This is a genomic window from Nonomuraea sp. MG754425, from assembly GCF_021699195.1.
Lineage (GTDB): Bacteria > Actinomycetota > Actinomycetes > Streptosporangiales > Streptosporangiaceae > Nonomuraea.
In genome coordinates this window covers 1-46,474 of record NZ_SSXE01000064.1, presented here as the reverse complement: position 1 = coordinate 46,474, position 46,474 = coordinate 1, and the positions used below count along the sequence as shown (strand labels likewise).

The following is a 46,474-nucleotide window of genomic DNA, read 5'->3' as shown; positions in this document are numbered from 1 at the left end:
GCGCCGCCCCGTCCGTGCCCGTGCCCGGGACGGAGCTGATCGGCAGGGACGCCGACGTGCGGCGGCTGCGCGCGCTGCTGGCCGGTGAGCGCCTGGTCACGCTGCTGGGGCCGGGCGGCGTCGGCAAGACCCGGCTGGCCATCGCCGCCTGCGACCCGCCCGCGGTGTTCGTCTCGTTCGCGGGGGTACGTCCGGAGGCGGCCGTCACGACGCTGGCCCGCCGCCTCGACGTGGACCTCTCACCGCCGCGTCCCGCCCTCGACCTGCTGCTCACCGCCGTGGCCGGCCGCCCGCGCCCGCTCCTTCTCGTCCTCGACAACCTTGAGCACCTGCCCGCCTTCGACCCGGTCGTCGGCGAGCTACTGCGGGCCGCCCCGGCGCTGCGCGTCCTGGCGACGAGCAGGCGGCGGCCCGACCTGCCCGGCCAGGTGACGGTCACGGTCGAAGGGCTGGGCGCGCCGGACGCCGAGGCGCTGTTCACGGTCAGGGCGGCCAGGGCGTGCCCGGGGTTCGACCCCGACCGCGAGGCCGCCCCGGTCGCCGCGATCTGCGCCGCCACCGGCGGCCTGCCCCTGGCCATCGAGCTGGCGGCCGGGCTGCTGCGCGCCGTGCCCTGCGCCGCGCTGGCCCGGCGGCTCACGGCCGACCTCGGCCTGCTGTCGGTGGCCGGGCCCGCCACCCGCCCGCGGCACGCCTGCATGCGCACGGTCTTCGAGACCTCCTGGCAACTGCTGGACCGGGCCGGGCAGGAGACGCTGGCGGCGCTGTCGGTGTTCGGCGGCGGCTGCACGCTGGACGCCGCCGTCGAGGTCGCCGGGACCGGCCCCGACGTGCTGGTACGCCTGGTGGACCACAGCATGGTCCAGCTCACCTCCGCCGGCCGGTACGCCGTCCACCCCCTCGTCCAGCAGTACGCCGCCGCCCGCCTGAGCCCCTCCGAGCGCCGGACCGTGCGGAGACGGCACTCCGACCACTTCGGCCGGCTGCTCGAACGCCACGCCGCGGCGCTGCTGGGCACCTCGGACACCGGGGTCGTCCACGTGCTCGGCGCGGAGCTGGACAACCTCCGCACGGCCTGGGCGGCGTCCGGGCGACCCCGCTTCCTGGAGCTCTACTGGACGTTGTGCCTGCGCCTGCGCCTGTACGAGGAGTCGGCGGCCGTCGTGCGGCGGCACCTCGCGCGTACCGAGGAGGAGCCGCGGCTGCGGGCCCGCCACCTGTGGATGGCGGGCACCAGCGAGCATCACCTCGCCAGGGAGCACCAGGCCACCCGCCTGGCCAGGGCGGCGCTGGACACGCTCGGCGAGCCGCTGCCCGAGTCGCGGGCCGGTCTCGTCCGGGCGGCGCTGCTGGCCGCCGCCCGGCAGGCCGCGCACCGCGTGTTCCGCGCGCATGGGCCCGGCCCGGCCGGTGACGGGTGGGAGGCCGCGCAGGCGCTGACCATGCTGGCCCGGCTCGCCTACCACCAGCATGACGCGCTCACCCTGCTGGCCGCCTCGTTGCGGCAGCTCAACGCCGCCGAGCGGACGGGCGACGCCGCGCTGCGGGCCGAGGCGTACGCGAACGCCGCCACGATCGCCCGCGTCTCCGGACGCCACCGCCTGGCCGCCCGCTACGGCACCTTGGCCGACCACGCCCTGACCATCGGCCACAGCGCTCCGGCCGTCCCCGCCCCGACCACCCGGCGCGCGGCGTCGCCGGGGCCGGCTGACAGCGGGCACGCCGCCGAGTCCGTGCACCGCGCCCGCCTGGCGCGCGGGCTCGACCAGCTCTACGCGGGCGCGTTCGAGGCGGCCCGGCGCTCGTTCACGGAGTGCCGGGCCGGGACGCTCGCGCCGCGCGTGGCGGAGAACTGCTCGGGCCTGCTCGCCGAGACCGCGCTCTGGCAGGGACGGTTCGCGGAGGCGGCGGAGCTGTTCGCCGCCACGGCGGAGCTGGCCGCCAGGCGGGTCGGCGGGGACGACATCGGCCGCCACTGGTGCCTGACCGGCCAGGCCGAGGCCCTGCTGCGGTCGGGCACGGCGTCCCCGGACCGGATCGGGGAGGTGCTGGCGGGGGCCCGTGCGTCCGCCGAGCGACGGCGCACGCACGAGAAGGACCTCGGGCTGCGCGACGGCCCCGTCCTGCACACCATCCAGGAGATGCGCCTGCTCACCGCCACCGCCCGCCTGGCGGGCCTGGAGCGCGGGGTCGCGGGCGGCGAGGCGCGGGCCGAGCCGGGAAGCGGGGCGCGGGAGGTGCTGGAGGAGGTGATGGTGCTGGCCGGGCGGCTGCCGGGGGCGCAGCGGGGCATGCTGGAGTGCTGGTCCGGCCTGGCCGAGCTGCTCTGGTCGCTCGACCCGTGGCCGGACCCGCGGGTGGCCCGCCGCCTGCACGCCCACCTGTCCCGGTACGCCGCCAGGAACCCGGGGGCCGCCGCCAGGATCGGCTGGGGCCGCGCGCTCGTCCTGGCCGCCGGGGGCAGGCGGGGCGCGGCGGGCCGGGCGGCGGAGCAGGCGCTGGCCGCCGCGCACCGGCTGGGCACCCCGTACGACCAGCGCCGCGCCGAGGCGGTGCTCCGGCGGCTGGGCCGGCGTGACGGCGAGCCGGGAACCCTCGACGGCTGAAAGTTTCACCGTCTTCGCCGCCTTCGCCGCCCGCCCGTGCGGATCCGTTGACGCGGCGGCTCCGGGCAAAGGAGGATCAGGGTTCCGCACCCCTTTGGGAGCGCTCCCAAAATCCCGTAAGGACCTCCATGACCCGATGCCGGGCCGCCTTACTGGCCCTCCTCACCATGGTCGCCCTGTCCCCCGCCCCGGCCGCCATGGCCGCCGACGAGGGACCCGAGCAGATCGTCAACGGCTCCTTCGACACCGGCACCGCCCCCTGGTGGAGCACCGGCAACACCGCTCTCGCCGTCGAGGACGGCCGGGCCTGCGCCGACGTCCCCGGCGGCACCGCCAACCCCTGGGACGTCATCATCGGCCAGAACGACCTGCCGCTGGTGGCGGGCGAGACGTACGCCTACCGGTTCTTCGCCACCGCCACCCCGGCCAAGGTCGGCAAGGCGCTGATCCAGCTCCCCGTGGACCCCTGGACGCAGTATCTGGCCGCCAACCCCGAGCTGAGCGTCTCGGGCAACGCCTACTCCTACACGTTCACGGCCCCCGTGTCGCTGCCGGACGCGCAGGTCGTCTTCCAGTTGGGCGGCAGCGCCGAGCCTTGGAGGTTCTGCATGGACGACGTGTCGCTCAAGGGCGGCGCCGAGCCCGAGGAGTACGAGCCGGACACCGGCCCGCGCGTCCGCGTGAACATGGTGGGCTACCTCCCGGCGGGCCCCAAGAAGGCCACGCTGGTCACCACGGCCACCGAGCCGCTGGACTGGGAGCTGAAGGACGCCGGCAAGCGGACCGTGGCCTCCGGGACGACCGTCCCCAGGGGTGTGGACGCCAGCTCGGGGCAGAACGTGCACACGCTCGACTTCGGCGCGCACCGCGAGCCGGGCGAGGAGTACACGCTGACGGCCGACGGCGAGACGAGCAGGCCCTTCGACATCGGGGCCGGCATCTACGACCGGCTCCCGGCGGACGCGCTGAAGTTCTACTACACCCAGCGCAGCGGCATCGAGATCCGCGACGAGCTGCGGCCCGGCTACGGCCGCCCGGCGGGCCACGCGGGGATCGCGCCGAACCAGGGCGACGTGAGCGTGCCGTGCCAGCCGGGCGTCTGCGACTACAGCCTGAACGTCAAGGGCGGCTGGTACGACGCGGGCGACCACGGCAAGTACGTCGTCAACGGCGGCATCTCCGTGCACCAGCTCATGGCCGCCTACGAGCGGGACAAGACCGCTTTCGGGGACGGCCAGCTCGACATCCCGGAGAGCGGCAACGGCCGGCCGGACATCCTGGACGAGGCCCGCTGGGAGCAGGAGTTCCTGCTGAGCATGCAGGTGCCGGACGGCAAGCCGCACGCGGGGATGGCGCACCACAAGATCCACGACCGGAACTGGACCGGCCTGCCCCTGCTGCCCCACCTGGACCCGCAGCTCCGCGAGCTGCACCCGCCCTCCACGGCCGCCACGCTGAACCTGGCCGCGACGGCCGCGCAGGCAGCCCGTCTGTTCGCCCCGTACGACGCCGGGTTCGCCGCCAGGAACCTCAAGGCGGCCCGCAGGGCGTGGGCCGCGGCGAAGGCCGAGCCCGCCAGGTACGCCGACCCGAACGACGGCGTGGGCGGCGGCGCCTACAACGACGGCGACGTCAGCGACGAGTTCTACTGGGCGGCGGCCGAGCTGTACATCACGACGGGCGAGAAGGAGTTCAGGGACTTCGTGCTGGCCTCGCCGCACCACACCGGGGACGTCTGGCGCGAGCGCGGCTTCGACTGGGGCAACACCGCCCAGCTCGGCCGCCTGGAGCTGGCGACGGTGCCGAACGCGCTGCCCGACCGGGAGCGGGTGCGGCGGTCGGTGGTGGAGGGGGCCGAGAAGTACCTGGCCGTCCAGACCGCGCACCCGTACGGGCTGCCGTACAACCCGCCGGACTTCGACTGGGGCTCCAACAACCTGGTGCTGAACAACCTGGTCGTCCTGGCCACGGCCCATGACCTGACCGGTCAGGAGAGGTACCGCGCCGCCGTCCGGGAGGGCATGGACTACCTGCTCGGCCGTAACGCGCTCAACCAGTCGTACGTCACCGGCTACGGCGAGGTCGCCTCGAAGAACCAGCACAGCCGCTGGTACGCCCGGCAACTCGACCCCGCGCTGCCCCACCCGCCGCGCGGCACCCTGGCGGGCGGCCCGAACTCCGCCATCCAGGACCCGCTCGCGCAGCGGCTGCTGCGCGGCTGTAAGCCGCAGTTCTGCTACGTCGACGACATCGAGTCGTGGGCCACGAACGAGCTGACCATCAACTGGAACTCGCCGCTGGTCTGGGTCTCGGCGTTCCTGGCCGACAAGGGTGAGCGCGCGGACTGCCGGGTCCGCTACACCGCGCACGGCTCGTGGCCGGGCGGCTTCACCGCGCAGGTGGCGATCGAGAACACCGGCGAACGGGCCGTGCACGGCTGGACCCTGCGCTGGTCGTTCCTGGGCGGCCAGCGGGTGGAGCACGCCTGGTCGGCGGCCCTGTCGCAGTCCGGCTCGGTGGTGACGGCCCGTGACCTGCGCTGGAACGGCACGATCAAGCCAGGGCAGAAGGTGACGTTCGGGTTCAACGGCACGGACGCCTCCGGCCCCAACCCGGCTCCCGAGGTGTTCCACCTCAACGGCGCACGCTGCGGGTAGTCGCGGACGTCACGGCGGCGGGCGCGCTCTGGTGAGCCGTCCGCCGTCCCCGTACGTGTAGAAGGGCATGGGAATCTGGCGAATCGTGCTCGTGCCCGTGCTGCTGGCGACGCTGAGCACGTCCATGGGCCCGGCGCAGGCGGAGATCGCCCCGAAACGGGTGCTCGTGGAGCTGCGCGAGCAGGGCGGCTTCGCGGGGCTGAACGACCGGGTGATCGTCTACGGCGACGGGTGCGCGCGGCTCACCCGGCGCACGGGACCGGCCGTCAGGACATGCCTGACGGCCAAGGAGCGGCGCACGCTGCGCGGTCACCTCGGCCGCCTGAAGCTCGGCCGCTCGCAGCCGCCGCCGCGCGGGGCCGACTTCATCGCGTACACGCTGGTCCACGACGGGCGGCGGGTCACCGCGTACTCGCTGCCCGCGACCTGGCGGCCGGTGGTCCGGCATCTGGAGAAGATCATGGCCAGGTACCGGACCTCCGGGTGAGGATTCAGCCGGCCGGCGGGGGCTCGTCCTCGTCCTCGTCGGCCGCCGCCTCCTCCAGCCACGCGCGGGCGAACGAGCTGATCTCCTCGTCCGGCACGGCGGTGGCGCGCAGCAGGAGGTCCGGCTGCTCGTCGGCCCACCGCGCGGCGACGGCCGCCGCGAACAGCCTGGCCAGGGGGTCGGGCCCGGCGAGCCGGGTCACGACGTCCTGCGGGTCGGGCTCCTCGTCGTCGTGCCGGACCAGCCATTCGGCCTGCTCCTTGACCCGGCCGGGCGCCAGGCTCACCGCCCCCGCGGTGAGCTGCTCGGTCGTGGCGTCGGCCAGGAAGCCGAGCACCTTCCAGCGCACGCTGCTCTCGGGGTCGGCGCCCAGCTCCATGACCTGCGCGATGAGCGGGCCGTTCCAGCTCTGAGCGGTGACCAGCACGACGTCTATCGCGAGGAAGCGCACCTGGCGCAGCGGGCCGGCGAGCAGGGCGGAGACCTCGCCGATCAGCTCTCCGGCCGGCTCGCCCAGCTCGGACAGCAGCCAGGCACCGGTGCGTACGAGCTTGGCGTCGCCGCTGTGCAGGAGCGTGCGCAGGTTCGTGACGGGGTAACCCGCGTGGAACTCGTCGAGCAGGTCGTTGGCGAGCACGCCCAGGCCGGCGTCGTCGGCGGGGTAGGTCAGGATGCGGGCGATGAGGTCATCGCCTGTCGGCGCCTGCATGAGCTAGTTCAACCCCCTTCGCCGCATGTCTTCCTGGAATCGCCTCAGCGCGTCCTTCTCCCTGCGGATCCGCTCCTCGTGCCCGGCCTCATAGCCGAGCCTGTCCTGCTCCCGGTTGCGCCGATCAAGGCTTTTCTGCATCTCCTTCTCTACCCGCTGCGCCTCTTCCTTCGACATGTTCGCCGCGCTGTTGGGCAGGTCGCCGTGCATCTTTCCGGTCTGGTCCCGGCGGAACATCCCGGGCCGGCCGCTGCTGCTGCCGCCACGCCGGCCGCCGCCTCCGCGACCACCGCTGTTGCCTTTCTTGCGGGCGAAGTTCGCGATGCCGTCCCGGACGGAGCGGGGGCCGCCCGGGTTCCTGAGCACGGTCGGCCGCAGGGGCATCCGCCCGCCCGCACCGGCCAGCGCCGGTGTGCCTCCCGGGCCGCCCGGACGGCGCAGGTTGTCCAGCACGCGCCGCATCGGGTCGGTCACCCGCCGGGCCACGGCCGGGCCAAGGACCTTGCCGGTGCCCTCGGAGCCTTCCCGCAGCACCTTCCCCATCGCGTGCCGGGTGAGGTACATGCGCGCCGTGGCCGCCGTGACGCCGAGCGCGCCGCCGAACGCCAGCGTCTGCGCGACGGCCGTCAGCCCGGCCGCCGCCTGCATGCCGACGGCCAGCTTCACCGCGCTCACGACGCCGGCCGCGCCGTCGAGCGCCATCGGCGCGACCTTTGAGGCGAGGGCGGTCTGCGTGAGGTGGCCCTCGTTGCCGCCGACCTGGTTCCAGTGCCCGGCCAGTTCCGTGGCCGAGTCGCCGCTGTAGACGTCCCGGGTGCCGCGCACGTCCGTGTCGGCCTCGGCGCTGGCGGGCTCCGCACCGGCCTGGACGATCCGCCAGGCGTCGGCGTCCAGCCGGATCTCGTCCTCGTCGATGTTCGGCCAGGGCACGCCGAGCAGGCTGACGAACCCGTTCAGCTCGGGCGAGAGTGTCAGACCCATAGGGCGCTCTCCACGTTCCCGGCGTTGGCCTCCTCCATCTGCCGCGTGTTCCTGCTCACCGCACGCAGCCCCTCGCCGGTGCCGCCCACCTCTCCCGAGACCCCGGTCAGCGCCATGAGCGAGACCTGCGTGCACTCCGCGTACATGGTGGCGAAGCCGCCGAACAATCCGTCATCCCCCCAGGAGGACACCCCGTTTCCCCGTTCCCGAAGCCGCTGCAGCGCTGCTTGATATTCCGCCCCGTGGGTGGCGATGCGCGTCCCCACGCGCCCCACCTCATGCGACGCGATCTCAAATCCCGTCATGGCCGGTCACCATAGCGATATATGTCAGGGCTATTAGTGATTCGTTATGTTCATGAGACAAACATCTCACTTTCAAGATCTCTTCAAAGAAATGTCTACACTGGGCGACCACCCTGCTCCCTGACCGCCGGGGGTTGACATGCGCGCACCCGCGCCGGAGGACGACGCCGACTTCCTGGCCCAGTACGTCGCGCAGAGCCGCCGGATCATGCGCGACCTGCAGGCGGCCCGCGAGGCCATCCGTCAGGTGGAGGCCCGCGCCGAGAGCGACGACGGCCTGGTCGCGGCGGCCTGCGACGGCCAGGGTGGTCTGTCCCGGCTGCGCATCGACCCACGGGCGCTGCGCCTCGGCGAGGCGGCTCTCGGCCGGAAGGTGACCGAGGTGCTCAGGGCGGCGCAGGAGGAAGCGGGACAGCAGGCGCAGGAGATCGCCGACAGGGCCGGCAGCGGCGCCTCGCTGTCCGCGCCCCTCGACGAGACGTTTGTGCGCGCGCGGGTCGAGCAGGCGGCCCGCGATCTTCTCTAGGAGGCGACAGGTGTACGGCCCGGACATCGACCCCGGCAACATCAGGGACGAGGATCTCGACGAGGCGGCCCGCAGGGGCGAGAGCATGCTGGCCTGGCTGGAGGAGGCGCGGACGGAGCTGGAACAGGTCGTCGGCACCGGCATGGCCCCGTCCGGCCAGGTCAGGGCCACCGTTGACGCCAACGGCCGGGTCCTCGAGGTCAGCTACGGCCCCCGGGCGCCGCGCATGGACAGCGTGGAGCTGGCCGAGGAGACACTCGCGGCGGTGCGCGCGGCCGGCTCGGACGCCGAGCGGCAGACCCACGACCTGCTGCGCGCGGCCCTGCCGGGATACGACCCGGTCGCGGCCGGCGCGGAACTGGAGCGGCTGCTGAACGACGAGCTGAGCTGACCTCGTCTCCATCAAGCGATTGACCGAGAGCAGCCGGCCGAACTATCTTCGGTCGCATGACCTCCGGCCAGGCCGACACGATCCTCAAGGCCGCGACCCGGCTGTTCGCCGCGCTCGGCTACGACGGCACCTCCACGCGCCAGATCGCCGACGCCGCCGGGCTGAACATCGCCACCGTCAACTACCACGTGGGCGGCAAGCGGGAGCTGTACCTCGCCGTCATGGAGGCCGCGCACCGGGCGGAGCAGGCAGCGCTGGAACAGGCACTGGCCCGGCTGCCCGGTGACGATCCCGTGGCCGCGATCCACCGGCTGGCCGACGACTACCTCGACTTCTGCGTGGACCACCCCGAGGTGCCCGCCCTGTGGATGCACCGCTGGCTCTCCGACGCGAGCGACGTCACCGAGCTGGAGCGCCAGTACGTGCAGCCGCTGCTCGCCGCGGTGACCGCCGCGCTGCGTCCCGCGGCCGAGGCCGGGCTGATCGCGGACGAGACCGACCTGGAGTACACCGTGTGGACCGCCGTCTGGGCGGTGCACGGCTTCGCCAAGGGCGGGGTGCTGGACGCCGAGGGCCGCCGGCGGGCGGGCGGCGACCGGGCCGCGCTGCGCCGCTTCCGCGCCCACCTGCACCAGACCCTGCACCGCACGCTCGGCCTGCCCGGCGACCCCCGGTGAACGCCACCCGGATCGGCGGCGGCCGGCTGCTCGGCTACGGGATCGGCTCCGTGGGCACCGGCGTGTTCTCGGCGGTGCCCGGCCTGCTGCTCCTGTACTACCTGACGGACACGCTGGGCGTCCCGGCCGCGGTGGCGGGCGGCGTGCTGGTCGCGCCCAAGATCTGGGACGTGCTGCTGAACCCCCTCGTCGGCGCGGCCAGCGACCGCGAGGCCGTGCGGACCGGCCGCAGGACCCGTCTGCTGGCGACCGGCTCGGCGGCGTTACCGGTGTCGTTCGCGCTCATGTTCGCGGTGCCCGGCGACCTGCCCGGGGCGGTGTGGGCGGGGGCGGCGTTCCTGGCGGCGGCCACCGCGTTCGCCTGCTTCCAGGTGCCGTACGTCGCCCTGCCCGCCGAGATGTCGGCCGACCCGGGCGAGCGCACCCGGATCATGTCCTGGCGGGTGGTGTGCCTGACGGCCGGCATCCTGGTCGCCGGCGGCCTGGCCCCCGCCGTGGTCGACCTGGCCGGCGGCGGCCGGGCCGGCTACGCCGTGATGGGGGTGACGATCGGGGCCGTCATGGCGGCGGCGCTGACCGGGGCGACGCTGGCCACCCGCTGGGTGCGCTCCGAGCCCGGCCCCCGCCGGCTCGGCCCCGTCGCCGCCTTCCGGCTGGCCAGGGGGAACGCGCCGTTCTTCGTGCTGCTGGCGGCGTTCGTGACGCAGGCGCTGGCGGTGGCCGTGATGCTGGCCGGAGCCCCGTACGTGGCCGCGTACCGGCTGGGCGACTACGGGCTGACCACGGTGATGTTCGTCTGCCTGGTCGGGCCCAGCATGCTCGCGGTGCCGGTCTGGGCGCGGCTGGCGCGCGTCCACGGGCCGGTGCGCTGCTACCTGGCCGCCTCCGCCGGCTTCTGCGCCGTCGCGCTCGCGCTGATCCCGGCGATCGCGGCCGGCGCTCTCGCGGCCACGCTGGCGCTGACCGCGCTCGCCGGCGTCTGCTACGCGGCACTGCAACTGCTGCCCCTGTCGCTGCTGCCCGACACCGTGCACGCCGACGCCGCCCGTACCGGCCAGGCGCAGGCGGGCGCGTTCACCGGGCTGTGGACGGCGGGCGAGACCGCGGGACTGGCGCTCGGTCCGGGGCTGTTCGCGCTGGTGCTAAGCCTCTCCGGGTTCGTCTCGGCCCCGGTCGGGTCGCCGGTCGCGCAGTCACCGGACGCGCTGACCGGGCTGCTGCTGGGCTTCACCGCGCTGCCCGCCGCACTCATGCTGATCAGCCTGCCGTTCGTGGTCCGCTACGGGCGGTCGGCCCGGACCGAGGAGACCGTGTGAACCTGCCCCCGACCGGAAGAACCGTCGATGACCTGCTGGCGGAGGTGGCCCGCCTGAAGGAGCACGACCTGCCCGTACGCGGCGGGCAGGTGACCGCCTACGTCTACGACACCGGGCGGGCCGAGGTGAACGACGCCGCGACCCGGGCGTACCTGGAGATGCTGGAGGTCAACTGCCTCGACCCGACCGCGTTCCCCAGCGTGGTCGAGATGGAGCGGCAGGTCGTCGGCGCGGTGGCGGACCTGCTGGGCGGCGGGCACGGCGTCTTCACCAGCGGCGGCACCGAGTCGATCATGCTGGCCGTCAAGGCCGCCCGCGACCGGGCCGCGCGTCCCCGCCCGAACCTGGTGCTGCCGGTGACCGCGCACCCGGCCTTCCACAAGGCGGCGCACTACCTGGGCGTACGGGTGGTGGCCGTACCGGTGGACCTGGAGACGTACAAGGTGCGGGCGGGCGACGTCGAGCGGGCCGTCGACGAGGACACGATCATGGTCGTTGCCTCCGCGCCGTCCTATCCGCAGGGCGTGATCGACCCCGTGGCGGAGGTGGCGGCCGTGGCCGCGGCGGCGGGCGTGCCCTGCCACGTGGACGCGTGCGTGGGCGGCTGGCTGCTGCCCTGGCTGCGGGAGGCGGGCGCGGCGGTGCCGCCGTTCGACCTGTCCGTGCCCGGGGTGACGTCGATCTCCTGCGACCTGCACAAGTTCGGCTACGCGCCCAAGGGGGCCTCGGTGCTGCTGTTCGCCGATCCGGCGATGCGGCGCGCGGCGTACTTCGCGTCGGGGGCCTGGCCCGGGTACACGGTCATCAACGCGACCGTGCAGAGCTCCAGGTCGGCGGGCCCGCTCGGCGGCGCGTGGGCGACCCTGCAGTCACTGGGCCGCGACGGCTACGCCGAGCTGGGCCGGGCCACGCTGGAGGCGACGCGCAGGCTGCGCGCGGGCCTGGCCGGCATCCCGGGGCTGCGGGTGCTCGGCCGGCCGGAGTCGTCGCTGGTGGCCTTCGCCGGCGACGACGTGGACGTGTTCGTGCTGGCGGACGAGGCGCGGGCGCGCGGCTGGTTCCTGCAACCGCAGCTCTCCTACGCCGGCATCCCGGCCAACCTGCACGTCACGGTCACGGGGGTCACCCTGGCCGGGGTCGAGGCCATGCTGAAGGTGATCGCCGAGTCGGCAGGGGCGGCGCGGGAGCGCGGCCCCGTCGTGCTGCCGGACGGGCTGGTCGAGCTGGTGGCGGAGCTGGACCTGGCGGCGCTCGACGACGCGGCGTTCGCCGAACTGGCCGCCTCGGTCGGGGTGGATCTGCGGCCGGGGGCGGGACAACCGGAGATGGCCGTGGTCAACACGGTCCTCGACGCGCTGCCCGCCCCCGTACGGGAGGCGGTGCTGGTGCGGTTCCTGTCGGTCGTCTACGCCTCGTGACCCCGGCTCTCACGACGTGGGGAAGACGGCCTGGACCTGGAAGCCGCCGTCGGCCAGCGGCCCGCACTCCAGCGTGCCGCCGGCCAGCGCCACCCGCGCCCGCAGGTCGGGCAGGCTCATGCCGGGGCCGGAGCCGGTGACCCAGGCCGACGGCGAGCCGCCGGTGTTGCGTACGACGATCCGCACGGAGCGGGGCGCGTACCGCACCAGGACCCGCGCCTCCGCCCCGGGCGCGTGTTTGCGCACGTCGGCCAGGGCCGTCTCGACCACGAGGTAGGCGGTACGGCCCACCAGTCCGGCGACGGGCTCGGGGACACCCTCCACGGCCAGCTCCACCGGCACGCCGTCCTGGGCCGAGTCGATCACCAGGGAGCGCAGGTTCGGCAGCGGCAGCCCCAGGTCGAAGCCCTCGCCGGTGCCGCGCCGTAACAGCGCCACCATGTGCCGCAGTTCGTCGAGCGCCTCGCAGCCCGTCGCGCGGATCTCCTCGGCCGCCAGCCTGGCGCGGTCGTCGCCGGACGCGAGGGCCAGCACGCCGGCCCGCAGCACGATCCGGCTGACGCGATGGGTGACGACGTCGTGCAGTTCGCCCGCCAGCCGCTCGCGCTCGACCCGCCCGGAGCGTTCCGCCAGCTCGGCGCGCAGGCGTTCCTTGACGGAGACGTACCGGCCGTACAGCACCGCGAGCGCGATGACCGCCTCGCTGCGGGCGACCAGCCCGGCCCGGTCGGACAGGGTCAGCACGGCGAAGGCCAGCACGATCACCGGCAGCCACCGCGACAGCGGGCGGCGATCGGCGGCGAACACCATCGCGCCGTAAGCGGCGAACGGGCCCGCGGGCGGCCAGATCGGCGCGCCCGCGGCCGGCAGCGCCACGACGGACGGGACGAGCACGGCCAGCACCGGCACGGCGAGCGCGATGCCGGCGCAGATCCAGGCCACGGCGAGAGGCGCCCGGCGCATCCAGAGCAGCGGCAACGCGCCCGCCAGCAGGATCACCAGGCCCGGCCCCGCATAGCCGCTCGCGGGCGTCAAGCCTGCCGCGACCAGGACCGCGACGGCGTCGATCGGTCGCACGCGGGCACCGTCCACCGCCTCATCGTACGATCACCCGCCGTGTCTGCCCACCCCCGATCGGGTAGCCGGTCACAGCCTGGTGATGCGGACGGCGTCGGCGATGACGTACCCGGTCGTGGAGGTCCAGCGGCTCACGCCGACGACGTTGTAGGTGCCGGCGTTCAGCGTGAACGTGCCGAGGTCGCGCCAGGCCCCGCCGCCCGTGCGCTGGTCGACGGTGACCGTGCGGTTCCCGCCGGAGGCCGCCACGACGTACGGGGTCGCGCTGTTGTACCCGGCGTCGGCCGGATACCACACCTCCACCCGGTAGCTGCCCGCGCTCGGGACGGCCGCACGGAACCAGGCGGGATCGCTGGCCGCGACCGGTTCGGCGAAGCGGTAGTCGGTGCCGTGCCGTTGCGTGGAGAAGGCCGAGGTGCCCCATGCGGTGCTCGCGGCGAACCCGGTGTCGGCGTTGTCGATCACCACGCTGAACGTGTCGCCGCCGCCGGTGCCGACGGCCCGTCCGGCGCTCGGCGCGCTCTCCTGGTGGGTGCGGTTGAGCGCGCTCACGTAGTACGTGTACGCCGACCCGGTGGCCGTCGTGTCCGTGAACGTGCTCTGCCTGGTCGTCGCGACCAGGTTGCGGGCGTCGGCGAAGAAGCACGGGTCGGCCGCCGAGGGTGTGCCGTCCACCCGGTAGACGGCGTACGAGGCGGCCGAGCCCGTCCAGGAGAGCTGGACGCCGTTCGTCCCCCGGGTGGCGGAGGTGATCGCGGGAGCGGCGGGCGCGGCGGCGGAGCCGCGGGCGGGCAGCAGCGCGGGCTTGGTGTAGTGGGCGTTGACGACCCGGGTGAACGCGCCGATCCGGTCGGCCCTGACGTCCTTGGCGCTGAAGAAGATGTCGCCGGCGACCTCGGGATGCTTGCGGTTGTCCTGGAGATGGTCGCTCAGTTCGGCCGGGTCCTGCCAGGCGGCGTCCTGCCCGGACGCGCCCGCGCGGTAGGCGGCCTGGCCGACGACGAGTTGCACGCCCGTGCCCTTGACCACGTCGGACCACCAGGCGGTCAGCACCTCGTAGGGGGCCGTGGCGAAGCCGATGTGCCAGTAGATCTGGGGTGCGAGGTAGTCCACCCAGCCCTGCTTGACCCACTGGCGGCTGTCGGCGTAGATCGAGTCGTACGACTGCAGCCCCGAGGTGGCGGAGCCGAGCGGGTCGGTGCCGGCGTTGCGCCAGATGCCGAACGGGCTGATGCCGAAGGACACGTGCGGCTTGGCCGCGTGGATGCGCTGGTCGAGCTCGCGTACCAGCAGGTTGACGTTGTTCCGCCGCCAGTCGGCGACGTTGCCGAACGAGCCGCCGTACTGGGCGTAGGTGGCCGCGTCGGGGATGCTCTGCCCGCTCACCGGATACGGGTAGAAGTAGTCGTCGAGGTGCGCGCCGTCCACGTCGTAGCGGGAGACGGCGTCCATGATCGCGTCCTCGATGAAGTCGCGCACCTCGGGGATGCCCGGGTTGTAGTAGAGCTTGCCGCCGTAGGCGAAGCGCCAGCCGGGGTGCTGCCGCGCCGGGTGCGTGGCGACCAGTTTGGACGGGTCGTCGTGGTTGGCGATCCGGTACGGGTTGAACCAGGCGTGGAACTCCAGGTTCCGGGCGTGGGCCTCGTTGACCATGAAGGCCAGCGGGTCGTAGCCCGGGTTGCCGCCCTGGGTGCCGGTCAGCCATTGCGACCAGGGCTCGTACGTCGAGGGCCAGAACGCGTCCGCCGTCGGCCGGACCTGCACGACCACGGCGTTCATGCGCTTGGCCACGGCCAGGTCGAGCCAGGCGCGGAACTCGGCCTGCTGCGCCGACACGCTCAGCCCGGTGCGGCTGGGCCAGTCGATGTTGGCGACCGAGGAGATCCACATGGCTCTGAGCTGCCGCTTCGGGGTGGCGGGGTCGGTGGTGCAGGCGGCGGCAGCGGCGGGTGAGGAGTGCGATGGGCTGACGAGCGCGGCGGTGAGCAGCGCCAGGACGGCCAGGACGGTACGCGGAAGCGCGGTCACGAAGGGAAGTTTCAGCGCATCGAGAGGAAAGCGCAATAGTCTTCACAAACATCGGAGGTCACCGCGGAGCCCGGCGGGGGCGAGAAGTTTCACTTAACTCCGAAGTAATGTCAATTATCGACATTAGTCAGAATCTTGTCGTAGCGTGCTGCCGTCACCTGTGAACGAGGAGCACCCCATGACTCTCGCCCGCACGCGATTAGCAGCCCTCGCCACCTCGATCCTCGCCCTCCTCCCCCTCACCGCAGGCCAGCCCGCCTGGTCGCAGACCAGCGCGGTCGCGGTGGACGAATCCCCGCTGGCCGCGGCCTTCACCCAGGCCGCCGCCGCCCACGACGTGCCACGCGACCTGCTCGTCGCCCTGGCCTACGCCGAGACCCACCTCGACGGCCACAACGGCGAACCCAGCGCCAGCAACGGCTACGGCGTGATGCACCTGGTCAGCAACCCGACCAACCACTCGCTCGAGAAGGCCGCCGAGCTCACGAGGCTCCCCGCCGGCCGGCTCAAGTCCGACGACGCGGCCAACGTCCTCGGCGGCGCGGCCGTGCTCCGCGCCCTCGCCGACGAACTGGGCCTCGACGAGAGCGCCAGGAAGGACGCCGGCCGCTGGTACAAGGCCGTCGCCAAGTACGGCAACGCCTCCTCCCCCGAGCTGGCCCGCCTGTACGCCGACGCGGTCTACGAGCAACTCGGCCTCGGCATCGACCTGCGCGGCGTCCAGGTCGAGGCGCAGGAGGTCACCGCCGACCGCGGCGAGTACGCCAAGACCCGCGACCTGAACGCCCGCGCGGGCAAGCAGGCCGGGGACCAGGCCGACGCGCCGGTCGCCATCGCCAGCACCGACTACCCGCCGGCCGCGTGGGTGGCGGCCAGCTCCAGCAACTACCGCGTCTCCAGCCGCGAGACCAGCTACAACATCGACCGGGTGGTCATCCACGTCACCCAGGGCTCGTACGCCGGAACCATCTCCTGGTTCCAGAACCCGAGCGCCCAGGTCTCCGCGCACTACGTGGTCAAGTCCTCCAACGGCGCCGTCACCCAGATGGTCCGGGACAAGGACGTCGCCTGGCACGCGGGCAACTCCACCTACAACAACCGCTCCATCGGCATCGAGCACGAGGGCTTCGTCAACGACGCCTCGTGGTTCACCGACGCCATGTACCGGTCCTCGGCCGCGCTGACGCGTTACCTCTGCGACAAGTACGGCATCCCGAAGACCCGCACCGGCATCGTCGGCCACAACGAGGTCCCCGGCGCGACCCACACCGACCCGGGCTCGAACTGGAACTGGACCACGTACATGAACTACGTGACCGGTGACGGCGGCACCCCCTCGTGGACCACCACCGTGGACAACACCACCTCCGGCCAGTTCACCGCCAGCGCCAACTGGGGCACCTCCGCCTACTCCAGCCAGCGCTACGGCGCCGACTACCGCTTCGCCGACCCGCTCGCCGCCAGCGACCCGGCCTGGTACTCCGCCACCATCCCCAGCGCGGGCACCTACCAGGTCGAGGTCTGGTACCCGGCCGATCCCGGGTACAACAGCTCGGCCCCGTACATCGTGGCGACGTCCGGCGGCAACCAGACCGTCTACGTCGACCAGCGCTCGGGCGGTGGGGCCTGGCGCAGCATCGGCTCGTTCTCGCTGAACGCCGGCACCTACAACGTGGTCGGCGTGAGCCGCTGGACCTCGGGCACCGGTTACGTGATCGCCGACGCGGTCCGCATCAGCAGGCAGTGACCTCTCCCGAGTGACGGCCCGCGCCCGATCCCCCTCCCGGGCGCGGGCCGTCCCCCCTCTACGGGCTAACCTCCACCGGCTCACCTGGGGGTGAGCACCCACCGGTAGTCGCCCTCGCCGCCGCTGCGGCGGTTGAGGCCGAGCTGCACCATCCTGGAGCCGTCCACGCTGACCAGCACCGGGCCGCCGTTGAACTCGTCCGCGCACTTGCCGGCGCAGCCCAGCGCGATCACGTTGTCGTCGTCCGCCCAGGCGTGCAGTTGCAGCACCCGCTGGCGGCCCGCCACCTTCCCCGTCGCCGCCTCGGTGATCTTCGTGGGCAGGCCGTCCTCCCCGAGCACCAGACGGCCGTCCGGCGAGGTGGCCGAGGCCCGCGAGTAGGCGACGTACCGCTGGCCGTCGGGCGCCGGGCGCTCCTGGCCGTCGAGGGTGTAGAAGAGACGGTCGGGCCTGGTGTTGGTGGGGCTCCAGATGAGCTCGCCGTCCAGGCTCCAGCCGAGGTCCTGGCGGGCGTTCCCGCTCACCTCCGCGCGGCTCAGCAGGCCGGGCAGCGGCTTCAGCTCGTGGTAGCCGGACGTGCCCGCCGGCACGTCGATGACGTAGTAGCCGATGCGCGGGCTCTCCCTCATCAGCGGGCCGATCTCGTCGCCCTCGCCCTGAAGGAGATCCGGGTAGCCGGAGTAGGCCGTCGCGAGGATCTTGGTGCCGTCCGGGGACCACGCGACCGCGCCCACCGAGTGCTCCAGCTCGAACCAGCCGAGCATCTGCCGGGTGTTCAGGTCCAGCACGCCCACCCGCCGGCCGAGCAGGTCGCCTTCGATCACGGCCGCGACCTGCAGCCCGGGGGCGACGTCCACCCAGGCGTACGCGGTCCGCTCGTAGCCGCCGGTGCGCGGGTCGTACAGCGACCAGGTCCGCCGGGTCCTGGGCGGGGCGTCCTGAGGGCGCTCCACCTCGGTCACGTAATACGCCGACACCGCCAGCCCCCCGGCGGCGATGAGGCTGGCCGGCGGGCTGTGCTCAAGATCAGCGCGCACGTCCGCCGGAGCGGGGGACGGCCTGGCCGGCAGCTCGATGCCGGCGGCCGGGCGCACGGCGGGCTCGGGCGCGCGCTGCCCCGTGACGAACACCGCGACGGCCGCGATCATGGCCGCCACCAGCACCGCCGCACCGTACGGCGTCCAGGCGCGCCTCCGTAGCGCCCGATCCGCCAGTCCGGCGGGCACCCTGGCCTCGCCGGCCCACTCCTCCATCGTGTCGCGCAGCAGCCGGGTCACGCGGTCACCTCCAGGTCCAGTGCCAGTTCGGGCGCGATCTCGCGCAGACGTGCCAGCGATCGGTGCGCGGTGCTCCTGACCGTGCCGACGGAGCAGCCCAGCGCCCGGGCCACCTCCTGTTCCGGCAGGTCCTCGAAGTAGCGCAGCACCAGCACCGCGCGCTGGCGTGCGGTGAGCCTGGCCAGGGCCGAGCGCAGCACCAGGCGCAACTCGCTCTGGTGGTGCGCGTCGCGCTCCTCCCGCTCGGGCGGGCTCTCCCGGACCACCTCGCCCCGCCGCGCGCTCGTCCGCCACCAGCTCACCTGCTGCCGGTACATGATCTGCCTGGCGTACGCCTCCGGCGCGGCCACCCGCCGCCATCGGGCCGCCAGCTTCGCCAGCGCCGTCTGCACCAGATCCTCGGCCGCGTGCTGGTCACCACCGGTGAGCAGGAACCCGAGGCGCATGAGCGCGGGAGAACGCGCATCGACGAACTCGCGGAAGCGTTGCTCGTCCGCGGCGTCCATGGTCACCTCCAGGGGGAATCGACATCATTCTCTGAGACGCCCCCTGGCACCGCCCGCTATGCCTACCGCATCAGATCGGGGCCCTCGTCCTCGTCCGCGAAGTCCCGGCCGGGCACCTCCAGCAGGCCGAGCGTGTCCTGCTCGCCCCTGCGGACGATCACCTCGTTGATCGCCTCGATCAGCTCCCGCCGGTCGTAGGCGCCCTCGGGCAGTTCGTTGAGGTGCGTCAGCAGGTCAGCCGGCAGGCCCACGTGCCGGGACGCCTGGGCGTACAGCTCCCGCATCGCGACCCGCTCCCGCCCGTCGAACACCTCGTCAATGGCCTGTCGCAGCTCGTCGAGCACGGCTCGGTCGGTCATCGTCCCTCCAGAGCGGGTCCGCGGGGCAGGTCCACCACCTGCTCCGTCACCATGTCCACCGAGACGTCGCGCGGGCAGCGCCGCCCGGATGCGCGCCCCGTGCACAGCGCCTCGCTACCCGCGCGTTTTCCCGGTTAACTACCGAGCACGCTGGTTTGAACTGGTCTTTTACCGGTAATCGCCCCACATGGACATAGCTGGGGTCATCAACGCCGTGGTCGTCGGCGACGTCCTGCCCGGCTCGTGGCCGCGCGGCCGGGAGGCACCCGGGGCGGAGCCGGTCGAGGACGCGCCGGGCGGCGCCGCCGGAGCCGCGGTCAACCTGGTGGCGCTCGGAGCGCGCGCCCGGCTCGTCGGCGTGGTGGGCGACGACCCCCGGGCGGCGCGGCTGGAACGTTCGCTGCGGCTGCTCGGCGTGGCCGCCGATCTGCTGACCGTCCCGGGACGGCACACCGCCGGCCACGGCGAGCAGCACCCCATCCCCGAGGCGGCCGAGCGCGACCTGCTCGGACGGATGTCCGCGGCCCTGGCGACGGCCGACGTGGTGATCGCCTGCGACTACGGCGGAGGGGTGTGCACCCGGGCCGTGCGGCTGGCGCTGGCCGGGCTGCCGCTGCTGGTCGTGGACGCGCACGGGGTGGCCAGATGGCGGCCCTGCGCGCCGGCCGCCGTGCTGCCGGACTACGCCGAGGCCGTCCGCCTGCTCGGCGACGGGGACAGGGACGGCGTGGCCGACCGGGCCGCGTACCTGACGGGCCGCTCGGCGCGGCTGCTGGAGCTGACCGGGGCCGCGATGGTGGTGACCACCCTCGGCGGGGAGGGCACGCTGCTGCACCGCGCGGGCCGCCCGCCGTACCGGACCCACGCCCGGCCCGCCCCCCGGCACATGGCCGCCGGCGCGGGCGACGCCCACACGGCCGCGTTCGCGCTCTGGCTGGCGGCCGGCGCCACCCCCGAGCAGGCCGCGGAGGCCGGCCAGGCGGCGGCCGGGGTCGTCGTACGCCGCCGCGGCACCGCCGCCTGCACCCGCCACGACCTGCTGCGCGCGCTGCGCCCCCACGAGGGCGCGTGAGGCCGGCGCGTCAGGGCGCGCCGCCGGAGTGCGGTCGCAGCGGGTTCGGGATGGGCACCCAGCGCATGGCCGCCCCGTCGGCGTCCAGCCAGCGCAGCAGCAGGTTCGCCTTGGCCGGGACGTGCGTGGCGGACAGCAGGTCGCGCAGCTCGGGCGGGTCGCCGTACTCCTTGGCCGCCTCGGCGAAGACGGCCCTGGCCCGAGCCCACAGCTCGTCCCGCAGCCGGGGATGCCGGGCCCCGACCGCGCCGGCGATCTCGCAGAGGTTGTTGGTCAGCAGGCAGTACACGAGCCGCTCCCAGGCCCGCACGCCGTCCAGCACGGGCGCGGTGAGCCCCGGGTGCCGCTCGGCGACCAGCTTGACCCCCTCGTGGTCGCGGAACAGCGCCTGCCCCGGCAGGCCGCGATCGTCCACCGCGATCAGCACGTTCTGCAGGTGGCACTCCAGCACCACCCCGTGCCGCAGGTACGCGTGCAGGGCCGGCGGCACCACGTGCTCCAGGTAGCGGCGCCACCATTCGAGCGCCGCATCCGCGTCCAGGCCGTCGAGCGGGTTGCCGGGGAAGCCCTCGCTGATGCCCGCCGCCAGCAGCGCGGTCAGCCCGGGGCGCAGGTGCTCGCCCAGCCCGTCGCGGACGATCACGGCCAGCGCCTCGCCTCCGTCGCCGTCCAGCTCGGCCCCGCGCCAGCCGCGGTCGCGCAGCACGGACGGGCGCGGCAGGTGGGCGGGCAGGTCGTCGAAGGCCACGTCCACCAGGGCCGCGACGAGCGACAGGCGGCGCAGGTCGTGCAGCCACAGGCGGCGGACGTCGTTCGTGATCCGCACGTCGAGGCTGAACTTGCAGAACAGGTCCGCCTCCGGCAGGTACACGGTGCGGACGGACGCGGTGGCCACCGCGGTGGCGGCGGTCTCGCCCAGGTGGCGCAGCCGCCCGCCGCCCGGCCCCGCCCGGGAGCCGTCCAGCAGCTCCATCTGCCAGGGGTGGGCGGGCAGCGGGACCAGCCCGTCGCCCGGCGGGCCGCAGAGCCGGTCCAGCGCGCCGGTGTCGCCGTCGCCCACCAGGTCTCCCGCGGGCACGCCGAGCAGCGGCAGGGCGAAGCTCGCCCGCGCCTCGGGCGAGTACCGCAACCACGACTCCGGTCCGCCCCCGCCGCGGGCCTTGGGCGCGGGATGGTAGCGATGGCCCGCCACCAGGGCCTGCTCGGAGCGCAGGTACGCGTCGCCGGGCGGCGCGGCGGCGCTCCTGGCCGCCAGCAGGGCGGCGGTGACCGCCCGGCTGTCGAGGATCTCGGCGGGCAGCGCGTCGTTGGCCACCCCCGTGCCCGCGCGCAGCTCGGCCGCGGTCAGGGCGACGAGCTCCGGCAGCGACAGCGGGACCCAGCCGTCCGGAGCGCGCAGGGCGGGGACGGCCGGAAAGCGCGCGCCGCCGACCCGCAGCAGCCGGCCGGTCGCGGGCAGCAGGAAGACCCCGGGCTCGGCGGGCCGGGCCACCTCCCGGATCAGGCAGTTCAGCAGCGCGGTCACCGCGAGCGGTTCGGCTTCGCGATCCGCCGCGGGAGCGGGAGGGAGGCCGTCGGTAGATGCCATGGCGACCCTACTCCTACCCGTCGGCCCCCCTTGGTGCCCACAGCGTAGCTATCAGGCTGGTTACCGGGAAAGGTGAGTCGTATGAGGCGTGCAGAGGCGGAGTTCGCCGCCGAGCTGAGCCGCGTGCGGCCCGATCTCCGCGCCCGCTACGAGGCGGCGCTCCCCGGCGCGCGGGCCGCCGTCCTCGGACGCCTGTGGCGGGGCCTGCTGTACGAGCCGCTGCCCGGCCTGACCGCCGCCGGGCCGTCCCGCGTGCTGCTGCCCGGCGGGCGCGAGCTGACCGGACGGGAGCGCCGGCCGTACGACCTCGGCGAGGAGCCCGTCCTGTGGCTGGACGGCCGGCCCCGCGCCCACCCGGCCAGGCTGCTGGCCGACCTCGGCCTGCCCGGCACCGGGCGCCTGGTCTCCGACCTCGACAACAGCGTGGCCTCGCTGGCGTTGTCACGCGCCGGCGCCTCCCCTCGCCCGGCCGCCACCCCGGAGGAGCACGAGCAGAGCGTGGTGGACGGCCATCCCTATCACCCGGGGTGCCGCAACCGGCCGGGCGTCTCCGTGGCCGAGCAGCTCGCGTACATGCCCGAGCACCGCCCCACCGTCGCCCTCGACCTGCTGGCGCTGCCGCTGCGCGAGTGCCTCGTGTCGGGCCCGTGGCCGGGCTCCCTCGTGGACGGCGACCGGCTGCTGCTGCCCGTGCACCCGTGGCAGACCCGGCACGTGCTGCCCGCGCTCGGCCTGCGCCCGTACGCCACGGGGGTCGTCCCGGCCCGCCCGCTCATGTCCGTGCGCACGCTCGCCCCGCTCGACGGCGGCCCGCACCTGAAGACGGCGTTCACCACGCGGATGACCTCGGGGGTCCGCGACATCTCCCCCGGCTCGGTACGCGACTGCGTCCCGCTGTCGGCCCTGCTCACCACCGTGGCCGCGCGGTGCGGCGGGGCGCTGCGCATCGCCCGCTACCTGGCCGGGGCCGCCGGCGCGACAGGCGGCGCGCCCAGCGCCGACCTGTCGGTCCTGCTCCGCGAGCCCACGCCGCCGGGGACGGTGCTGCCCGTCGCGGCGGTCACCCTCGCGACGGCCCGCGACCCGGCCGCCTGGCTGGCCGTCTTCGCCCGCCTGGCCCTGACGGGCACGCTGGGGATGCTGGCGCTCGGCGTGGCCCTGGAGGCGCACGGGCAGAACCTGCTGGTCGTGCTCGGCCCGGACGGGCTGCCGTCCCGGCTGGTCTACCGCGACCTGGCCGACGTGCGGATCAGCCCCGCCCGGCTGGCCCGCAACGGCATCGAGCCGCCGCCGGTGAGCGCCAGGCTGCTCGACGACGACCCGGCGGTGCTGCGCGCCAAGCTGTTCGGCTCGCTGGTCGGCACCACGTTCGGCAGCCTGGTCGCCGTCTTCGGGCGGCGCGAGCGCGCCGTGGAGTCCCGGCTCTGGGCGATCGTGGCCGCCGCCGCCCGGCACACGTCCGAGACGCTGCCGGACACCCCGGACGTACGCGCCGACCGGGCCGCCCTCCTCGGCGAGCGCCTCCCGGCCAAGGCGCACCTGCTCGCGCGCCTGGACGACGCCCCGCCCGGCGACCGCTGGACCACCCTGCCCAATCCGCTCGTCGATCCGGGGCCTGCCTGAATGCCGAATCGCCTGGCCCTTTGCGCGACGAGGCGCGAGGATGGGTCCGAGCTGGAAATCTGCCGGGCGCGGCCCCACCCGAACGCGCCTCGGCCAGAAAGAGGGGGCTCGCCATGATGCAACTGTCGGTACGCCTCGTCCCGATCGACGACACCACCCTGGTGATCGCGCTCACGGGAGAGCTCGACTCGACCACGAAACCCGTGCTGGCGGCCTTCCTCGACCCGCTGCCGCAGACCCCCGTGAAACGGGTGGTGGTGGCGGCGGGCGACCTGTGGTTCTGCGACCTGAACGGGCTCGAACTGCTCGCCAGGACCCACCGCGCGCTCCGCGGGTCGGGCGGCCACCTGGCGCTGGCCGAGCCGCGGCCGTCGCTGCACCGGCTCGTCGCGCTGATGGCCGAGCGCTCCACGGAGCCGATCCCGGTGTTCGCCAGCATGCCCGAGGCGCTGGCCGCCGCCGGCGTCGAGGAGTACCGGACCGACGAGCCGTCCGTCGGCCGCCGGCACCTGCCGCGCCTGCGGGCCGTGCCACGCGCGCACGCCGGGGGCAAGGAACGGCACCGCTCGCGTCGCCGGACGTCGCCGGCCGACCCGTCCGGGCCGGCGCCCCACCCGCCCGCGCCGCAGGCCGAGCCCGACACGAGCGGGCTGCCGACGGCCATCTACCGCTCGCGCACGCTCCGCGAGCGGGCCCTGAACCAGCAGCAGGCGCTCAACGACCGGCTCACCCGCACCACCGAGGCCCGCACCCGGCTGCTCAGCGCCCGCCGCCGCTGCGACGACAGCCTGCTGGCCCTGCGCCACAGCCTGTCGGAAGCACGCTCGATCCTGACCCGCGACGAGCCGGTGCCGCCGGCCGCTCCCTGACCCCGCCGGCGGCGGCCCCGAACATCATTCGCATGCTGCGATCGGGCATCGGTCACGGCGATCACCCGCGGATGCGCGGGTGAGCAGGCCGGACCGGCGTAGGCTGCCGTTGTGACGACACAGGAAGAGCGTGAATTCGACGATCTCCTCCTGCTCCTCAAGGAGACACGCGGGTTCGACTTCACGGGATACAAGCGCAACACCCTGATCCGGCGGATCGCCCGCCGGCTTGAGGCGCTGAAGCTGCACGACTACGGCGAATACCGTGATCTGCTCGAATTCGAGCCGGAGGAGTTCACCCGGCTCTTCGACAGCCTGTTGATCAACGTCACCGGCTTCTTCAGGGACGCCGCCGCCTGGCAGCGCCTGCGCGAGCTGGTCATCCCCGCGCTGCTCGACCAGAAGCCGGCCGGCCAGCCCATCCGGGTCTGGAGCGCCGGCTGCGCCACCGGCGAGGAGGCGTACACGGTCGCCATGGTGCTGGCCGAGGAGCTCGGCATCGACGCCTTCCGCGACCGGGTGAAGATCTACGGCACCGACCTCGACGAGAAGGCGCTCCAGGTCGCCAGGGCCGGCGCCTACACCGACCGCTCGCTCGCCGACCTGCCGATCGACCTGCGCGAGACCTACTTCGAGCCGGTGGAGAACGGTTTCACCTTCCGCCGCGACATGCGCCGCCAGCTCATCTTCGGGCGCAACGACCTCACCCACGACGCGCCGATCTCCCGCGTCGACCTGCTGCTGGCCCGCAACACGCTGATGTACTTCAACACGGAGATGCAGCTCAACATCATCCGGCGCTTCCACTTCGCGCTGTCCGACCCCGGGTTCCTCTTCCTGGGCAAGGCGGAGATGCTGCTCAACCACAGCGACAAGTTCGAGCCGGTGGACCTGCGCATGCGGCTGTTCAGGAAGATCAGGACCGCCGGCCACAACCACCGCGCGCCGTGGTCGGTCACCGGCGCCGCCGCCGACCTGGCCTCGCGCCTGCCGACGCTGGCGTCCGTGGCGCTGGCCTCCGGCCCCGTGGCCCAGATCGTCGTGGACGTGTCGGGCAACCTGGCGCTGGCCAACTCCAAGGCCGAGGCCCTGTTCAACCTCAACCCGCGCGACGTCGGCCGACCCTTCCAGGACCTCGAGGTCTCCTACCGTCCCGTGGAGCTGCGCTCGGTCATCGAGCAGGCCCGCCACGACCTGCGCCCGGTCGAGCTGCAGGAGGTGGTCTGGCACCGCGTCGGCTCGGCGGGGGCCGGCGTCTTCGACGTGTCGGTCGTCCCGCTGCTGGCCTCGGGCAACCTGGTCGGGATGGGCATCCACTTCTACGACGTCACCCGCTACCGCAAGCTCAGGGACGAACTCGAACAGGCCAACAACCAGCTCGAACAGGCCTACGAGGAGCTGCAGTCGCTCAACGAGGAGCTGGAGACGACCAACGAGGAACTCCAGTCCACCAACGAGGAGCTCGAGACCACCAACGAGGAACTCCAGTCCACCAACGAGGAACTGGAGACGATGAACGAGGAGCTCCAGTCCACCAACGACGAGCTCCAGCACATCAACGACGCCCTGACGGCCCGCACGATCGAACTGGACGAGGTCAACAGGTTCGTCTCCTCGGTGGTGCGCAGCCTCGGCGACGCCGTGGTGGTGCTCGACGACGACCTGCGCGTGGTGGTCTGGAGCCCCGGGGCCGAGGAGCTGTGGGGGGTGCGCGCCGACGAGGCCGTGGGCGAGACGCTCACCGGGCTCGACATCGGCCTGCCCCTCGATCTGCTCCTCCCGCGCCTGCGCGCCGCGCTCGCCGACGGCTCCAACCCGCTGGAGGAGGTGGAGGGGCTGGTGCTCGACGCGGTGAACCGCCGGGGCCGGCCGGCCCCGCTGACCGTGCACCTGTCGCACCTGCGCACCGAGGACGACGTCGTACACGGCCTGATCATGGTGCTCAACGTGCTCAACCCCGACACGGCCGCCGAGCGGTGACCGGCTACCCGGTGGACGCGGCCAGCTCGGAGACCGGGATGCGGCGGAAGGCGATGCTCTCGTACGGCCCGAAGTCGCCCGTCTCGAACAGCAGCCCCACGGTGTCGGCGTCCACTCGCACCAGGTCGGAGTAGGCGGCGGGCAGGCCCGACACCGTGTGCGCCACCCGCCACGTGACGCCGTGGTCGTCGCTGGCGCGCACGGTCATCAGCGCCCGCGCGTCGGGGGCCGCCGGGCCGGAGAACAGCAGCACGTCCGGCCCTTCGCACCACAACACGCTGCCCTCCACCACCGGCCCGGCCAGCCCGGCCTGCGGCCGGAACGGCAACTCCAGGCTCTGCCCGCCGTCGGAGGAGCAGGCGTCGGCCCGGGTGCCGGGGGCGGTGGAGTCGGTGCGGGTGTTGACGTAGAGGCGACCGCCGGGCAGTTCGGCGGCGGTGCTCTCGTTCACGTTGACGTACCCGTCGGGGTTGTCGTCCACGTATCCGATCCGCCAGTTCTGGCCGTCGTCGTCGCTCAGCAGCGCGTGGCCGCCGTTGTACCTGCCCTCGGTCCCGTCGTCCTGGCCGGTGGGCGGCAGCGAGTGGTTGGCGGGCACGACGAGACGTCCGGCGTGCGCGCCCTGACGCAGCACGAGCGCGTGCCCCGGGGTGGTCGCGTACCAGCGCCACTCCGGCCGTTTCACGCTCCCGGTGATCTCGCGCGCCTCCGACCAGGTGACCCCGTCGTCTGCGCTGACCTGCACGAACACCCGGCGTCCCGCGGCCGGCTCGACCTGGCCGCGCCGGATCTTCGCCTCCGTGGCCGCCGCGCCCTGCCGGACGAAGACCAGCACGATCCTGCCGTCGTCCAGCACCATGGGGGCCGGGTTCCCGGCCGTGCCGCGGCCCGGCTCCGTCGCCACCACCCGCGCCTCGTCCCACGTCCGGCCGCCGTCGGACGACCGCTTGAGCACCAGGTCGATGTGCCCGGAGTCGGCGGCCGAACCCCGCCGCCCCTCCGCGAAGGCCAGCACCGTACCGGCCCCGGTCACCACGGCCGCCGGGATCCGGAACGTGTGATAGCCCTCCGTACGCTGCCGGAAGGGCACCGAGGTGGGGTGACGATCAGTCATGCGGGCACGCTACGACTCTCGGGTTAACGCGCCGCGACGTGCGCGGTACGCCATGGCGAACGACGCCCAGGGGGCCGGGCGTGAAAGCATCGCATGGAGAGCCGGACAGAGTGGTTGTGGAGGCAGGGGTGGCTGACGAGTTCGATGTGATCGTGATCGGCGCGGGGCCCGCGGGCGAGAACGTCGCCGACCGGGCCGTACGGGGCGGCCTGACGGCGGCGATCGTCGAGGAGCGGCTGGCCGGCGGCGAGTGCGCCTACTGGGCGTGCGTGCCGAGCAAGGCGCTGCTGCGGCCGATCGATCTGGCGGGCGAGGTGGCGCGGGTCCCCGGGCTCTCGCTCGGGCCCATCGACGTGACCGCGGTGCTCGCCCGGCGCGACCGGACCGTGTCCGATTACGACGACTCCGGCCAGGTGGAGTGGGTGCGCAGCGTCCCGGCCGAGTTCGTCCGCGGCCGGGGCCGGCTCGACGGGCCCAGGCGGGTCCGCGTCACGACCGAGACCGGCGACGAGCGCGTGCTAACCGCCCGTCAGGCCGTCGTGATCGCCACCGGCAGCACCGCCGCCGTGCCGAAGACCCCCGGTCTGGCCGAGGCGGCCCCCTGGACCAGCCACGAGGTGACGGCGGCCACCTCGATCCCCGGCCGGCTGGCCGTGATCGGCGGCGGCGTGGTCGCCTGCGAGATGGCGCAGGCCATGCACGGGCTGGGCGCGCGGCAGACCACGATGCTGGTGCGCGGCGGCGGGCTGCTCAACCGCATGGAGCCGTTCGCGGGCGAACTGCTCGCCGAGTCGTTCGCCGAGCAGGGCATCGACGTGCGCACCCACACCGAGGCGGTCCGGGTCGAACGTCCCGAGCCCGGCGGCAAGGTGACCGTGCACCTGGCGGAGGGGCCGCCGCTGGAGGCGGACGAACTGCTGGTGGCGACCGGCCGCCACCCCGCGACCCGCGACCTCGGGCTGGACACGGTGGGCCTGCCCGACGGCGCGACGGTTCCGGTGGACGACAGCATGCGGGCCACCGGGGTCGCGGACGGCTGGTTGTACGCCGTGGGCGACGTCAACGGGCGGGCGCTCCTGACGCACATGGGCAAGTACCAGGCCAGGATCTGCGGCGACGTGATCGCCGCGCGGGCGCGGGGCGACGAGCTGCCCGCCATGCGCGACCTCGCCGACGGCTACGGCGCGCCGCAGGTCGTCTTCACCGACCCGCAGGTCTGCGCGGTCGGCCGCACCGAGGCGATGGCACGCGCGGACGGCTTCCGGATCCGGGTCGTCGACTACGACATGGCGGCGGTCGCGGGGGCGTACCTGCTGGGCGAGGGCTACCGCGGCAAGGCCAGGGCCATCGTGGACGAGGACAGGAAGGTGCTGCTCGGCGTCACGTTCGCCGGGCCGGGCGCGGCCGAGCTGCTGCACGCCGCCACCATCGCGGTGACCGCCGAGGTGCCGCTCGACCGGCTCTGGCACGCGGTGCCGTCGTTCCCGACGGTGAGCGAGATCTGGCTGCGGCTGCTGGAGACCTACGGGCTGTGACCCGAGACGTCCGGCGCGGGAGGGGGTGAGAGTACGTCCGGCTCGGTGGCGGCGCGCTCTCCCGGCCGCAGTATCAGCTCCGCCACCGTCTCCTCGACGGTGTCACGCAGCTCCACGTGCGTCAGCAGGTCCGTCAGCCGCAGCGCCGACAGCAGGTGGTCGGACGGACGGATCACGATGATCCGGCCGCTGCCCTCCTCTTCCATGCGCTGCATGGCCATCGCCAGCACGCCGATGACGGACGAGTCGAAGAACTCCAGCTCGGCCAGGTCGAACACGAGGATCGGACCCGGCGACCAGTCCCACACGGCGTTGATGCGAGCGCTGAACCTGACCCGTCCCGCATGATCGAGAACGCCGCTGGCGCGCATGACCGTGCAGTGGAGGTGCCTGATCGTCTCGATGGTCAAACCGCTGTCGCCCACACGGGTTCCCTGCCCGCTCAGCGTCGTTTTCACAGGTGATCGTCATTTTTCCGGCTCATGGGGCGTCGGCGTCCCCGCGGTCGCCCAAGGGGCCGCCGGCCAGCTTGCGCATGAGCAGGGAGAGCGTCTCGACGTCCTCGGGGGTGAGCGGGGCGGCCAGGCGGGCGAGGTTGGCGGCGTGCTCGGTGAGCGTATCGTCGATGACCCGCAGGCCCTGCTCGGTCAGCCTGACGCGGAAGCTGCGCCGGTCGGCCGGGTCGAGGCTGCGCTCGACGAGACCGGCGGCCTCCAGCCGGTCGAGCCGGTTGGTCATGCCGGCCCGCGACATCATCAGCACGTCGGACAGCTCCGACGGGATCAGCGTGTACGGCGGCCCGGCCCGGCGCAGCGCGGCCAGCACGTCAAACTCGCCCTGCCGCAGGCCGCGCTTGGTGAAGACCCGGTCGACCTGGGGCATCATCAGCCGGGTGAGCTGGGCGAGCCGGCCGAAGACGCCCATGGCCGACAGGTCGAGATCGGGGCGCTCGCGACGCCACTGCTCGATGATCCTGTCGATGGCGTCGATCCCGCCGGTGGCCTCGCCCATGACCTCGCATCCTAGTCTCGCCCGGCCACGCCGCCCGGACCGCCGCCCGGGTGCGCGGATCCGTGGTCAGCTCGCGGCCGAGGCCGGTGCGTGGACCCGGGACCGGTGCACGGCCGGGGCCGCTTCGCGGTGCCGGGAGCCCGGGGTCGTCAGTGGGCGGTGCCGGATTCCAGGGTGGGCAGCGCGTCCGGGCAGGGGCCGAGGAGCACGAGCAGCGGCGAGCCGGTCGGGCTGTCCAGCTCCAGCTCGGTCACGTTGCCGCGCACGCGCTGCTCGGGCGTCCCGAGGTCGCCGTCCCGGACGCTGATCACCCGCTCGACGGACGGCGCCGCCGTGTGCAGCAGCTTCCTGGTGGTGTGCCGCAGCCAGCGCAGCTCACTGTTGACCCGCCGCCACGTCGCGGGGATCAGGCTCACCGGCTCCGCCCGGGTGCCCAGCCGCAGCGTGATGCGCCCGCTGGACCCGAAGCGGTCCTTCAGCACCGGGTTGACCACGAACAGGCCGGAGCGCAGCACCCGCGCGCCCTGCCGGTGGACGTTCGCCAGCCCGCCCGCGCTGATCAGCGAGTACAGCTCGCAGCGTGCCCCGTCCAGCGTGTCGGGGTCGTAGTCCACCGGCGGCGGCTCCTCGAAGACGACCTTGTCCAGCCGCACCCCGGCCACCCCGTCAGGGGTGATCCGCTCGGCCACGGCCGCGCGCGCCTCCTCGCAGACGCCGTCGCCCTCGGTGATGTCCAGCACCTCGACGCAGATCAGGCCGTCGTCGGGGATCTCCTCGGGCGACAGGTCGAAGGCCACCCTGGCGTGCGCCTTCTTGCCGCGCAGCAGCACGCACTGGCGCAGCCGCCCCTGTGAGCGGACCTGCACGAGCCGCGGCAGCGAGCCGGCCTCGGGCTGCCCGCCCGGCAAGCCGGTCACCGAGCGCTCGTCCGTCGACAGGGACACCGACACCCGCAGTGCCCGTCCCTGCGCCGAGACCTTGAACCCGGCCAGCCCGGACGTCTCGAACCTGCCCACGACCTGGCTGCCGCGGCGCAGCCGGTCGGCGACCTGAAGCGCGGGGATCCGGCCGTTGGTCACGTGTACGGGCGGAATGATGGGAAGTATCACCTGGTCCAGGTCGGTGGTTGGTCCTGAGCTGGTCATCGGTTGCTCCTGGGAGGAATCGGTCCGTCCGGGTGGTGGAAGCTGCTCATCGGGCACGCGCCAACGGGGTCAGCGCGGCCGGGTCGTGGAAGTCGAAGCGGGTGAGCAGCGGTTCGCGCCGCTCCCACATGCGCCCGACCGCCCCGTAGAGGGGATCTCCGCCGGGCTCCACGTGCCGCAGGTTGACGGCGAGCGCACGCGCGTAGTCGTCCTCCTGCTCCCAGCGGGGCAGCAACTCGCTGGGCACGTCGCCCCCGCAGCGGCGCAGCCACAACCACAGGCGGGCGCGCTCGCGCTGCTCGGGCCCGAGGATGGTCTCGCCCTTGGCGTGCCGGGCGACGGCCTCCTCGAGCAGCCGCCGGTGCTCGTACGGCGAGCCGGACACGTGCGTGGCCCCGCAGGCGCCGCCCTCCGACCAGCCGGCCTGGATGACGGGGACGCCGAAGGCGGGCAGGTCGCTGCCGGCGAACGTGACGCCGACGTCGGCCATGCTCCACAACATGGTGGGCGACAGCGTCTCCGCCACGTGCCGGACGCGGGGCCGGTCGCCGGTGGGCACCGGGTCCACGAAGAGCCAGTTGGCGTGCTCGTCGGCGGCGGCGAACTCCCGCGTCACCTCGAACAGCTCGGCGTCCCGCTCCGGCGCGTGGCCGAGCACCGCGATCGTGGGCCGGTCGGCGTCGAGGCCGAGGCGGGCGCAGCCGTGGTGGCGGAGCTGGCGGCGTTCGGTCTCCGTACGGAACTGGTAGTCGCCCGTGGCCCGCCAGGTCACCCGCTCGGCGCTGCGCCTGATCAGCTCCCGGTGCGGCCAGACGTGCCGCTCGAAGAACGCCCCGACCCGGGCGGGCAGCTCCTCCTGGATCGAGCACGGCCCGTGGTCGGGAAAGAGCGCGTACGCCTTCAGCGTCCCCGTGCCGTGCACGTGCACGACAGGGATCTCCCTGGGCACGGCCCGGTCGGCGCGGCTGGTGACCAGCGCGGCGGGCGGCACCTCGGGCCGCAGCTCGCGCGCGGCGCCGAACGCGTCGGCCAGCGTGCTCCACTCGGGCCGGGTCAGCACGACCAGCCGGGCCGAGAGCAGGCCGCAGACCGCCTTCGCGACCATCAGCGTGCGCACGACGACGCGCAGGTCCTCGTCGTACGTCTCCGCGACGACGCACCCGTCACCGCCGGGCCGCTCCCCCCAGCAGGAACCGGCCGCGGCGAGCAGCCGATCCACGTGCCCGCGGTCACCGCCGACACGACGACGCATAAAGCCCTCCACCAAGGCCGGCGATAAATGCCCTGGCAGACGTTGCCAGACGGGACCGTCCGTGCCGCGCCGGGCACGCGGCTCTTTGCCGGGGCCTGACGGATTCTCGACCCGCCGCGCACACCCGCCGGGACGAACCGGCCGCGGGCCGCGCCCCGCGCGGAAATCAGGTCGCGCGTGAAAGCCCGTTCCACGCGGCGAAAACTGCGAACCATCTGGCCGGGCCGAACGTCCAAGTTTTTACATGGATCACGCCATGCCCGGGTTTAGGATGCAGCGTATTGCCTGGAGGGGGAGGGTTTACCAGCATGGGTTCCCGTTTGTCGAGTGTCGCACGCCTGACGGCGGCGGCGGCCGCGGCCGGTGTGGTCGCCGCGGCCATCGCACTGCCGGCGGTCGGGGGTACCGGAGCGATGTTCGTCTCGGCATCGGAGGACCTCGGCATCAAACCCGAGGAGCTCAAGGAGCCCCCGCTGGCCGAGAAGACGACGATCCTCGACGCCAGGGGCAACCCGATCGCCCAGTTCTACGAGGAGTACCGCGAGACGATCACGCTCGACGAGGTGGCCCCGATCATGAAGACGGCCATCATCTCCATCGAGGACTTCCGCTTCTACGAGCACGGCGCGATCGACATCGAGGGCACCGTCCGGGCCCTGGCCAAGAACTTCACCTCCGGCGGCATCGCCCAGGGCGGCTCGTCCATCACCCAGCAGTACGTCAAGCAGGTGCTGCTGAACTCGGCCACCTCCGACGAGGAGCGCAACGCCGCCCTTGAGGCCAGCTACGCGCGCAAGCTCAGAGAGCTGCGCTACGCGATGGCGGTGGAGGAGAAGTACAGCAAGGACGAGATCCTGGAGAAGTACCTCAACATCGCCTATTTCGGCGCCCACGCCAACGGCGTCGAGGCGGCGGCCAAGCGGTTCTTCGGGGTCAAGGCGTCCGAGCTGAGCCTCGTGCAGGCGGCCACCCTGGCCGGCGCGGTCCAGGACCCCAACGCGACCGACCCCAACCTGGGCAAGAAGCAGCGCGAGCGGCTGCTGCACCGGCGCAACGTGGTGCTCGACCGGATGGCCGAGCTGCAGAAGATCACGACCGCGGAGGCGGCCGAGGCCAAGAAGAAGCCGCTCGGCTACAAGGGCACCCCGCTGCCGGGCGGCTGCGAGGCCAGCACGTATCCGTACTTCTGCATGTACGTCCGCAACGAGGTCCTGAGCAACAAGGCGTTCGGCAAGTCGGCCAAGGCCAGGAACCAGTTCCTCAACCGGGGCGGCCTGACGATCCAGACCACGCTCGACCCGAAGATGCAGCGGGCCGCCGAGGCCGCGATCAAGAAGCACGTCTTCGCCTCCGACAACCCGGTCGCCTCCGAGGCGCTGGTGGAGCCGGGCACGGGCGCGATCAAGGCCATGGCCGCCAGCCGCAAGTACGGCAACAACAAGCGCAAGAAGGAGATGTCGTTCAACGTCGTGGCGGACGCCGTGCACGGCGGCGGCGTCGGCTTCCAGGCGGGCTCGACGTTCAAGACGTTCACCCTGATCACGGCGCTCAGCGAGGGCATGAAGATCAACGACGGTTTCACCGTCGGCAGCGGCTACCGCGCGCCGTACTACTCGACGTTCAAGAACTGCAAGGGCGAGAACATCGGCGACCCCTCCCACACCGTCACCAACGACGAGGGCGGCGGCGGCTTCAAGTCGCTAGCCACCGGCACCTGGGGCTCGGTCAACACCTTCTTCATGAAGCTGGAGGAGCACGTCGGCCTGTGTAACACGATCAAGACCGCGAAGTCGCTGGGCATCAAGCGCTCCGACGGCCTGCCGCTGACCGAGTACGAGACGTTCACGCTGGGCACCAACGAGATGGACCCGGTGACCGTGGCCACCGCCTACGCGGCGATCGGCGCGCGCGGCAAGTACTGCAAGCCGATGGTGATCACCAAGATCACCGACCGCGACGGCAAGGCGACGGACTACAAGCCCGAGTGCAAGCAGGCCCTTGACCCGGAGGTCGCCGACGCGGCGGCGAGCATCCTGTCCGGTGTGTTCACCCAGGGCACGATGCGCAGCGTCGGCGGCATCGGCCGGGCCGCCGCCGGCAAGACCGGCACCACCGACGCGCAGGCCACGGCCTGGTTCGCCGGGTTCACGCCCGACCTGGCGGGGGCGGTCAGCATCGGCGACCCGCGCGGCGCGCAGAACTACAAGCTCAACAACGTCGTCATCGGCGGACGGTCCTACCCCTCGGTCTTCGGCGCCTCGATCCCCGGGCCGATCTGGAAGGACACCATGCTCGCGGCCCTGAAGGGTGTTCCGGCCACGGAGTTCACCCCCGTCAACAGCGCCCGCTTCGGCGGCTGCGGCTCCGGGTGCCGGCCGGTGGAGCGCTCGTCGGAGCCCGAGAACGACGACGACTCCGACGGCCAACTCGAGGACGCGGACATCTCCGATTTCGGGTGATCACCGATAGGAAGGTTTTCCTTATCTCCGGATACGACAAATCGGGCACGGATAATATGCTGTGATCCACATCCGGCACAGAAACCTCTGCCGGTGACGAGGGCCCCTAGCTGAGCAAATTCGGAGTGCGTCCGCACAGAGGGACGCACTCCTTGCAAAGGCCCTATTAACAGCGGCGAAACATTGGTAACGTGGGAGCGCTCCCAGGATCTTTCCGCGAGGTGCTCCATGACCGAGCAGCCCACACTGGCACAGGTGGCGGCCGCTGCAGGGGTTTCCCCCGCGACCGCATCTCGAGTCCTCACAGGCTCGGTGCGGGTCAGTACCTCGACCCGCCGCCAAGTCTACGACGCCGTGTCCCGAATGGGATACGTCCGACAACGCGCACCCCGGGGAACGGCCGCCAAAACCATGGCCGACGGCGTCACAGCCGTGATCTGTGACCACCTCCCCCGGCTCTTCTCCGAGCCTTACTACGCCAGGCTCCTGTCCGCGGCCGGCGCCGTGATCGCCGAACACGGCACCCACCTCATGGTGACCACCGTCACCCCCACCTCCTCCACGCTGCCCGCCTTGTCCGGCGCGGTGCTGATCGTCGGCGCCCGAGAGCGCCATCCGCTGGCGATCAAGTTATCCACCTCGGGCGTTCCCGTCCGCAACATCGGACGCCCGCCCCACGACCTCAAACTCCCGTTCGCCGACGTCGACAATTTCGACGGCGGCCGTCAGGCGGCCGAGCACTTCCTGCTCACCGGCCGCCGCAACGTGGCCGCCATCGGCGGCCCGCCGTCCCTGCCCGGCGCCCGTGACCGCCTGGAGGGCCTGGTCCGCACCCTCCAGGCGGCCGGCGCGCCCGACGTCCCCGTGGCCTACGGGGACTTCACCGCCGCGTCGGGCACCCACGCCATGCAGTGGTTGTTACGCCATGCACCGGGCCTGGACGCCGTCTTCGTCGCCTCCGACCTGATGGCGGCGGGCGCGATCCAGGCCCTGCGCAGAGCGGGACGCAAGGTGCCGGCGGACGTCGCGGTGATCGGGTTCGACGACGCCCCGGTCGCCAGGCACACCGTCCCGGCCCTGACCACCATCCGCCAGCCCGTCGAGGAACTCGCCACGGTCGCCACCCGGCTGCTCCTGACGGGAGCGGCGGGAGTCGATCCCGTACTCCCGACGGAACTGGTCATCCGTGAGTCGGCTTGAGCCTGGGGACGTACTGGCCCGCAGGTATCTGTTGCTGGACCCGCTGGCCCGCGGGGGCATGTCGGTCATCTGGCGTGCCTTCGACCAGTCCCTGCACCGGATGATCGCGGTCAAGGTGCTCACGGCCTCGCTGCACACCGACACCGGGGAACGGGTCAGCGTGCGCAGCGAGGCCCGGGCCGCGGCCCGGTTCATCCATCCCGACTCCATCGAGATCTACGACTACGGAGAGACCGTCACCACGAGCGGCGGCGTCGCGGCGTACGTCGTGATGCCGCTGCTCGACGGCACTCCACTGGCCGAGCGCGTCGAGAAGGGGCCGCTGCCGTGGCCGGAGGCCGCGGCCATCGCGCTGCGGCTGGCGCGGGTGCTGATGGCCGGGCACGCCCGCGGCCTGGTGCACCGGGACGTCACGGCGGAGAACGTGCTGCTCACCGACGACGGCCCCAAACTGCTCGACTTCGGCATCGCGGCCTGGGCCGGGGACCCCGACGACGACCGCGGTACCCCTCCCTACGTCGCCCCCGAGCGGCTGCTCGGCGTGCCCACCCACCCGGCCGTGGACGTCTACGCCCTCGGCGTGCTGCTGCACACCATGCTCACCGGGCGCACCCCCTACCCGGGGACGACGTGGGAGGAGATCGAGGTCGCGCACCGGACCGAGCCGCCGCCGCGCGTGCCCGGTGTGCCGTACTCGCTCGCCTCGCTCTGCCAGCGGTGCCTGGCGCACGAGCCGGGCGGCCGTCCGAGCGCGGCGCAGATCGTCTCCGGGCTCACCTCCGTGCTCGGCACCGCGACGCTGGGCCGCCAGGTGCGGCGCGGGCTCACGGTGGCGGGCTCGGCGGCCATCGCGCTGTCGGCGCTGCTGTGGTTCCAGCAGACGTCACCGCCCGAGCCGATGCCGAAACTGGCCCAGCCGTCGCCCACTCCCACGGCGAAGCTGATCGAGAGCTCACCGTCCGCGGTGCTCACCGTGGAGCAGGCCGCCGACGGGTTCACGACCGTGCTGCGGGCGCGCACCCCGTGCGGCGCGACGGACGACGACGTCGTCCTCGACCTCACCCAGGTGCTGCAGAACGCGCTGGCACCACGGCACGGCCCGTCGGAGACGTCCTCGGCGACCAGGAACCTGCGTCAGAAACTCTCCGACCGCCTGCGCGAGGGCCGGCTCACCCCCGCCTGCCTGAGCGAACTGGAAGCCCGCCTCGACGACCTCGACACCGCGCTGCGCCACGATTGACGAGGGGTACGGCAGCACCGGCCGTACCCCTCCGCCGCGCGGGCCGGGCCCCTCGCAAAGCCTGCCCGCGCGCGTCCTCATGAGCAGGCGTACCCGCCGGGCACCTGCGTGTTCCCCGCCGGCCGCGTCGCCTGGTAGCCGAAGGACGTGCTGCCGCCCGGCGCGAGCGCGCCGTTGTGCGGCAGGTTCCTGACCGTGACCGTGCCGCCGCCGACGGTGTAGGACGCGTTCCAGATGCCGGTGACCGTGTGCCCGGACGGCAGCGGGAAGGTGACCGTCCAGCCGGTCATGGCCGAGGAGCCGCGGTTGGCGACGGTGACCGGCTGGATGACGTACCCGTCGGGCCAGGCGTTCTGGGTGGTGGCCGTGACCGCGCAGCCACCGCTGCCGCTGCCGGGCAGGGTGGTGACCGTGACGGTCGCGGAGTCGGGCGAGAGGTTGCCCGCGCCGTCCCTGGCCCTGATCCGGTAGCGGTAGGTGGTGGCGGGGGTCAGGCCCGTGTCGGTGTAGGACGTGGTGGTGCTGGTGCCGGCCCGGGTGAAGGTGTCGCCGGTCGCGCGCATGATGTCGTAGCCGGCCAGGCCGCTGCCGCCGCTGTCGGTGGCGGCGCCCCAGGTCAGCGTGGTGCCGGTCGCGGTGGTGCCGGTCGCGCCGGGGCTGCCGGGCGTGGTGGGCGGGCTGGCGTCGCCCGAGCCACCGCCCGTGCCGAACGAGAAGGAGTTCACCGCGAGGCCCGCGCCGCCGATCCAGGGCTCGAAACCGGCCTGCACGCTGGTCAGGTACCACGACCGCTGGCCGTAGCCCCTGGCGACCACGTCGGAGTAGAAGGTGTCCACGGTGAAGTCGAGCGAGGTGACGGGCGAGGTGCGCACGTACGAGATCACGTTCCAGCCGACGTTGCCGAACCAGACCTGCCACGTGCCGCCGGCCAGGTTGGCGGTGCCGACCTGGGAGCCGATCGGCTGGACCGGGCCCTGGTGGTTGAGCCAGATCATCAGTTCGGCGCCGGTGTTCTGGCCGTCGGTGCGGGGCGTGGGGTCGAACCACAGGTCATAGGAGGCGTTGTACGCGCCCGAACCCGGGTAGGTCATGCTGACGCTGCTGCGCAGCGCGGCGAAGCCGGAGGCGCTCGTCTGCATGGGCAGGTTGCTGCCGGTGGTGCAACTGGCGTAGTGGCAGCCGGCGTAGATCGACGGGTAGCCGGCGGGAGCGCCGCTGGTGGAGTTGTTGTGGCCGGCCTGGGTGACGGTGAAGCCGCCGCTCTGGTTGACGTCCACGCACTGGGCGGTGCTCGCGCCCCAGACGTTGTTCTGCACGATGTAGCGGTTGCTCTGGATGCTCGCGGAGCCGTACTTCTCGCAGAGCACCGGCGCGGCCTGCGCCGGTGCGGCGAACAGGCCCATGACGAGTGCCGCCCCGATGATCAGGTGTCCCAGGACGCGGTGGATGTGCGCGTGCCTCATGACGTGTTGCTCCCGCCTCTCTGACAAGGGAGTGTGCTGGGAGCGCTCCCAGCTCTCAGCCTCCTTGCGGCCCGCGAACACGGCAAGGGACGCCGCCCGCCACCGGCGCCGAGCGGGCCGGGCCACCAGCGGAAACCATGACCAAGATCGGCTGAAAGTTTCACCGGTCGTTGTCGGATCCGCGCCGAACGTGATTCAATGCGCTGGCCGGGCGGGCAGGACGTGGGCACGTTTCCTCTGTCGTCAGCGCAAGGGAATCCCCATGAAGTTGTTCAAGTCGGCGGCGGTCACCGCCGTCCTGGTCCTCATCACCTCAGTCCTGATGGCGCCCACCCAGGCGCAGGCCCACGGCGTGTCGATGTTCCCCGGCAGCCGCACCTTCCTGTGCTGGCAGGACGGCCTGCGGGACAACGGGCAGATCATCCCCTACAACCCCGCCTGCGCCGCCGCGGTCAACCAGAGCGGCGCGACCCCCCTGTACAACTGGTTCGCGGTGCTGCGCTCCGACGGCGCGGGCCGTACCACCGGATTCATCCCCGACGGGCAGCTCTGCAGCGGCGGCACCGGCGGGCCCTACGACTTCAGCGCCTACAACGCGGTCCGCTCCGACTGGCCGCAGACCCACCTGACCTCCGGGGCCAACATCCAGATGCGCCACAGCAACTGGGCCGAGCACCCCGGCAAGTTCAACTACTACGTCACCAAGAACGGCTGGAACCCCGACGGGCCGCTGAAGTGGTCCGACCTGGAGCTGTTCGGCAGCGTCACCGACCCGGCCAAGTCCGGCGGCGCCGGCGGGCTCAACTACTACTACTGGAACGCCCAGCTCCCGTCCGGCAAGAGCGGCCGGCACATCATCTTCACCCACTGGATCCGCTCGGACAGCAGCGAGAACTTCTACAGTTGCTCCGACGTCGCCTTCGACGGCGGCAACGGCGAAGTGACCGGAGTGGGCCCCGGCGGCAGCACCCCCGGCCCGACCCCGACGGTCACGCCGACCGTCCCGCCCAACGGCGCCTGCACGGCCACGTGGAAGGCCACCGACAACGGCTGGGCCGGCCACTTCACCGGCGAGGTGACCGTGAAGAACACCGGCACGAGCGCGATCAACGGCTGGACGGTCAACTGGACCTACACCGGCGGGCAGGCCTTCGACGGCTCACCGTGGAACGGCGTGCTGTCCGGGCAGCCGCCCAACGTGTCGGTCAAGAACGCCACCTACAACGGGCAGCTCGCGGCGAACGCGTCCACCACGTTCGGCTTCAACGCGACCGGCTCGATCCCGGCCACCGCCCCGGCCCTGACCTGCACCAGCCCGTGATCAAAACCCGTCGCGGGCTCATCGCGACGATCGTCACCCTGGCCGGCCTGACGCTGGCCGGGGTGACGTTCCTCGTCGCCAGGCAGCCCTCATCGACGCTGGACGACGAGCTCGCCGCCCAGGTGACCCTGATCCTGGAGCAGGCATCGCCAGGCGAGCACCACGCCCACGGGCACAGCTTCGACTCGCGCGTCGTGTGCGCCGTGGAGCCCTTCGGCACCGAGCCGCCGGACGCCACCTCGCTGGTCGAGGTGCGCTGGGTCTACGCCCGCCACATGTGCGCGATCACCGGGGAGAGCCCCGACTGGGCGGCGTCCGTACGGGCCTCGGGGCCGATCGCCGTCAAGATCGACATTCCGCCCGAGGTGCGGGTGCCCAAGTCCGGCGCCGGGTATCCGGACCGGGTCAGGCAGCTCATCCCGGAGCGCTACCACCAGCTCGCGTTCGAGGAGTTCTCGGACGACGCGGCGATCGAGGCGGCCCAGCAACGGTTCGCCCTGGCCTCCTCGACCGCGAAGTGAGCACCCCTCCCGCCACGAGCGAACACGGGTTCCCCGTGGCGGGGTGAACGGGGTTCCCGCGACGCGATGAGCGCGGGCCCCGTGGGGTGCAGCAAACGCGGGTCCCCCGCAACGAAGCGCGGATCCCCGGGGACGCAGTGAGCGGGGTCCCCTGCGGCGGCACCCTGGAGCGGAGCGGGCGCGGGTCCACACGGTCGAGTGAGCGCGGGTCGCCCAAGCGCTGGTGCCCTGCGGCGGGGCGCGTGCGCAGGTCCCCAAACACAGGTCCCCAAACGCAGGCCCCCAAACGCAGGTCCCCAAGCGCGGGGTCGCCTGCGGTGCGGTGAGCGTGAGCCCCTTGCGGCGGGGCGGGTGCGTGGCAAACGGACGCGGCCGAGCAGAGGTTTCGGCCGCGTCCGTCCCATCCGGGCGGGATGGTGTGGGGCAGGGTTGGATGGGTTGTGCCTCACCTCCTCATACGCGCCCGCAGGTCGTGGAGTTCAGCTCGCGACACCGCCGTCCGGCCGACCCGGGGCGGAGCCGGCGTGGCGCGAGGTGTTCTCATGCGGCGCCTTTCCTCGATGGAGCCGCCCCCGCCGCTGTTGCGGCGGGGGCGGAGTCTCGGGTCAGGTGAGGGTGCAGGTGATCGGGTCGGGGGTGGTGGAGGTGCCGCCGGCGATGAAGCCGAAGGTGGTGGTCGCGTTCGGCGCGAGCGCGCCGTTCCACGCCTCGTTCTTGACCGTGACCGTCCCGCCGGACACGGTGTGCTTGCCGCCCCAGAGCTGGGTGATCGAGCCGGCGGAGCTCCAGGTGACCGTCCAGGCGCTGGACGCGGACGTGCCGGCGTTCCGCACCGTCACCTCCGCCTGGTAGCCGTCGCTCCACGAGTTGACCAGCTTGAAGGTGGCCTCGCAGCCGCCGGCCGGGGCCGCGGTGGTGGTGAAGGCGGTGCCGTCCGACGCGGTCGAGCTGTTGCCCGCCGCGTCCCTGGCCACCACCGTCACCGTGTAGGCGGTGCCGGGCGTGAGTCCGGTCAGGTCGAACGACGTCGTCGTGGCCGTGCCCGCCTTGGCAGCGCCCAGGTAGACGTCATAACCGCTCACGCCGACGTTGTCCGTGGACGCCGCCCAGCTCACCCGCGCGCCCGAGGCGGTGATCCCGGACACCGAGGGTTTGCCGGGTTTGCTGGGCGGCGTCCCGTCCGCGGTGCCCGAGGTGGTGAACGCCGTGCTGTCGGACTGCGCCGAGGTGTTGCCCGCCGCGTCTCTCGCCACCACGTGGGCGGTGTAGGCGGTGGACGGGGTGAGCCCGCTCAGGTCGAACGACGACGTCGTGGCCGTGCCTGCCTTGGTGGACCCCAGGTAGACGTCATAACCGGTCACGCCGACGTTGTCGGTGGAAGCGGTCCAGCTCAGCCTGGCCGAGGAGCCCGTGACGGCCGAGACCGCGGGCTTGCCCGGCTTGCTGGGCGCTGTCGTGTCCGCTTCCACGGGACCCGGGGGCTCACCCCAGATCTTGGTGGCGCCGCTGTGGAGGGTGATGTGGTCCGTACGCGCCGGCGTCGTGCCGGGCGTGGTCGGGATGTTCTGGTAGGACCAGTCGTTCGCCGGGTCCCAGGTCCCCGAGCTGGTGATCCTGAACTGCACCTCCCTGCGGTGCTGCGACTGCCCGGCGGGCGCGATGGCCTGGCCCGAGCAGTCGATGGCCACGTAGTACGTGCTGCCGCTCGCCTGGTGCAGCGTCGGCGCGGCGCACTGCGTGTAGGCCGACGACACGCTGATCTGCGAGGCGGTCGTCGAGCCGTCGAGGGTGAAGTAGTAGCGGAACGAGCCGTCGGACAGCACCCTGGCGGGCCAGGCCGACTGGTTGCGCACGATGGCCTTGATCTCGGTGAAGGTGCTGCCGGAGGCGTTCACGCCCGCCTCGACGAAGATCTCGGGGCCGTCCGGGGTCTCGCGGGCCGGGAAGTTCGCGGCGGGAGCGCCGCCGTACTCCTTGTAGAGGCGGGCCAGCGCGCTGGTGAAGCCGGCGTTGTAGTCGGTGGCGACCTCGTTCATGACGTAGTCGTCGCGCTTGTCGGTGTAGGCGTCGTTCGGGTCGGGCGGGCCGCCGACGAGCGCGCCGTACAGGGTGTGCCGGGTCAGCTCGGGGTTGGTGATCTGGTCGGTCCACGAGCCGTGCGCCGTGCGGTGGTGCGGGTTCTTCGGCGGGTTGGCCCCGAAGCCGATCAGGTACGAGGAACTGCGCGGGTTGTCGCCGAGCGCGTAGTTGATCTGCCGGACCGCGAAGTCGTGGTAGCGGCTCTTACGCGTGGCGTCGGTGATCGTGTCGCTGTGCACGAGCGCGGCGAACGCGGTGTTGGCCGCGTACCGCAGCGAGCCCCACCGGTCCAGCACCGCCTGGCCGCCCGGCGAGTACGCGACCTTCGCGCCGTTCACGCCGACCGTCCACCAGTCGAGCCAGCGGTTGGCGTCGTCCAGGTACTGCTGTTTGCCGGTCAGCTTGTGCAGCAGCACGTACGCGCCGTACGACTTGTCGTCCCAGGCGATCGTCCACTTGTACGACTTCGTGCTGGTCTGCGGCTCGGTGCCCAGGTCGGCGTAGCCGCTCTCGGCCCTGGCCAGGTAGGAGGCGTCGTTCGTGGCCCGGTAGAGCCAGATCGCGCCCCAGACCAGCTCGTCGTTGTAGCCGCTCCACGAGTTGTAGTAGCCGGACGCGTCGGTGATGCACTCGCTGTACTTCTTCCTGACGGTGTCGGCGAAGGAGTAGAGCTGCTTGGCGTGCGTCACCAGCGTGTCGGCGTAGGAGGGGTTCGTCGGGCGGAAGACGATCGAGGAGGCCGCCATCGCCGCCGCCGTCTCGCCCGCCAGGTCCGACCCGCCGCACGAGGCGTCGATCTTGTACGCCGGCCGGTTCATCGCCATCGCCTCGGCCGGGCCCCACCAGGCGTGGTCCGTGCCGCCGTTGCCGACCTGCCCGTAGAGTACGTTCGGCGACGGGTGGGCCTTGATGAAGTAGTCGTTGACGAACTTGAGGTTGTCGAGCAGGTGGGTGAGCTGCCCCGAGCCCGCGTACGCGTCCCGGTACTCGACCGCGCCCCAGGCCAGCATGGTGGCGGAGAACGCCATCGGGAAGCCGAACTTGACGTGGTCGCCCGCGTCGTACCAGCCGCCCGTGAGGTCCAGGCCGGCGTCCTTGCCGTCGTTCAGGCCCGAGGGCCCGCGCCAGGAGACGCGGTTCCAGGCGGGCAGCGCGCCCGACTGCTGGGCCTCGTAGAACCAGAGCGACTTCTGCAACGCCTCGCCGTAGGCGAAGGCGGGTGCGGCGTGGGCCGCCGGCCCCACCCCCACGGAGAGGGGCAGGACCAGCGACGCCGCAGCGATCATCGCTGCCTTTCGCACGGAGATCACGGGAAGAGCCGCCCGTACTCGGCCAGGGCGACGGCGACGTCCACCTGCGCCCAGAACCGGTGGTAGTTGAAGACCGGCGCGGGGCCGGAGCCGTTCAGGAACGCCTCGACCCTCGGCCAGTCCGGGTCGTCCTCGTAGAAGGACCTGATCGACAGGAACGTGGAGTTCGAGTTGATCGGGTCGCCGTTGGGCATCTCGCCGCTCCAGCCCGGCGGCACGTACACGGGGTCGTCCACGCGGCGGTAGTCGGTCTTGGTCTCGGGCACCGACACGCCGGCCGCGTCGCGGTTCGTCCAGACGCCGTCGAGCAGCGCCTTGGCGGTGTCACGGGCCTCGGCGTGGTTCGCCTTGGCCGCGTAGTACATCAGCGCCTTGGCGTACGCGCCGGCGACGCCCACGTCCTGCGTGTGGTCCAGGACGGTCACGTGCAGGCCCGGGTTGGCCGGCGGCATGCCGGTGGTGGCGCTGAAGCTGCCCACGGGCTGGCCCGACCACTGGAGGGTGGACGGGATCTCGTAGCTGCCGTCGGAGTTGACCGTGGTGTTGTCCAGCGCCCACGAGACCCACTTGTCCAGCAGCGCCTTGGCGTCGGTGTTGCCGGTGGCGTAGTACAGCTCCGCCACCCGCTCCATCGTCCACGCCTGGAAGCCGAACCACTGGTTCGACGGCGGGTCGTGGTAGACCGGCTGCCAGTCGTAGGCCATGCCGTGGAACTTCGGCAGGTTGGACGGCGGGGTGGCGTAGTGGCCCTCCCAACTGTTGGTCGCGCCGCCGGCGATCGCGCCCTCGGCCGACTGCAGCCAGGTGTAGAACTGGAGCTGCCGGGTCAGGCTGGTGCTCCAGTCGGCCACGCCGGTCGAGCTCTTGGGCTTCAGCTCGGTGACGTTGGCCAGCGCCCAGGCCGCGAGCGGGTTCTGGTAGCCGGAGTGGTTGTGGCTGGAGCCGATGCGCCAGGCCCAGCCGGCGCTGGAGTCGGTCGCGCCGCCCCAGGCGTAGTACCAGCTCAGCAGATAGTTGGAGGCGTTCTTGCCGGTGCCGGCCGGGCACGAGGGGCTGGTGCAGCCGGGCTGCTTGAAGTACTTGTCGTACATCGAGTAGCGCAGGTAGTCGCCCATCTTCGCGGCCTTGGTCACGGTGGCGGAGATGTCGCCGGCCTTGTTCTGCTCCTTGGCCCAGGTCAGCGCCCAGTAGGCGGCCTGGACGGCGCGGGCGTCGGCGTCGGGGGCGTTGGTGTACTTCCACTGCTTGGCGTACGAGGCGTCCTTGGTGAACAGGTCCAGGTAGCCGTTGGTGCCGCCGAAGGCGAAGGTGTCGCAGGACGGCTGCGGGATCGTCTCGAAGACCGACTCCTCCGGGCCGCGCTGGTAGGTGTTGATGTAGGCGGGCCTGGTGGTGCCGTCGCCACAGCGGCCGAAGCCGTAGGTGTTGTCGACGTCCAGCAGCCAGTGCATGCCGTAGATGTCGCGGGTGCCGTACGCGGTCTGCAGTTCGCTCGCGATCGGGTCGGTGCCGACGCTGACGCCGGAGTCGAGCTGCGACGGGTAGTTGCTGATCGTGTTGGACTCCGGCGCGTACGTGGCCGGCTTCGAGGCGTTGTAGAAGGAGTTCGTCGGCTGGTCGGCGGTGGCCGGGATGATGTACTTCTCCATCGAGGCCCACGCGTTGTTGAACTTCGACCAGTCGCCGGTCACCCGCCCGTACGCCGCCTCCAGCCACAGGTAGTAGCTGTAGGCCTCGGACGTGGTCTCGTGGCCGTGGTCCGGCGCCTCGACCATGAACGTCTCGATCGAGTGGTACGGCACGCCCTCGGGCGAGAAGTAGCCGTTGGCCGGGTTGTGCAGCTCGTTGTAGAGCTCGACGAAGCGCTGGACGTACACGTTGCCGCCGCCGACGTCGTCGTCCGCCTCGGTGGCGGTCACGTCCACGGCGGTGTAGCCGGTGGCGCTCACCCGGAAGACGGCCGAGCCCGCGGTCGTGTCGGTGTCGTTGGCCGCGTTGATCGTGAAGTTCTGCGCGGTGTTCCAGTTCGCGGAGGTGAAGGTCCGGCTGGTCGGGGTGGCGACGGTCAGGTCCGTGTCACCGCTGACGCGGGCCACCGAGACGGTCACGTTCGACGAGGGCGCCTGCGAGAGCCGTACGCCGAAGTTGGCGCTGCCCGCCTCCGGCACGGAGATCGCGGTGGGGCTCACCACGAGCGCGGGGCCCGTGTTCTGCGAGACCGTGATCCCGACCGGGGCCGAGGTGGTCACCAGGCCGGCGTTGTCGGTGGCCCTGGCGGTGATCGAGTAGCTGCCGGCCGCGACGTTCGTCCAGTTGTAGCTGTACGGCGTGGAGGTGTCGGTGCCGAGCAGCGTGGAGCCCTGGTAGAAGTCGACCTTCGCGACGGTGCCGTCGGAGTCGGCGGCGTTGGCCGTGATCGGCACGGTGGCCGGGGCGGTGAACTGCTGGCCGGCGGTCGGCGAGGTCAGCGACACGGTGGGCGGGGTGCCGGTGCCGCCGCAGGTCACGCCGTTGACGCTGAACGAGGTCGGGTTCGGGTTGGTGCCGGTCCAGGTGCCGTTGAAGCCGACGGAGACGGACGCGCCGGTGGCCAGGCTGCCGTTGTACGACAGGTTGGTGCCGGTC

Annotated in this window: 35 protein-coding genes and 1 pseudogene; 19 read left to right on the top strand and 17 right to left on the bottom strand. The window is 72.7% G+C overall.

What is annotated here, in order from left to right; all coding sequences use genetic code 11:
- The 3 genes and pseudogenes from FAF44_RS22560 to FAF44_RS22550 all read left to right on the top strand — a co-directional run.
- Positions 1-2,606, top strand: a pseudogene (locus tag FAF44_RS22560) (hypothetical protein); the annotation flags it as partial.
- Positions 2,607-2,734: 128 nt separating this feature from the next.
- Positions 2,735-5,263, top strand: a complete 2,529-nt coding sequence (locus FAF44_RS22555) for a glycoside hydrolase family 9 protein (protein ID WP_237105210.1) — start codon at positions 2,735-2,737, stop codon at positions 5,261-5,263.
- A gap of 67 nt (positions 5,264-5,330) precedes the next feature.
- Positions 5,331-5,750, top strand: coding sequence for a hypothetical protein (locus tag FAF44_RS22550; protein ID WP_237105209.1), 420 nt, complete (start codon positions 5,331-5,333; stop codon positions 5,748-5,750).
- Positions 5,751-5,754: 4 nt separating this feature from the next.
- Here FAF44_RS22550 and FAF44_RS22545 read toward each other — a convergent pair whose 3' ends face one another.
- From FAF44_RS22545 to FAF44_RS22535, 3 genes are read right to left on the bottom strand one after another with little or no spacing between them, the layout of a single operon-like run.
- A complete protein-coding gene (locus tag FAF44_RS22545; RefSeq protein WP_237105208.1) occupies positions 5,755-6,459 on the bottom strand; it encodes a hypothetical protein in 705 nt (234 codons plus the stop codon).
- A gap of 3 nt (positions 6,460-6,462) precedes the next feature.
- Entirely contained in the window at positions 6,463-7,440 is a 978-nt protein-coding gene (locus FAF44_RS22540; protein WP_237105207.1) for a hypothetical protein, read from the bottom strand.
- Positions 7,431-7,706, bottom strand: a complete 276-nt coding sequence (locus FAF44_RS22535) for a hypothetical protein (RefSeq protein ID WP_237105206.1) — start codon at positions 7,704-7,706, stop codon at positions 7,431-7,433. The genes FAF44_RS22540 and FAF44_RS22535 overlap by 10 nt, the downstream gene beginning before the upstream one ends.
- Before the next feature lie 178 nt (positions 7,707-7,884).
- Between FAF44_RS22535 and FAF44_RS22530 the strand changes: the two genes are divergently transcribed.
- Genes FAF44_RS22530 through FAF44_RS22510 form a run of 5 tightly spaced genes read left to right on the top strand, consistent with a single transcriptional unit; the run spans position 7,885 to position 12,073 of the window.
- The gene (locus tag FAF44_RS22530; RefSeq protein ID WP_237105205.1) at positions 7,885-8,271 is read left to right on the top strand and encodes a YbaB/EbfC family nucleoid-associated protein; all 387 of its coding nucleotides are present in this window, start codon (positions 7,885-7,887) and stop codon (positions 8,269-8,271) included.
- 10 nt (positions 8,272-8,281) lie between these two features.
- The gene (locus FAF44_RS22525; protein WP_237105204.1) at positions 8,282-8,662 is read left to right on the top strand and encodes a YbaB/EbfC family nucleoid-associated protein; all 381 of its coding nucleotides are present in this window, start codon (positions 8,282-8,284) and stop codon (positions 8,660-8,662) included.
- Positions 8,663-8,718: 56 nt separating this feature from the next.
- On the top strand, positions 8,719-9,339 hold the full coding sequence (locus tag FAF44_RS22520; RefSeq protein WP_237105203.1) for a TetR/AcrR family transcriptional regulator: 621 nt from the start codon (positions 8,719-8,721) through the stop codon (positions 9,337-9,339).
- The gene (locus FAF44_RS22515) at positions 9,336-10,655 is read left to right on the top strand and encodes an MFS transporter (RefSeq protein WP_237105202.1); all 1,320 of its coding nucleotides are present in this window, start codon (positions 9,336-9,338) and stop codon (positions 10,653-10,655) included. Before FAF44_RS22520 ends, FAF44_RS22515 begins: the two co-directional genes overlap by 4 nt.
- On the top strand, positions 10,652-12,073 hold the full coding sequence (locus FAF44_RS22510) for an aspartate aminotransferase family protein (protein WP_237105201.1): 1,422 nt from the start codon (positions 10,652-10,654) through the stop codon (positions 12,071-12,073). The genes FAF44_RS22515 and FAF44_RS22510 overlap by 4 nt, the downstream gene beginning before the upstream one ends.
- A 9-nt stretch (positions 12,074-12,082) precedes the next feature.
- Here FAF44_RS22510 and FAF44_RS54885 read toward each other — a convergent pair whose 3' ends face one another.
- On the bottom strand, positions 12,083-13,150 hold the full coding sequence (locus FAF44_RS54885; protein ID WP_308193359.1) for a histidine kinase: 1,068 nt from the start codon (positions 13,148-13,150) through the stop codon (positions 12,083-12,085).
- A 69-nt stretch (positions 13,151-13,219) separates the two neighbouring features.
- Positions 13,220-15,178: a family 10 glycosylhydrolase gene (locus FAF44_RS22500; protein WP_237105200.1), complete on the bottom strand. Its 1,959-nt coding sequence runs from the start codon at positions 15,176-15,178 to the stop codon at positions 13,220-13,222.
- Positions 15,179-15,356: 178 nt separating this feature from the next.
- Between FAF44_RS22500 and FAF44_RS22495 the strand changes: the two genes are divergently transcribed.
- The gene (locus tag FAF44_RS22495) at positions 15,357-16,925 is read left to right on the top strand and encodes an N-acetylmuramoyl-L-alanine amidase (protein ID WP_237105199.1); all 1,569 of its coding nucleotides are present in this window, start codon (positions 15,357-15,359) and stop codon (positions 16,923-16,925) included.
- Between the two features lie 80 nt (positions 16,926-17,005).
- Here the strand turns inward: FAF44_RS22495 and FAF44_RS22490 are convergent, their stop codons facing one another.
- From FAF44_RS22490 to FAF44_RS22480, 3 genes are all read right to left on the bottom strand, one after another.
- Positions 17,006-18,202, bottom strand: coding sequence for a hypothetical protein (locus tag FAF44_RS22490; RefSeq protein WP_237105198.1), 1,197 nt, complete (start codon positions 18,200-18,202; stop codon positions 17,006-17,008).
- The gene (locus FAF44_RS22485) at positions 18,199-18,708 is read right to left on the bottom strand and encodes a SigE family RNA polymerase sigma factor (RefSeq protein ID WP_237105197.1); all 510 of its coding nucleotides are present in this window, start codon (positions 18,706-18,708) and stop codon (positions 18,199-18,201) included. Before FAF44_RS22485 ends, FAF44_RS22490 begins: the two co-directional genes overlap by 4 nt.
- 62 nt (positions 18,709-18,770) lie before the next feature.
- Positions 18,771-19,067, bottom strand: a complete 297-nt coding sequence (locus FAF44_RS22480) for a hypothetical protein (protein WP_237105196.1) — start codon at positions 19,065-19,067, stop codon at positions 18,771-18,773.
- A 187-nt stretch (positions 19,068-19,254) separates the two neighbouring features.
- On the opposite strand from FAF44_RS22480, the gene FAF44_RS22475 reads away from it, so the two are divergent.
- Positions 19,255-20,139 carry a PfkB family carbohydrate kinase gene (locus FAF44_RS22475; protein ID WP_237105195.1) on the top strand — a complete coding sequence of 295 codons (885 nt, stop codon included), beginning with the start codon at positions 19,255-19,257 and terminating at the stop codon, positions 20,137-20,139.
- A gap of 10 nt (positions 20,140-20,149) precedes the next feature.
- Here the strand turns inward: FAF44_RS22475 and FAF44_RS22470 are convergent, their stop codons facing one another.
- Entirely contained in the window at positions 20,150-21,727 is a 1,578-nt protein-coding gene (locus tag FAF44_RS22470) for an IucA/IucC family protein (RefSeq protein WP_237105194.1), read from the bottom strand.
- A gap of 81 nt (positions 21,728-21,808) precedes the next feature.
- On the opposite strand from FAF44_RS22470, the gene FAF44_RS22465 reads away from it, so the two are divergent.
- The 3 genes from FAF44_RS22465 (at position 21,809) to FAF44_RS55880 (ending at position 26,199) form a co-directional block, all read left to right on the top strand.
- Complete coding sequence (locus FAF44_RS22465) at positions 21,809-23,350, top strand: IucA/IucC family C-terminal-domain containing protein (protein ID WP_237105193.1); 1,542 nt, start codon at positions 21,809-21,811, stop codon at positions 23,348-23,350.
- A 113-nt stretch (positions 23,351-23,463) separates the two neighbouring features.
- Positions 23,464-24,219 carry an STAS domain-containing protein gene (locus tag FAF44_RS22460; RefSeq protein WP_237105192.1) on the top strand — a complete coding sequence of 252 codons (756 nt, stop codon included), beginning with the start codon at positions 23,464-23,466 and terminating at the stop codon, positions 24,217-24,219.
- A gap of 111 nt (positions 24,220-24,330) precedes the next feature.
- The gene (locus FAF44_RS55880; RefSeq protein ID WP_237105191.1) at positions 24,331-26,199 is read left to right on the top strand and encodes a CheR family methyltransferase; all 1,869 of its coding nucleotides are present in this window, start codon (positions 24,331-24,333) and stop codon (positions 26,197-26,199) included.
- A 4-nt stretch (positions 26,200-26,203) separates the two neighbouring features.
- Here the strand turns inward: FAF44_RS55880 and FAF44_RS22450 are convergent, their stop codons facing one another.
- Positions 26,204-27,313: an exo-alpha-sialidase gene (locus FAF44_RS22450; RefSeq protein WP_237105190.1), complete on the bottom strand. Its 1,110-nt coding sequence runs from the start codon at positions 27,311-27,313 to the stop codon at positions 26,204-26,206.
- Between the two features lie 128 nt (positions 27,314-27,441).
- Between FAF44_RS22450 and FAF44_RS55875 the strand changes: the two genes are divergently transcribed.
- A complete protein-coding gene (locus FAF44_RS55875) occupies positions 27,442-28,848 on the top strand; it encodes an NAD(P)/FAD-dependent oxidoreductase (RefSeq protein WP_237105189.1) in 1,407 nt (468 codons plus the stop codon).
- On the opposite strand, the gene FAF44_RS22440 is transcribed toward FAF44_RS55875, so the two are convergent.
- The 4 genes from FAF44_RS22440 to FAF44_RS22425 form a co-directional block, all read right to left on the bottom strand.
- Entirely contained in the window at positions 28,836-29,273 is a 438-nt protein-coding gene (locus FAF44_RS22440; protein WP_237105188.1) for an STAS domain-containing protein, read from the bottom strand. The two genes, FAF44_RS55875 and FAF44_RS22440, sit on opposite strands and share 13 nt — an antisense overlap.
- A gap of 55 nt (positions 29,274-29,328) precedes the next feature.
- On the bottom strand, positions 29,329-29,859 hold the full coding sequence (locus FAF44_RS22435; RefSeq protein ID WP_237105187.1) for a MarR family winged helix-turn-helix transcriptional regulator: 531 nt from the start codon (positions 29,857-29,859) through the stop codon (positions 29,329-29,331).
- A gap of 149 nt (positions 29,860-30,008) precedes the next feature.
- Positions 30,009-31,004 (bottom strand): hypothetical protein, encoded by a 996-nt coding sequence (locus FAF44_RS22430; protein WP_237105186.1) that lies wholly within the window; start codon positions 31,002-31,004, stop codon positions 30,009-30,011.
- A gap of 46 nt (positions 31,005-31,050) precedes the next feature.
- Entirely contained in the window at positions 31,051-32,256 is a 1,206-nt protein-coding gene (locus tag FAF44_RS22425; protein ID WP_237105185.1) for a hypothetical protein, read from the bottom strand.
- Positions 32,257-32,564: 308 nt separating this feature from the next.
- On the opposite strand from FAF44_RS22425, the gene FAF44_RS22420 reads away from it, so the two are divergent.
- The 3 genes from FAF44_RS22420 (at position 32,565) to FAF44_RS22405 (ending at position 37,155) form a co-directional block, all read left to right on the top strand.
- The gene (locus tag FAF44_RS22420; protein WP_237105184.1) at positions 32,565-34,715 is read left to right on the top strand and encodes a transglycosylase domain-containing protein; all 2,151 of its coding nucleotides are present in this window, start codon (positions 32,565-32,567) and stop codon (positions 34,713-34,715) included.
- Between the two features lie 228 nt (positions 34,716-34,943).
- Entirely contained in the window at positions 34,944-35,915 is a 972-nt protein-coding gene (locus FAF44_RS22410; RefSeq protein WP_272894856.1) for a LacI family DNA-binding transcriptional regulator, read from the top strand.
- On the top strand, positions 35,902-37,155 hold the full coding sequence (locus FAF44_RS22405) for a serine/threonine-protein kinase (RefSeq protein ID WP_237105183.1): 1,254 nt from the start codon (positions 35,902-35,904) through the stop codon (positions 37,153-37,155). The genes FAF44_RS22410 and FAF44_RS22405 overlap by 14 nt, the downstream gene beginning before the upstream one ends.
- Before the next feature lie 77 nt (positions 37,156-37,232).
- Here the strand turns inward: FAF44_RS22405 and FAF44_RS22400 are convergent, their stop codons facing one another.
- The gene (locus tag FAF44_RS22400) at positions 37,233-38,618 is read right to left on the bottom strand and encodes a cellulose binding domain-containing protein (protein ID WP_237105182.1); all 1,386 of its coding nucleotides are present in this window, start codon (positions 38,616-38,618) and stop codon (positions 37,233-37,235) included.
- Positions 38,619-38,880: 262 nt separating this feature from the next.
- On the opposite strand from FAF44_RS22400, the gene FAF44_RS22395 reads away from it, so the two are divergent.
- Both FAF44_RS22395 and FAF44_RS22390 read left to right on the top strand, forming a co-directional pair.
- Entirely contained in the window at positions 38,881-39,939 is a 1,059-nt protein-coding gene (locus FAF44_RS22395) for a lytic polysaccharide monooxygenase (RefSeq protein ID WP_237105181.1), read from the top strand.
- Positions 39,936-40,460: a hypothetical protein gene (locus tag FAF44_RS22390; protein ID WP_237105180.1), complete on the top strand. Its 525-nt coding sequence runs from the start codon at positions 39,936-39,938 to the stop codon at positions 40,458-40,460. Before FAF44_RS22395 ends, FAF44_RS22390 begins: the two co-directional genes overlap by 4 nt.
- 605 nt (positions 40,461-41,065) lie before the next feature.
- On the opposite strand, the gene FAF44_RS22380 is transcribed toward FAF44_RS22390, so the two are convergent.
- Together FAF44_RS22380 and FAF44_RS22375 are read right to left on the bottom strand one after the other, a co-directional pair.
- Positions 41,066-43,825 (bottom strand): glycoside hydrolase family 9 protein, encoded by a 2,760-nt coding sequence (locus FAF44_RS22380; protein WP_308193360.1) that lies wholly within the window; start codon positions 43,823-43,825, stop codon positions 41,066-41,068.
- 20 nt (positions 43,826-43,845) lie between these two features.
- On the bottom strand, positions 43,846-46,474 hold a 2,629-nt coding region (locus FAF44_RS22375), incomplete at its 5' end, for a glycoside hydrolase family 48 protein (RefSeq protein WP_308193358.1).

What these genes read in the sequence shown, in the direction of transcription:
- FAF44_RS22435 (WP_237105187.1), bottom strand. Translation starts at nt 29,859, where the DNA reads ATGGGCGAGGCCACCGGCGGGATCGACGCCATCGACAGGATCATCGAG.
- FAF44_RS22475 (WP_237105195.1), top strand. Translation starts at nt 19,255, where the DNA reads ATGGACATAGCTGGGGTCATCAACGCCGTGGTCGTCGGCGACGTCCTG.
- FAF44_RS22450 (WP_237105190.1), bottom strand. Translation starts at nt 27,313, where the DNA reads ATGACTGATCGTCACCCCACCTCGGTGCCCTTCCGGCAGCGTACGGAG.
- FAF44_RS22460 (WP_237105192.1), top strand. Translation starts at nt 23,464, where the DNA reads ATGATGCAACTGTCGGTACGCCTCGTCCCGATCGACGACACCACCCTG.
- FAF44_RS22465 (WP_237105193.1), top strand. Translation starts at nt 21,809, where the DNA reads ATGAGGCGTGCAGAGGCGGAGTTCGCCGCCGAGCTGAGCCGCGTGCGG.
- FAF44_RS22495 (WP_237105199.1), top strand. Translation starts at nt 15,357, where the DNA reads ATGACTCTCGCCCGCACGCGATTAGCAGCCCTCGCCACCTCGATCCTC.
- FAF44_RS22430 (WP_237105186.1), bottom strand. Translation starts at nt 31,004, where the DNA reads ATGACCAGCTCAGGACCAACCACCGACCTGGACCAGGTGATACTTCCC.
- FAF44_RS22480 (WP_237105196.1), bottom strand. Translation starts at nt 19,067, where the DNA reads ATGACCGACCGAGCCGTGCTCGACGAGCTGCGACAGGCCATTGACGAG.
- FAF44_RS22550 (WP_237105209.1), top strand. Translation starts at nt 5,331, where the DNA reads ATGGGAATCTGGCGAATCGTGCTCGTGCCCGTGCTGCTGGCGACGCTG.
- FAF44_RS22540 (WP_237105207.1), bottom strand. Translation starts at nt 7,440, where the DNA reads ATGGGTCTGACACTCTCGCCCGAGCTGAACGGGTTCGTCAGCCTGCTC.
- FAF44_RS22395 (WP_237105181.1), top strand. Translation starts at nt 38,881, where the DNA reads ATGAAGTTGTTCAAGTCGGCGGCGGTCACCGCCGTCCTGGTCCTCATC.
- FAF44_RS22530 (WP_237105205.1), top strand. Translation starts at nt 7,885, where the DNA reads ATGCGCGCACCCGCGCCGGAGGACGACGCCGACTTCCTGGCCCAGTAC.
- FAF44_RS22545 (WP_237105208.1), bottom strand. Translation starts at nt 6,459, where the DNA reads ATGCAGGCGCCGACAGGCGATGACCTCATCGCCCGCATCCTGACCTAC.
- FAF44_RS22470 (WP_237105194.1), bottom strand. Translation starts at nt 21,727, where the DNA reads ATGGCATCTACCGACGGCCTCCCTCCCGCTCCCGCGGCGGATCGCGAA.
- FAF44_RS22400 (WP_237105182.1), bottom strand. Translation starts at nt 38,618, where the DNA reads ATGAGGCACGCGCACATCCACCGCGTCCTGGGACACCTGATCATCGGG.
- FAF44_RS22520 (WP_237105203.1), top strand. Translation starts at nt 8,719, where the DNA reads ATGACCTCCGGCCAGGCCGACACGATCCTCAAGGCCGCGACCCGGCTG.
- FAF44_RS22410 (WP_272894856.1), top strand. Translation starts at nt 34,944, where the DNA reads ATGACCGAGCAGCCCACACTGGCACAGGTGGCGGCCGCTGCAGGGGTT.
- FAF44_RS22485 (WP_237105197.1), bottom strand. Translation starts at nt 18,708, where the DNA reads ATGGACGCCGCGGACGAGCAACGCTTCCGCGAGTTCGTCGATGCGCGT.
- FAF44_RS22555 (WP_237105210.1), top strand. Translation starts at nt 2,735, where the DNA reads ATGACCCGATGCCGGGCCGCCTTACTGGCCCTCCTCACCATGGTCGCC.
- FAF44_RS22380 (WP_308193360.1), bottom strand. Translation starts at nt 43,825, where the DNA reads ATGATCGCTGCGGCGTCGCTGGTCCTGCCCCTCTCCGTGGGGGTGGGG.
- FAF44_RS22420 (WP_237105184.1), top strand. Translation starts at nt 32,565, where the DNA reads ATGGGTTCCCGTTTGTCGAGTGTCGCACGCCTGACGGCGGCGGCGGCC.
- FAF44_RS22425 (WP_237105185.1), bottom strand. Translation starts at nt 32,256, where the DNA reads ATGCGTCGTCGTGTCGGCGGTGACCGCGGGCACGTGGATCGGCTGCTC.